Below are 54,730 nucleotides of genomic sequence, written 5' to 3'. Positions count from 1 at the left end.
CACAACACTTTTAATGTTGGGGTCCTGGGTTCGAGCCCCAGCCGGGTCACTAAAATATTAAAGCCTCAGCCATGCAGAGGCTTATTTTTTTAAAAAGTTTTCATCGTAGTTTTATTTGCAGTCTATTATTAGTACTTGCAATGACTCGGTAGCTCAGTTGGTAGAGCACAACACTTTTAATGTTGGGGTCCTGGGTTCGAGCCCCAGCCGGGTCACTAAAACAAACTAAAATCCTCGTAAACTAAGTTTATGGGGATTTTTTTTATGCCTTAATTTTAAGGTGAATCCATCTCTTCGATTCCATCAATCTTGATTACACATCTAATCATCCGCTTTTAGAGCGTCTACAAAGCCTAACTTAGTATTCCCATGTATAGTACTGAGAATTTGCTTTAAGCTTAGCCTCTTACCTATTTTAGGTTAAAAGTATTTTTTATAAAAAAAATCGCAAGTCCAGCACATGGCTTTACTTGCGATTTAAAAATTAAAATGAAAAAAGTATGAGTCTTATGTTTTACATTACTTAATGGTTTCTTTCACTTCACCACATTTCAACATAGAAGCACCATAATATGGGTTTTTAATTTCCTCTTCTAAACTTAACCAATAAGCTCCTTTGTCATTATTCGCCATAGGACAATACTGACTATAAACTGTTTTATTCACTCCAAAAACCTGCACACTATTGGTCATAGCCGTAGAAAGAGCTATAAATTCGTCTCTTTGCTTCTTAATATCTGCTGAGGATGAAATTTTGGCTATAGATGATTTTAATGTTGATTGATAATCTTCCCAAGCTTCTTTAGCTGATTTATCTTTCAATTCAGAGGCGTCTAGCTTTGCCAAGCTGGCTTCAAAAGTCTTAGCGGCTGATTGTGCATTAGATCCTTTATCGTCTACTAATGCATCCTTTAATTTAATATAATCATTGAACAGCGTGCTCAATTGACTGGTGAATTTAGTAGACACCTTAATTCTCTCTAAATCCAAATCAGGAACAGAACTCGCGTGCTGTTGATGCGCTTCCTTGCCATTGACTTGATTCATCATAGATGGTTTTCCTTGTAGCTGTGCTGCTGCATCTACCGTAAAGGTTCCATGAGTTACGATTTCTTCTCCACTTTTCAGTCCTTCGCTTACCGCATAGGTGTCTCCCGATCTTTTACCTAAAGTTACTTCTCGCATTTCAAAAATAGGCTCATCAGGATTGGTTTTAACATATACCAAAGAACGTTTACCCGTCCACATAACCGCCGTCGCTGGAATATGTAATTCTTCTATCCCCGAACCTCCCATATTCTCTAAAGTTCCAACGGCAAACATTCCAGGTTTTAAAATACCTCCAGCATTGTTTAGCGTTGCCCTTACAGCAATGGTTCTAGAGCTTGTATTTAAGATAGGATCAATAAAACTAATTCTAGCTGTATATTCTTTGTCTGGATAGGCATTCGTACTAACTTTTATTTCTTGCCCAACCTTGATCATTGAAATTTGATTCTCATAAGCATCGAACATAGCCCAAACGGAGTTTAAATTACTCAACCTAAGAATGGGTTGACCTTGAGAAACATAATCTCCTTCATCCGCCAATTTCTCTGTAACTGTACCCGAAACCGTAGCGTAAATAGGAAAAACCTCTTGTACTTTACCCGAAGCTTCTATTTGGTTGATTTGCTTTTCAGATAATTTCCAAAGTTTTAATTTATTTCGAACCGCTTGATATAATTCAGGTTGCATATGCTTCATAGAAGCTGTGGTGATTAACTCCTGCTGTGTGTTGACCAAAGAAGGCGCATAAATCGTTGCTAAAAGCTGACCTTTTCTTACATTTTCTCCCGTAAAGTTGACATGAAGTTTTTCAATTCTCCCCTCAAAATAACTTGCTTGAACGGTATTGGCTTCTTCATTTCTCATGATTTTACCAGAAAGTGTAATGGTTCTACCGTCTGTAGTAGTAGCCGCTCCAATAATACTCGTCTGAATATTAGCAAGCGCCATAGCATTCTCAGTCATTTTGATTTCATTAGGCGAAAGACCTTCAGAACCCTCCTCTGCAGGAATTAAATCCATTCCACACAGCGGACAATCTCCTGGCTCGGGTTGCATAATTTGTGGATGCATAGAGCAGGTCCACATTTGATTAGCATCAGCCGCATGCTCATGTGTTTCCTCTGCCTCGGAACTAGAGTCAGATCCACCAAAAGCAAAATAACCAACTGCTAAACCAATCAGCAGTGCAGAAATGATGTAGATTATATTCTTATTCATAATTACTTCTTGTTTTCTAATTTCTTAATCAGCCTTTTCATTTGTTCAATTTCTTTTTCTTGAGCCTTAATGATATCATCTGCTAAGGCTTTAACTTCAGGATCCTGAATATCGGCATGTGAACTCGTTAGTATAGCAATCGAATGATGTGGAATCATAGCTTTCATCCATAAAACATCACCTACAATTGGTTTTTGTGCTCTCACCAATCCAAAAGCACCTACGAATAACAGCAGACTTCCCACTATAATAGCGATGTTTTTGGTTTTATTCTGGTACATATTTCTCATAAAAAACCACATGATCAGCGCCATGGTAGAGATGCCTAAACAGGTCATATAAAAGCGTGTTATACTAAAATAAACATGATCTGTACTATAGGTGTTCAAATACATGGTAATGTACATGGCAACAAAAGATGCTGCCAACATTAAAATGAATTTGGTGTATACGGGTTTGTTTGAATGTTCTTTAGACGAATTCATAATGGTATATTTTTTAGATTAATTAGTCCCATTCGAGGACTTAGACTCCTGTTTATTTTTAATGTTCAGATCACAGCTTTATTTAGATTTCTCTTTTAGCAGTAATTAGGCAAACTTCAACTTATCAAACTTACTTTCGATCGAAATAGAGTTAAAAATCCCCGCCCTAAGTCGGGGATTTTATGAGATTCAGAAATTATTTAATTTCTTTTTTTACTTCACCACAAGTCATCATCTTATCACCGAAGTATGGGTTTCTAATGTTAGATTCGGTACTTAACCAAGTTCCTCCATCTTCACCATACATTGGGCAAAACTGCTGATAAAGTGTTACTTCAGTTCCAGTAACTTCTACCATTTCCATTACACTCGCAGTTAATCCTTCAAAATGCTCACGTTGAGCTTCGATTTCACTTCCTGCGATTTCTTGTGTATGCTTAGTTGCAGCTTCTACCATAGGTTTTAATTTAGCCTGATCTTCTTCTGAATAAGCAGCAAAGTCAAAACTATTTAATTTAGCTTCTAAGTTTTTAGCTTTTTCTACTGCAGCTGTTCCGTCTGTATCTACTAAAGCATCTTTCAACTCCATATAAGCAGCGATTACTTCGTTATTCACTTCTACATTCTCTGAAGTTTCAGTAGCGGCTACTTCCGTTTCTGCTGGCGTAGTTTCACTAGTTTTCTTAGCATCATCACATGAAAATGCAGTTAGACCTACAAAAGCTAAGGCAAAAATCGCCGATTTAGCTTTTAAATTGTTGCGTACATCTGTAAGGATGTTGTTTTGATTGTTCATCATTTTGTTAAAATTTAAATTAATATTATTTTGTTTTAGTTATTAAGTTTTAATGACTTAAGCATTTATAATTGAATCAAATAGTCGATCAAAGAAGTTTGTTCATAATAATCTTTAATCGCTTGAATTTGATTTTTCTGGAACTTCAATTGAAGCTCTTGAATTTTTAAAACCTCATCATAATCTATGGTTCCTGTCTCATAGTTTTTAAGAAGAATTTTCTCTGCGTTTTTCGCTATTTCTAAATTATCTTTTTGAACATCGAACTTAATTCTAGATTGTTTTCTTTGAGAAATAGCTTTAGACAATTCAGCGGTTAACAGGTTAAGTCTTTCGTTTTTCTGTGCTTGAATCTCTTGTTTCTTGATTTCGTTTTGCACACTAACAGAAGTGTATTTTTTATTAAAAATAGGAATAGATAAAGATAGCATCGGCATCACCATATCCTTCACAGAACTCGTAATCATAGGATGTGCATCTTGATTGATGTATTCTACACCCACACCTAAGGTTGGACTACTTTCTTTCTGGTTCAATTTCTCGGACTGATCTACGCTATAAGCTACCTTGTCGTACTTTAAAAGTTCTGGGTTATTATTTAAACTTTCATAAGCCAAAATCTCCTCGTTTTTAGGAAATTCTAAATCCGAAACAATTTGAATAGGCGTGTCATAATCTCGGTTCATTAAACTATTCAAAGCTGCTTTTAAACCCACACTTTTCTGATTTAAAACATCTATTTCCTCCTGCAATTCATTTTGCCTAATTTGTAAACGCATGACATCTACCGGAGAAGCCTTTCCTACTCTCACTGATGTTAGGGCTAGCTTTTCAAAAGTTTGTAAAAGAGTCTTGTTCTGAGCCAAAACTTCTTGCTGAGCTTGAATTTCATAAATCTGATAATACAGTTGAGAAATCGAAAGAGCTAATTTGCGTTGTGCAATATCCACATCAACTAATTGAGCATCTGCCACGGATTCTGCATAAGCCTTCTTAGCTGGTAAAGTTCCAAACCAAGGCAACATTTGCATCGCCGAAACACTAAACCTTTCCATAGGCATATCCATTTCTGGACGCACGGCCATAAAACCAAAGTTAAATTCGGTATTGCCTAGCGTATTCACCTCATTTACTTTTTCTACAGCCACCTGATACTGATAATCCAACTTTTGAATCGAAGGATTATTTACCAAAGCTTCCTGAATTAAAGTTTCTAATTGTTGTGCGTTTAGCATGCTAGACACTAATAGGGCACATATGATTTGTATTCCTTTTCTCATTTTTTTGTGTATTTAAGTTTTAACTCAGCTTTAAGGCTAAACAAAACCGGAACTACGAATAGGGTAATTAAAGCAATCAACATTCCCCCAAAACTTGGGATAGCCATAGGTATCATAATATCACTTCCTCGTCCGGTAGAAGTAAGTACAGGCAATAATGCCAATATGGTGGTAGCCGTTGTCATTAAACAAGGTCTAATTCTCTTTAATCCAGCCTCTAAGACTGAATCTCTAATTTCTTCTTTGGTGCTCGGCTCATTTTTATCAAATGTTTGTGTTAAATAGGTCGCCATAACCACGCCATCATCTGTAGCAATTCCAAATAAAGCAATAAATCCAACCCAAACTGCCACACTTAAGTTCACCGGATGCATTTGAAAGAGATTCCTTAAGTTTTCATCGAAGAAATCTATATTCAAGAACCAATCTTGTCCGTACAACCAAATCATGATAAATCCACCTGAAAAGGCCACCGCAATTCCAGTGAAAACCATTAAAGATGTCAACACAGAACGGAATTGAAAATAGAGAATCAAGAAAATAATGATTAAAGCTAATGGAACAATAATCGCCAATGTTTTCTCTGCTCTCAACTGGTTTTCATAGGTTCCTGTAAAGTGATAAGTAATTCCTTTTGGAACTTGTAAGCTACCATTGTCTATATGCTCCTTGATTAAAGCCTGAGCATTTTCAACAACATCTACCTCCGCATATTCTTCTAATTTATCGAACAATACATAGCCAACCAAGAAGGTATCCTCACTATTAATCATCTGAGGACCTTGCTCATACCTAAGCTCTACCAATTCCCCTAACGGAACAGGATTTCCTTTTTCTACCGGCACATAAATTTTCTCTAAATCATCTGGGTTCGCTCTAAGTTCACGAGGATAGCGTACTCTAACCCCATACCTTTCTCTTCCTTCCACCGTTTGAGTTAAAGGCATTCCACCAACGGCAACTTGTAGAATTTCTTGAACATCCTCGATGCTGATTCCGTAACGCGCCAAACGATCGCGTTTAATATCAATCAACATATAAGGTTTACCCACAATACGATCCGCAAAAACAGCTTCTACTTTAACACCTTCTGCATGTTTTAATATTTCTTCGAGTTCTAATCCAAAAGCTTCTATTTGCCTTAAATCTTGACCTTTTACTTTGATTCCCATAGGAGCTCTCATCCCCGTCTGCAACATCACTAAACGAGTCTCAATCGGTTGTAGTCGAGGCGCAGAAGTCACACCCGGAAGCTTGGTAACCCTTACGATTTCATCCCAAATATCATCTGGATTTTTAATTTCAGGTCGCCAATTTCTGTAGAACTCACCAGAATTATCAGGAATCAAATCTTTAGCGTCCACACTGAAAGCCGCCTTGTGCTTAACCGATCTATGTGGCTCTTCTGGTGTTAAATTAGGATTATGAACGATTCCACCATCTTTTAACTCAAAATATCCGTCTTCATCTACTTTAAATCTTTGTCTCTTTCCATCTTCATTTAGCGCATATTCTGACTTATAATTAATGATATTCTCAAACATAGAAAGTGGCGCTGGGTCTAATGCTGATTCAGTTCTACCCGCTTTACCCACTACGGTCTCAATCTCTGGAATACTTGCTACCGCCATATCTAGTTGTTGTAGAATTCGCTTATTTTCATCTACTCCCGAGTGTGGCATCGATGTTGGCATCAACAAGAAAGATCCTTCATTTAAAGATGGCATGAATTCCTTTCCAGTATTTTGCATAATGACAAAGCCAACTATAACCAATGCCGTTGGAATCGAAAGGAAAATAAGTTTATAGCGCAATGCCCATTGTAGAATTTGAGCATAATATCTTTGGAATAACCAGAAAAAACCAAGCAATCCAAAACAGATAATTCCAACAAAAATTAAATTCCAAAATATGTTTTTATCTAACCCTAATGGTCGCCAATATTCTGCTAATAAGAAGATAATTGCAAGAGCTGAAATAAAGATATTCAACCTATTAGCCTGTTCGTCGCTCAATATGGATTTAGACGTTAAAAAGTCTTCTTTTAACAATCCCGTAATACCAAAAGCAATTAAAACCAAGCCCAACCAAAATCCAAAAATCAAAGCAATGATTCCAAGTCCTATCCATAGGGTATTTAGGAACATGGTGGTTAGCTTTTTATAATTTCTTTTCTTAAATAAATAAGCTGCAAACGGCGGAATTAAAAAGATAGCCACCACAAAAGCCGCCACCAATGCCATAGATTTGGTAAAGGCTAAAGGTCTAAAGAGTTTACCCTCTGCTCCCACCATGGTAAACACGGGAATAAAACTAATAATCGTTGTAAGTACCGCAGTTAAAATAGCACCAGACACCTCTGAACTGGCATTATACACCACCGTATTAATCGGAAGTTTTTCTCCCGTTTGGTCAAACCTTTCTTTATCTTCATCAAGATGTCGAATGACATTTTCAGAGAGAATAACACCAATATCCACCATCGTACCAATCGCAATCGCAATTCCCGAAAGAGCTACAATGTTGGCATCTACATTAAAAAGTTTCATGGCGATGAAAACCATTAAAACAGCTACTGGTAATAGACCTGCAATTAGTAGAGAGGCTCTAAGGTTGAACACCATTACAATAATCACAAAAATTGTAATTAAAATCTCTAAGGTTAAGGCCTCATCTAAAGTACCAAGTGTTTCTTGAATCAATTCAGATCTATCATAAAAAGGTACAATGGTCAATTGCGAAACCGTTCCGTCTGATAATTCTTTAGAAGGTAAACCAGAGGCAATAGCATCAATTTGAACTTTTACATTTTCGATGACCTCCATTGGATTTGCTCCATATCTCGCGGTAACAACACCACCAATAACCTCAGCTCCTTCTTTGTCTAAAATACCACGTCTAGGTGCAGGACCAAGGCTTACATGGGCGATATCACTCACACGAATAGGCGTATAATTCTCAGAAGCAACCACAGCATTCTCGATGTCGGCAATTGACTTCACATACCCCAGTCCACGCACCAAATATTCAGCTTGGTTGATTTCCATGGTTTGCGCTCCAATATCTTTGTTAGACATTTTAACCGCCTTTACGATTTCGGCCAAACCAATATTGTATTGACGCATCAATTCAGGTTTTACATCAATCTGATATTCCTGAACAAAACCACCAATAGAAGCTACTTCAGAAACACCACTTGCTGAGGAAAGCGCATACTTTACATAATAATCTTGGATGCTTCGTAATTCGTTTAAGTCCCAACCACCGGTTACATTTCCATCTTTGTCTCTTCCTTCTAAAGTGTACCAATAAATTTGACCTAAACCAGTTGCATCAGGACCTAAAGTGGGGTTCACATTTTCGGGTAGCAAACCTGCTGGAAGAGAATTTAATTTTTCTAATATTCGGCTTCTACTCCAATAGAATTCAACATCCTCTTCGAAAATGATATAGATGCTAGAGAAACCAAACATAGAAGAGCTACGAATCGTCTTCACACCAGGGATTCCTAGTAAAGTAGTGGTTAAAGGATAACTAATTTGGTCTTCTATATCTTGTGGAGACCTTCCCTCCCATTGGGTGTAAATGATTTGCTGATTCTCTCCAATATCAGGAATCGCATCCACCGCCACCGGATTAGCTGGCAGAAAACCTGTATCCCAATTAAATGGAGCATTTACGATACCCCAAGTTGTGAAAAGAGCTAATAACAAAACAGCTACTAACTTATTTTCTATAAGAAATTTTATGCCTTTATTTAGCATTTGATTTTGATTTTGAACAATGAAACATCTTTGTAGATTTCTGTATTACAGAATATGAAATGATGCAAGAATAGCTGCTCTATATAGATTTAACTATAAAGCATACCATTCCAGAGCTAAATACTTCAGCTCTGATTTGTTCTAAATCAAATTATATAAGTCTCCTGTATTTTTTGGAAGTCCCGTATGAGAAACGGCGGAGTGTAATCTTTAAAAGGAATGAAGTTTCTTTCTAAACCTTCAAAAAGATGATGATACGTATAGATGAATGAAACAATGAATAATTGTTGATCAAGGCTAAGGCTTGCATAAGCTGCTGGCGCTTCATCTTGACCTTCATTCATAAATTGAACATCTGAACAACAGTCGGATTTTGTAATATTCTCATCACAAGTATTGGCTGGTTTTTCATGATCCATACCACAAGATTCAGCATGTTGAAACAAAGCTAAATCAACTAACGACTGTCCACAAAAATGAGCATCCATCATAAAGGATGTTGTAGTCAAAAAGACTAAAACAGCCATCGTAATAGATAATATTTTATGGATTACAGATTTCATTAATTACAAATATATAAATCTTTTTTAAGATTCAGTAGACTTAAATTTTATTAAAGTTTAAACAAAAATGGCTCTCACCTAATTTAATTATTAATTTTTAAGCGCATTTTCTTCGAATCTTTCACTTACTCTAAACTAAACTCTAGCGCGTTTCCGGCTGAGAAAACTTTAAAATAACCTAGTGCATCTCCTGTAATGTTAGAGGTTGGGTTGGTAGGCGTAGCCGTAGATTGAGATAAATTTAATTTAACTCCTAGCAAATATTCATATGCCGATTCATTGATATTATGCATATCGATGTTTATAACATCTGCGTAATTGGCTTCGATAGAAAACTTTTGACTATTCTCTAAACCATCAAAACCTTGATCCTCTTTAATGAAAATATCTTTTCCCTTAACGCCGTTTCGCTTAACTATGAATTGATAATAATTGTCTTCACCTGCAGGATCTAGGAAAATAGGTTGAAACTCAAAAACGGGATCATCTTCTTCGTCTTGAAAAGCCACGTCTCTTTCTCTGTAGGTCACATCTGTTAATTCAACTTTTCTTGGCATCGTTTGTAAAGAAGAATATGTAGAACCGTCACTTAATTGAACTTCTAAACGATAAGTTTTGCCTGGTTCGCCCACCAAAGATACATTTTGATAAACACCTTCCTCGATTTGATTTAATATAAAAACCTCATCATTGTCGATAGCCTTGATACTCACTTCTGCATCACTCACTTTTGCAGGTTCAGAACCATCGTTTAAATTTCTAGACAGACTCAATAAAACCACAGCATCACCTTGTCGATCAGACATCATAGCTTCAATGACTATTTTGGGTGTGGTATCATCCACCTCGATATCGATTTCCTTTTCACACGAAATAAGGGTAAAAAAGCTTAAGCACACTAAAAGTATATGTTGAAATTTCATGATTTAAAATTTAAAGTTATAAGAAATAGAAGGCACATATTTAAACAGCGAAACTTGCGTTGCCGTTAGTGCATTTGGATTTGACTCACTTTCTTCGAAGAAGATAGAAAAGGCATTTTCTCTTCCGTACACATTATATAAACTAAACACCAATTCTGAAGTGCGTTTCTTGGTCTTCTTCAACGTCCAAGTCGCTGCTATATCTAATCTGTGGTTATCCGGCATTCTGTATCCGTTTCTTTCGGAATACAACCAAACCGTTTGGTCTTCTATGCTATATTTCCCTGTTGGATAAGTAACCGCATTTCCGGTTTGATAAATAAATGAAGCTGAGAAATTCCATTTATTATTTAACTCATACATCGCCACCACCGATAAATCATGAGGTCTATCTTGGCGTGCGTTATACCAATTGTTATCGTTTACATCATCAATCTGTTTTTCGGTTTTAGACCAAGTATAACCTAACCAACCCGTAAGTTTTCCTTTGTTCTTTTTCGCTAAAAACTCTACACCATAAGCTCTCCCCTTTCCAAATCGTAGCTGTCTTTCTATCGACAAATCACGGTCGTTGGCGGCATCCTTAAAGTCGATTTGGTTTTGCATATTCTTGTAATAAGTTTCAATAGCAAACTCATATTTACTTGCACTTAAGTTTCTAAAATAACCTAAAGAAACTTGATCGCTAATTTGTGGTTTAATGATATTAGAACTCATCACCCAACGATCAGATGGTGTGGATGTAATGGAGTTAGAAACCAAATGCAAGTTTTGTGAATTGCGCGTATAGGCCGCCTTAATCGATTGATTTCTATCGATTTGATATTTAATAGAAACACGAGGTTCTAAATTAAGATAATCATCAAATTCCTTGGTATCCGTAATCGTTCGGGCGATATCTCCTTCCTCATTAAACTCATAATAGTCTCCACCTTTTAAATTGGTAAAATGACTTAAACGAAGTCCATAATTGATTCCAATTTTATCTGATAAACTCCAATCATTTGAAACATAAGCCGCAGATTCCAAAGCTTTTCTTGGTTCTTTAGATTCTGTTAATTGAGACAGACCTTCAATTCCACCAGGAATATTGGTGTGGTGTGTAGAAGTTAAGCCTATCTTCCATTTGTTGCGTGTGTTGGGATAATATTCAAATTCGTGTTTAAGATTAAAATCTTGAATCTTAGAAACAATCGAGAAATTTGGATTAGTGGATTTAATATCGATGACAAAGTCAAAATCGCTGTAAACAAAGGAAGTATTTGAGAATAATTTATTGTTCCAAATTCTGTTGTAGCGTAAGCTCTGGGTTAAATTTCCCCAATTAATACCGAAGTTGTCGCCCATTCCCAAAACATCTCGTCCGTAATATCCCGACAAAAAGATTTGATCCTTGTCTGAAAGTTTATAATTTAATTTTGCATTTAAATCATAGAAATAAAGCTTGTTATCCTTAAAATCACCCGTTAGTTTTAAAAATAAATCCGCATAAGACCTACGCCCTGACACCAAGAAAGAAGATTTATCTTTCTGAATCGGACCTTCTATATTCAATCTTGAGAAAATTAAACCAATTCCGCCACTGGTTTCAAATTCCTTGTTATTCCCTTCTTTCATTCTTAAATCTACAAAAGAAGATACCCTTCCGCCGTATTCTGCCGGCGCTGTTCCTTTGTAAATACTTACATCCTTAATCGCATCTGAATTAAAGGTGGAAAAGAACCCCAATAAATGATCGGTATTGTAAACCACTGCCTCGTCTAGCGTAATCATGTTTTGATCGGTAGAACCTCCACGTACCGATAAACCACTCCCACCCGCTCCACTCGATTTCATCCCAGGGAGGAATTTAATCGTTTTGATCACGTCTCGCTCACCTAATAAAACCGGTAGCTTATTTAATGTGCTAATCTTAACTTTTTCTAAGCCCATTTGTGATTCGCTCACTTTATTTTGCAAACGCGCCTCTACCACCACGTCTGCTAATTCAATTTTATCTTCAGAAAAAAGAAAAATATCTTGGCGTTGACTTTCATTTAAGTTGAGCACCTGACTTTCAACATTAAAACCATCTGCTCGCCAAAATACCTCATACTCACCTGCAGGCAATGTGATGGAGTAAAATCCATATGCGTTGGTTTGGGTAGATAAGTTGAGGTCTAGAATGTCGATATCAGCGTTGGCGATTGACTCTCCATTGGCAATATCATAAACATATCCGTTGAGGGTAATTTTTTCTTGCGCCAATGCAAGAGAGAAAAGGTTAAGAAAAAAGAATAACAAACTATTTTTCATATGGTTAGAAAGTTTAGGTAGGATACAAAGTTAATTACAATAAAGGATTAAAAAAGTTGAAATTCAAGATTATTATATAATATTCACAAAGAATAAGAAGGAAATCAAGTGGAAAATAAAGCAAAATCAAAAATCAAATAAATACTTTTATTTTTAGAAACAAACATGAGTTAAAAATAAAAATTCAATAATTTAATTAACTTTGCGCCTCTAATCCATGCTCACGTGGAGAAACTGGTAGACTTGCCATCTTGAGGGGGTGGTGTCCTTAAGGACGTGCGGGTTCGAATCCCGCCGTGAGCACTAACAAAGACTTAAGCGTTTAATTACTAACCTCTTAGGCTTTTATTTTTACAACAAAACATGAAAAAAGCTGCCCAATGGACAGCTTTTTCTTTTATTATATTCTTCTAACTTAGAATCCAATTCCACCTGCGTCGTGGTCTCCTTGGTTTCTTTGTTTGTCTGCTCTGGTCTTAACCTTACCCCCGAATGAGTAATTTAATCCAATGTAGAATGTTCTACTCTCCCAATGGAATTCATTTTCTTGAACCACTGGTCTGTCCATAAGTGATTTAGCATAGAATGTATCGAAGATATCGCTCAAACGTGCAGAAACACTTCCTTTTCCTTGTGCAAAGCTATAACGTAATCCAATATCTTGTCTAAACATAGACTCTCTAGAGCCTTGTAATGTTTTTCTATCACCAATGTACATGGTAAATAATTGAAGTTTTAAAGCTTTATTTAATGCAAAATCATTACTTAATCTTCCTGTGAAATCGGTACTTTCTACTTCATAAGTTCCTTGATCAGCAAAGATGCTTTTTAGCGTACTTTGATAAACATTTAATCCACCATTTAAACTCCACCATTTATTTGCTTTTAAATACCAAGACACTTCTGCTCCATAAGATTGATTATCATCCACGTTATCACGTCTCATGATGGTAATGTTAGGGTTTACCTCGTCTAAATAAGTCAATTGAGTCATTTCGTCATTTACCTTTCTATAGAAAACAGATGCATTGATGCTACCCATTCTACCGATGGTTTTCATGTATCCTAATTCATAAGAATCTGTGAACTGAGGTTTAAGGTTAGGATTTCCTTCTTGGCGCATACTTGCTGTTTGCCATTGACGGATTGGACTTAATGCCCAAACACCTGGACGGTCTACTCTTCTAGAATAGTTTAAACTAAATTGATCTGATTTGGTAGCTTGGTAAGTAAAGAATACAGATGGATAGAAATTCGTTTGATCTCTATTCAATTCGCTTCTTGCATCATCTATATCAGCACTTCCATTTAATACCGTTAAAATATCTTCGGTTACTTTTTCACCACGAACACCTACTTGCATTCCTAGTTTTTCCCATTGATAACCAATATTTAAGTATAATGCAGCAATATTTCTATCAAAATCGAAGAATGTATTTTGTGCTTCTAAATTACCTACATAAGCTCCTTCATTATAAACTGGCAAATGTTGAGTAGTTAATAAACTATTTTCGTTCGCATCTTTCACATAGTTAAACCCAGCTTCAATTTTACCTTTTTCTGCAAATGGTAAAGTATAGTCTAATTTAACACGTGTATTTTTGATGTCTTTTTCGTCAGCTTGATTATAATAACCTAATTGATTGGCTAAGGTTGGATCTTCAATTCCTTGCATAGCTGTTTGCCATTCAAAATCAGTATGACCATCCATCGCAAAATTAGAATAGAAAGCGTCCAACTCTAGGGAATGTCCTTCTTTTTCAAAATCACGCTTAATGTTCATGCTGTAGTCACTTCCGTTTCTATCATATCCATAATCAGAAGCATCTCTAAAGCTTCCGCCATTGATATAGTCTAGGTAAGAAACATTGTTCATATCCATATTACCAAAAGATTGGTTGGTATAAACTGTCATAGCTGTTTTATCATTGATAAACCAGTCGAAACCAACTTTAGCTAAATGCATTTCGTTTTCACCAGGTAGTGTTAAGTATTGATTGATTCCCATTGTTTTGTTAACCATTCTACCACTCATGTTGCTTTCCCCTATGTTGGCACTATAATTACCAAACAAGTTGAAGTTACCCGTGTTTAAGTTAGCATTCACCGAACCATTGTACTTGTTTTTTGCACCACGTGTATATCCTAAATTCGTAGTAACATTATATCCTCTTCTCTTTTCTTTGGTCGTAATAATATTTACAATCCCTGAGTTACCATCTGGCTCATATTTAGCCGAAGGATTCGTAATAATCTCAACTTTTTCAATTGAGTTAGATGGTAATTGCTTTAATAATTGATCTGCAGGAATGCTACTTGGTTTTCCGTCAACGAAAACACGTACATTACTATTTCCTCTTAATGATAAAGCACCTGATTGTTGATCAACATTTAATGAAGGAATGTTATTCAAAACTTCTCCAGCAGTTGCTCCTGCACTCACTAAATCTTTACCAACCTCAATAACTCTTTTGTCGATTTCTGATCTAATTTTAGATACCTCACCTCTAACGGTAGTTTCACCTAAGTTAATGACGTCATCGGTTAAAATGATATCTCCCAAATTTTGTTGTTCTTGTGAAATCTCAACAATTCTTTCGATAGCTTTCTGTCCCACAACAGAGATTTTCAAGGTATAAGAACCAAAAACTTTATTAGATAAAGTGAAGTTTCCATCTCCATCGGTTAAAACACCATCAATCAATTCTCCTGCATCATCAAAGATTTCTACCGATGCATAAGGAATTCCCAATCCATCTTGACTGACTACACGTCCTGTAATCTGTCCCATTTCTTCGCTCAAAATCTCCACAGTCTCCAAAACCGGGTTAGCAAATGCCAAAGGAGGAGCTAGTAGCGCCGCCATACAAACTGCTGTTAATAAGTTTTTCATTTGGTTAAATTTATATTTCCATTGTGTTACTGCTATTAGTGATACGAACTTAGCTTTTGTTACACATGAATTGCGAAAAACTCAATCTTAACATAATTTTAATTAAAATCTCATCCCTGAATCTAGCAAAACCCAAGTCTGATTGCGAATATTTCAAAATCAAATTAATTGATTACTTGACGAATAGCCTTAAAAAGAGTTTAAAACTCAGCTAAATTAAAAATTACATAGAGTCATTTTATTTTAAGAATTCGAAAGGCTTTTTTTAAGTTTTTCATTTTATATAAATAAAACAATAAAGTATCTTTGCTCACGATGAAAAATCCTATAAGAACCGTTAGTATTATTGGCGCTGGAAATGTTGCATTTCACTTGGCACGTGCTTTTGTTCAAAACACAGTACAGGTTAAGCAAATTTACAACAGAACCTTGCACAAAGCCGAGAGAATTGGCGAAGCAAATAAGATTAATTACACCGACAAAATTTCGGAATTAGAGCCAGCTGATTTGTTTGTAATCGCAGCCTCAGATTCAGCGATTACCGAATTATCTTTACACATCCCATTCGACGATACCATGGTAGTTCATACCTCTGGTTCGATACCGATGTCAGCTTTAAAAGGGAATTACCGCAAAGGAGTTTTGTATCCATTACAAACCTTTACCAAAGGTAAATTCTTGGATTATGATGATATTCCTTTCTTTGTGGAGGCAGAATCACCAGAAAATGCTGAGCAATTAAAGGATTTAGCCAAAAGAATTACCAATCAAGTTCAAATCATTGATTCAGATCAAAGAGCTAAGTTACACTTGGCTGCTGTTTGGGCTTGTAATTTCGTAAACCATATGTATAGTATGGGCGAAGAAATTACCAAAGACGCAGGTTTATCATTTGATTATTTGAAACCTTTAATCAAAGAAACTGCAGAAAAATTAGAGGATTTATCTCCATTTGAAGCACAAACTGGTCCGGCGAAAAGAAATGACCAAATTGTTATAGAAAAACATTTAGAGCTGATGGAAAACTCGGCTGCTAGAGACTTATACCGTATCATTAGCGATTCTATCACACAAACCCACAACAATGAATTATAAATCTAAATTAAATGATATAAAGGCGGTTGTACTTGATGTTGATGGCGTTTTAACAGATGGTAGTTTAGTTTTAATGCCAGATGGTAGTATGACGCGTACCATGAATACTCGCGATGGCTATGCTATGCAATTGGCTGTGAAACAAGGATTCCCTATTTGTGTAATTACGGGTGGAAATGACGCCGCCGTTAAACAAAGAATGAATTACCTTGGAATTACCGATGTATATATGGCTTCTCGTCATAAAATCGATGATTTCAATGATTTTCTAGACAAGTACGGTTTTAGTGCTGATGAAGTAGCTTTTATGGGTGATGATATGCCTGATTACGAAGTTATGCAGATGGTAGGCTTACCATGTTGTCCTAAAGATGCTGCCCCAGAAATTAGAAAGATTTCATTGTATATTTCTCAAAAAGAAGGAGGAAAAGGATGTGTTCGTGATATCCTAGAGCAACTTCTAAAGGTCAATGGAAAATGGACTGAAGATACGGGTGTTACTTCTACCTAATCGGAGTCCTAAGTAGATAATAGAAAGGTTTAAATACAAAAGTTTAGTCAGACCAGATTAAGCTTAAATTCTATTTATTATAAGTTGATTTTAAAATTATCTTTATCATTCAAGAATTTGAATTTAGAGCGAGTTGCTAATAAGTCTTCTTTTTGAAGTTCATAAATTAAGACTTCCTTATTTTCAGATAGACTTTCTAGTTTATTGCCTTGCGCATCAAACACATTACTATCACCAGAGTGATAAATACCTTGTGCATCATCACCAGTTCTATTAACACCAATACAATAGGAAATATTTTCGATCGAACGTGCTTGCAAGAGACTTAACCATGCTATTTTTCTTCTTTCTGGCCAATTGGCTACATAAAAAATCACATCATAATTCAAGTCATTTCGAGCCCAAACAGGGAATCTTAAATCATAGCAAATCTGTGGCATTAAACGCCAACCTTTGTAGTCGATAACTTTTCTTTCTACGCCAGCTGTATAATGTTTTTCTTCTCCTACCAAAGAAAATAGATGGCGTTTATCATAGATTACAAAAGTTTCATTGGGCTCCACCCAGTACAATCGATTAAAGTATTGTCCATCTGATTTAGTGGGCACACTGGCGCAAAAAGCCGCTTGATGTTCTATCGCTTTTTGCTGAAGAAATTTAAAAGATTTCCCGAATATAGGTTCCGCATTCTTTTCTGGATTCATCGTAAAGCCGGTAGAAAACATTTCAGGTAAAAAGAATACATCCGCCTCTACTCCTTTGAGTAATTCATCGACTTTCTCAAAGTTTTTAGCTGGATTTTCCCATGCAATATCATACTCTAATAAGGCAATTCTTAAGGTCTTCATACGATAGTTTTCTTAAAGCTAATTAATCTTTAGCAAGAGACAAAATATTGCTGTATGAAACTATTTTAAACTGTTTTTTTCTTCGGTCTTCTAATCGGTCCACCCAAGAAAGGATAGTCTATATACAGCCATAAATAATAACAAAATGCCAAGCTAAACATTCCGATCATGGCGCCTGCCACTGTGTCCTGCATAAAATGTTGAGATAGATAGATTCTAGAAAATGCAGCTAGAACTGCAGCAATTCCTAAAAGGAATTTCACCCAATTATTTTTGACTAATAAACTTACAAATAGAAATAGAAAAAACGCTATTGATGAATGTCCAGAAGGGAAAGTAAATGTGATTCCTTGTTTTATTCCTTCTACTAAATTGAGGTCAACGCTCAACTCTTGAAAGTAATACCCAGGACGATGATGATGTCTGAAAAACATTCGCTTCATTCCTATAATAATAATGGCTTGCATTACAAAAGTCGAAACAAAGGTGAGCAACATTCTCCAAATGCTTTTCCATATGATAAATGCGAAAATTAAAAGTCCAAATAAGAGTTCTCCCGTTTTGGTGAAATATTTAAAGAAATAACCCAACCAAGGCGTATGATATTGATTTAGCAATAAGTGCAAATCATCTTCTCCATAATATTTGTTTAGAGAAATCCCTAGGATCAAATAAAAGAAAGCAACCAATAAAAACGGCCAATTTCTTAAGATAAAATCTTTATTCTGCTGCATTGCGTAAAAATAGAAAATTGCTATGACATCTATCGATTAAAAGTAGAGACAAAAAAAATCGCTTGGTAAATATACCAAGCGATTTAGAATTATAATTATGTTGTGTATTAGTCAACAAATTTCAACTCGTCAATAATGTTTTGAGCGTTTGCGTATTTATCGATAATAAACATTACATATCTAATGTCTACACTAATCGTTCTTTGTAATTCTGGCTCGAATTCAATGTCACCTGACATCGCTTCCCAGTTACCATCGAATGCTAAACCGATTAATTCACCGTTTCCACCGATAACAGGAGATCCTGAGTTACCACCGGTAATATCGTTATCAGATAAAATGTTAACTGGTAACTTACCATCAGCAGTTGCCCATCTTCCGTAATCTTTTGTGTTATACAATTTGATTAATGGAGTTGGTTGCTCGAATTCCTCATCACCTGGAATGTGCTTTTGCATACCACCTTCTAAAGTAGTGTAGTAATTTCCAGCAGCATCGCTAGGACGTTTTGGATTTTCTGGTAAACCAACAATCTTACCTGTAGATAATCTCATAGTAAAGTTAGCATCTGGATAGAATACTCTGTTTGGATAAGTTTTTCTCATTCCATCGATGAATAATCTAAAGTTTTTCTCGTAAGACTCATTTAAAGATTCGATTTCTTTTGGTGTATTTCTGAATGATTCGAATAAACCATTAGATAAACTACTTAAGATATCATTTTTAAGTGCATCTCCGTTGTTGTTCTCAAATGCAGCAATTACTTTGTCTGCACTGCTATAAACTGAGCTAGATGCAATTTTGTTAGTATAAGCGTTGAAGCTTCCGTATTCTTTTTGAATATCTTTAATTGCTGGAATTACACCATCCGCAGGAATACTCTTAACATATCCATCTAATAAAGCAGCAAGAATATCAGCTTCTGCAGCCATATCCATACTTGCGTATAATTCTTCAATACGAGGCTTAATTTGCTCCATCATTGCAGCTTTGTTAGCATCGTCTTGTTGGCTATAAGTCTCCCACATTTGTGAAATTCTATAAGGCGCTAAAGATAATTGACTACCTCTTAAGAAACCACGAACGATATAAGTTCTGTTTTTCACATAGTCATTGGTGTTGTTGTAGTAGTTTTCTAAGTTAGATAATACTTTTCCGTATTTCTTAGAATCTTTTTTCGCCCAAGTAGCAAAATCAGCTTCATATTTTCTTTTCTTACCAACTGTATTCAATTTGTTTAAAGCCTCGATCATACCGATTCTATTTTTCCAATAGTTGGCTAAACTTGAATATTGTGAAGCATATTTTAATCTAGTAGCATCAGATTTGTCCATGTGTTTCTTCATTTGAACCATTGCTGTATTAGCTGCATCAACCCAAGTTGGATATTCAACATTAATAGCTTGCTCGATTCCAAAAGAAGACATATATCTATCAGTGCTTCCTGGATAACCAATAGTCATTGCAAAATCACCTTCTTTAACTCCACCAGTTTTGATAGGTAAAGAGTGTTTAGGTTTGTAAGGAACGTTGGTTGGAGAATAATCCGCTGGATTTCCGTTAGCATCTGCATAAACACGGAACAACGAGAAGTCACCAGTATGTCTTGTCCACTCCCAGTTATCTGTGTCACCACCATATTTTCCGATAGAAGAAGGAGGAGCACCTACAAATCTTACATCAGTAAAATCTTGATACACAAAGTAATAAAACTCATTTCCACCATAGAATGATTTAACTTCAACAACGTACTTACCATCATCGCTGTTTTCATTTTGAATCATTTCCATTTCTGCTTTAATAGCGTCTTTTCTTTCGCTAGAAGACATAGATGGAGAAAGTTTTTTCATGATTCTTTCTGTTGCGTCATCCATTCTAACTAAGAAACGAACATAAAGATTCTCTGGCTTTAATTCTTGAGATTTTTCATAAGCCCAAAAACCATCTTTTAGGTAATCTTGGTCTTCTGATGACAATTCAGCGATTACACCATAACCACAGTGGTGGTTAGTAAGTAATAATCCTTCATCTGAAATCATTTCTCCGGTGCAATAACCACCAAATTGAACGATCGCGTCTTTTAAACTCGAATTGTTAACACTGTAAATTTCTTCTGGCGTAAGCTTTAAACCTTCTTTTTGCCAATCAGCATATTTCAGCCTCTCGATAAAGGTCATTAACCACATACCTTCATCTGCCCAAGCGAATACACTCAGAAAAGCTAAAGCAACGCTTAATAAAGATTTTCTCATTATTTATTTGTTTTATTATGTATCAATCTCACAAATTTAATCAATTCAAGTTAATACACCAATGTTGATTTTATTTTTAATTGAAACTAAATACTTAATATCAAAAGTTTATAAATTTTAACTCGATATTAAATAGTTGCTAATTTTAAAGATATAAGTATAATTCAATTTTCAATCTGACCGATAAAAGCTAGTATTACACGTCTTTTCCGCTAGTTTAATCGTAACTTTGCCGATTGCTAAAAACAGTATGACAGTATGTCACTCAAAACTCATTGGCAACGTATTTGCCAAAACATTCTAAAATCGAATAAAATGGATCAAGAAAATAAAGAAAACTTAGATGAAAACTTGGATCAAGTAGCAGAAGAGACACATTCTGAGGCACAAGAAGAGCAGACTAAAAATGCTGACAACAAGACTTCTTTAGCTGACGAATTGGCGATGCAAAAAGACAAGAATCTAAGATTGTTTGCTGAGTTCGAGAACTACAAGAAGAGAACTACCAAAGAACGTTTGGATTTATATAAAACCGCTAACGAATCATTATTAGGTGACTTATTGCCTGTATTAGATGATTTTGAGCGAGCTACTTTTGAGATTAGCAAAGCAGAAGACGAAGGTCTTTTGAAAGGTGTTGAATTAATTCATAGTAAATTAGTTAATATCCTTAAAAACAAAGGACTAGAAGCTATTGAAACTTCTGCTGGTGATGATTTTGATATAGACAAACACGAAGCTATCACTCAAGTTCCATCTCCTTCTGACGACCTAAAAGGTAAAATTGTTGATGTTGTAGAGACGGGATATATGTTGAACGAAAAAGTAATTCGCTATACCAAAGTGGTAGTTGGAAAATAATTAAGGTATGTCAAAAAGAGATTATTACGAAATATTAGGTGTTTCTAAAGATGCAACGGCAAGCGAAATCAAAAAAGCTTACCGAAAAGTTGCGCTTAAGTATCACCCAGATAGAAACCCAGATAATAAAGAAGCTGAAGAAAAGTTCAAGGAAGCTGCAGAAGCTTACGAAGTCTTAAGCGACGAAAACAAGAAAGCTAGATATGATCAATTTGGTCATGCTGGTGTTGGCGGAGCTGCTGGCGGTGGATTCGGTGGTGGCATGAACATGGAGGACATTTTCTCTCAGTTCGGTGACATATTCGGTGGTGCCTTTGGAGGTGGCGGCGGATTTGGTGGCTTCGGTGGTTTTGGTGGCGGAACTCGTCAGCAAAAAGGATCGAACCTGCGCATTAGAGTTCGTTTGAACCTAGAAGAAATGATGGAAGGCGTAACTAAGAAAGTCAAAGTTACACGAATGATGCTTCACCCAGACGCTACTTTTAAAACTTGTCCTACTTGTAATGGTAGCGGACAACAAGTACGCGTTATGAACACACCATTAGGTCAAATGCAGACCGCTTCGGCTTGTAGTTCTTGTCGTGGAACAGGAAAAATTGCTGATAAAATTCCAACAGGTGCTAACAACCATGGTTTAATCAAGAAAGATGAAACTGTGGAAATTAAAATCCCTGCTGGAGCAAGAGAAGGTATTCAATTACAAGTAAGAGGAAAAGGTAATGATGCTCCGTTTGGAGGTATTGCGGGAGACTTAATTGTAGTAATTGAAGAAGAAGCACACCCAGAATTACAGCGTGATGGTAACAACTTGCATTATGATTTAAATGTAAGCTTATCTGATGCTATTTTAGGAGCAGACAAAGAAGTTCCAACGGCAACAGGACGTGCTAAAATTAAAATTGAACCAGGTACACAGAGCGGTAAAATCTTAAGATTAAAGAATAAAGGTTTACCAAGCTTAGAAGGTTATGGTTCGGGAGATTTATTCGTTCATGTGAATGCATTTATTCCAGAGAAATTGAATAAAAAACAAAGAGAATTCTTTGAGCAAATGCGCGAAGAAGACAACTTTGATCCAGTAAATCAAAAAGAAAACAGATCTTTCTTTGAGCGTGTAAAAGACATGTTTGATTAAGTCTGACTAAAGAATAAAAAAAAGCCATGAATTTTAAAATTCATGGCTTTTTTGTTTCTCAGTATTTCTTTCAATTAAGCTTTAAGCGCGTCCTTAAGATTAGCGTTGATAATATGCAAATCTCTTTGTGGATAAGGGATATTGAATCCATTTTCGTCTAAGGCTTTCTTAACAGAACGGTTTAAGTTCCATCCAGCTTTCAGGTAGTTTTCTGTTTTAGTATAACCGTACATAGCCAAATTAATACTACTGTCACCAAATTCTTGAATCTCGATAATGTAGTCTCTATCATTTAACATTAAAGGTTCATTTTTAAAAACCTCCATTAAAACTTCTTTTGCTTTATCAAAATCATCGTCGTATCCGATTCCAACCTTCACCTCTACTCTACGTACACCAAATCTAGAGAAGTTAATAATTGGATTATTAAAAACACTACCATTAGGAAGAATTACTGTTCTCATATCTGGCGTTAATAAGATAGTTTGCAATACAGAAATTTCTTCTACAGTTCCAGATTTATCAATCGACTCGATATAATCTCCAACTTTGAAAGGCTTAAATAATAAAATCAAAATTCCTCCTGCTAGGTTCGCCAAACTTCCTTGAAGCGCCATACCAATACCAACGGCTAGACCACCCAATAAGGCAACAAATGCGGTAACCTCGAATCCGACCGTACTCATCGCTACTAGAATTACTAAAATCTTAAAAGCGATGCTGATTAAGCTCTGCGTGAATTTTCGCATAGAAATCGTCATATCCGTCTTATCGATAGATTTACCAATAAGTTTTGACAGTTTTCCTGCTAACCAAAATCCTACGATGATAATTAAAATGGCTCCAATAAGTTTTAACCCATAAGTAATGGCCAAATCTGCTAAATTATCTACGCTTAGATTATTTAAGTTGAATGCATTTGTGTTGATTTGCGATTCTGCCTGTGTGTCTTGCATAATTTTTTGTTTTGTTTAAAGATATTTTAAGAAATAATCATTCCAAAAGAAACGTGTCTTATTAGAAAAATTGATAGGTTAAATGATAAAACTTTTAATGTTAAAAAATTAAATCAAATGATATAAAAAACCCCTTACAATCTACATTGAAAGGGGTTTATATTATTTTTTGATAAGTAATTACTCAGCAATTACATCAAAAGTAAATTCGTGCTCAACATCTCTATGAGGCTTAACTAATCCGTGGTAGTGACCTAATCTCTTGATAGTTTTACCAAGGATTTGTACGTGTTTACGTTCAACGTTCACACCATTTTTGTTTAAGAATTCAGTTAAGTCAGCATTGTTGATAGATCCGAATAATTTGTCTCCTTCACCAACTTTTGCAGGGATAGCGATTTCTAATCCTTCCATAGAAGAAACGATTTCGTTCGCTTTTGCAATAGCAGCTTCCTCTTGTTCCTTACGAGATTCCATGATAACACTTAATTCCTCTAAGTTTTTTGGAGTAGCTAATTTAGCTTTACCATTAGGGATTAAATAGTTTCTTGCATAACCCGGTTTTACAGAAACAACTTCGTACTCAAATCCAAGATTTTCTAAATCTTCTTGTAATATTACGTTCATTTTCTAGTTTTTAAGGGTTATTATTTCAATAAATCTGTTTCGAAAGGTAAGATCGCCAAGTGACGAGCACGCTTAATTGCTTGAGCTACCTTTCTTTGATATTTTAAAGAGGTTCCGGTATAACGACGAGGTAAAATTTTACCTTGCTCGTTTACAAATTGCAACAAAAAGTCTGCATCTTTGTAATCAACGTATTTGATTCCGAATTTTTTAAATCTACAGAACATTTCTGAAGATTGAGTCTCTATATCGATTGGCGTTAAGTAACGAATCTCTGATTCACCACCTTCTGCCACTTTCTTTGCCATTTCATCAATTGCCATATCGCTGTGTTTTTAAAGGATTATTTAGAGTTTGCTTTTAATTTTGCTCTTCTTTCTTCTGCCCACTCGATTCCGTGTTTGTCAAGTTTTACAGTTAAGAAACGTAATACTCTCTCGTCACGTTTGAATTGAAGTTCTAGATCAGCAATAAGATTTCCGTCTGCTTTGAATTCTACTAAGTGGTAAAATCCATTGCGCTTTAACTGAATTGGATACGCTAATTTACGTAATCCCCAGTTTTCTTGGTGTACAATCTCTGCATCCTTCTCTTTTAAGAAGTTTTCGAATTTTTTAACTGCTTCCTCCACCTGAACATCAGATAGAACGGGAGTTAAAATGAAAACAGTTTCGTAATGATTCATCTATAAAAAATTTAAATTGGAGTGCAAAAGTAAAACATTAATTCTAAACAGAAAAATATCAACCCTTGCTTTTTTACTTAATCAACAAATTTAAGCCTATTTTGGCTACAATTCTATTTTTATGTCAATTATTTCAATCATTAAGTTCTAGATAAAGTTAGATTTAACTTCTCCCACTTGCTTTCATCAAAATTTCAAAATGAATAGAATTTTATTCATCTAATTATTATATCGATTTATTTTTAAAAATATAAATTCCAGCGTCTTTTGGTATGCATTATGCACCTTTAAGTAATTAAATAAATATTATGAATAATCAAGAGAAAATGATAAATCACTTAAATGATTTACTAACCAAAAACTACGATGCAGAAGCTGGTTATAAATTAGCGGCCGATAATGTGGATAACACAGATCTTAGAAGCTTTTTAGAAGCAAGAGCGCAAAGTAGATATGATTTTGGACATGCATTAAAAGAAGAGATTACGAAATTAGGTGGCACACCAGATAAAGGAACCTCTATGAAAGGTGACTTACACCGTGCTTGGATGAATTTAAAAGATGCTTTTAGTTCAGGTGATTCAGCTACTTATTCAGAATGTGTTCGCGGTGAAGAAGCTTTTGTTGAGGAGTATGAAGAGTGCTTAAATGATAGAGAAAATTTACCTCCAACTGTGGTAGATTTAGTTGAATCTCAACTAACAGAAGCTAAAAAAGCTTTATTGGAAGTTAAGGCTTTAGAAGGATTTAAGAATTAATCACTTTCCTAGAATCTGCTTCTATTTTAAACAAAATGAAGCATTAACAGAAAATTAAATTCTGTGTTATTAAAATTCTTTAAGCTAAATGAAGGTTTTATATGACACTAATTAAATCTACAATTCATGTAATCAATTTTATGGATTGTAGATTTTTTAATTTCTAATATAACATAGATTCTATTCAACCTCTAATTATGAAACTATATGGATTTACACACGGGTCTACCCTTTTGGCTTATTAAAAATGGCTTAGCTTATAATTATTCGTCTCTTAAAAAAGATAGAAAAACCCAAGTAGTTATTTTGGGTGGCGGAATTACTGGAGCCATTCAAGCCTATTTTCTTGCTAAAGCTGGAATTGATTTTATTCTTCTAGAAAAAAGAAGCATTGGTCTTGGAAGCACCTCAGCCTCCACTGCCCTATTGCAATATCAAATAGATGAACCTTTATCGAGTCTGATTGAAAAGGTGGGAGAATCAAACGCCGTACGCGCCTATGAACTATGTGCGGAGAGCATTGAAACAATTAAAAGTATTTCTAAGGACATTGGCCACGATAATTATCAAGTTCATCCAACGCTGTTTTATGCAAGCTATAAAAAAGATGTAGCCCTAATTGAAAAGGAATATGAATTGCATAAAAGCGCTGGATTTGATGTTGATTTGTGGGATCAGAAGAAAATAAAAAAACATTTCGATTTAGATTTTCCTGCGGCATTATATAGTCGACATTCGGCACAAATAGATGCTTATAAATTCTGTCATCAATGTATGCAATATGCATTAAAAAAAGGTCAACAAATTTATGATAGAACTGAAGTTGTTGATATTAAACATAAAAAAGACGGCGTTAAAATCGAAACTGCAGATGGTTATACTATTCAAGCTGAATGGTTGATTTATGCTACAGGTTATGAAGTGGTAGATTTTATTTCAAAAGACATTGTAGATCTAAACTCAACTTGGGCAATTGTAAGTGAACAATTTGATGACGTTAAAGAATTTTGGCACGAAAACGCATTAATTTGGGAGACAAAAGAACCTTATTTATATATGCGCACCACAGCAGATCGCAGAATCATGTTAGGTGGACGAGATGAAAACACCAATAATCCACAGAGAAGACAAGAAGCTTTAAAAGAAAAATCAAAAAAGCTAGCTAAGGACTTTGCTAAGCTATTTCCACAATATGAGTTTGTACCAGAGTTTTCTTGGGCAGGAACTTTTGGAAGCACTAAGGATGGACTTCCCTATATCGGGAAATTTAAAAATAAACCTCAAGGACTCTTTGCTTTGGGATTTGGAGGAAATGGAATTACTTTTAGTACGATTGCCGGCGAGTTATTACGCGATATCATCCTAGGAAAAGAAAATGATGATGTCAAGATCTTTGCTTTTGATAGATAAAAAGAATTGTTATCATTATAAATAAGCTAAAACTCAATTGCACCTGACTAAAACATTTTTAAAGTTTATTTGAACTAAAAAAAGTTCCTTCTCACATAAATGCTCGAAGAAACTTTCTGATAATAAGGACTTATCAATTTAGCTATAAATCAACAGGATTAAAGTAATTTAATAGATAAAAAACGCCAAAAATTAAAACAAGCATAATTATAACCCATATCCAGGTTGGCGTACTCTGTGGGGTTTCACTTCCTTGAAGAAAGAAGGTTTCACTTCCTTTATTTACATAGGCATTAATCATAATCGGAACTTCACCAAATACCGTTGCATTTTTCTGCAATCCTTCCACTGAAATAGATGGACCATTGGCCACCGTAAAAGGTATAATTTCTATTCCTTCTAAGCCACTCGAATCTTGACTGACGATCTTCAGCGTATGCTCACCATCCACCATTTTATTTGTGTTTAATTGAAAATGAGTAGGCGCAACTAGCTCCGCTAACGGAATTTCTGAATCATCTAAAAACAATATTACTTTACAATTACTGTCCATAGTTCAAGATTTTACGTTTAATATGCTTTGTAGATTTCTCTCCTGGAAAGAAAGTGTACTTAATGAAATAAATGAAAGTGATTAATACAATAATGGCCGTTGCCGTAATGATAATATAATCACTATCACCTGTTGGGCCTGTTCCGTGTGTGATTCCTTTTAGCAATTCAGGTTGCTGCTTTTCACATGCTGGACATGCCATCGCAACATAACCTAAAAGCATAAAAATTATATAACTTATTTTCTTAATCATGATTTTAAATTTTAATTATGAAACATCAACATTTGCGCTATCAACCTTTGCTTCAGTTTCTTGAATAACCCCACCAGGCGCTGCTTCGTCTGCAGATGGTAATTCTCCAGCTTCTAATTGATCCATCCACTTTTGAACTTCCTCTTCTGTAACTGTAGAAGCGCTGTTACCCCAACTTGTTCTCTCGTGGTTCATAATAGCAGCTATTTCTGCGGCCGATAGATTAGCTGTTCCACCAATGCCTGGCATCGGTCCATAACCTTCGCTTACCCTACCCGTATATCCATTTAATATAATATCTACAATAATCGCAGGACTTTCTCCTGTAACAATTGGACTTCCTTTAAGCGGCGGGAATGCTCCTGGCAATCCTTCTCCGTTCGCTTGGTGACAAGACTGACAATGCGCTTGATATAACATAGCTCCATCTGGTAAAGCTCCTTCACCGGCAGCAGCTGCGTTTTTCTTAGACTCTTCAATTTTATATAAGAATTCTGGATCAGGTGTTCCATCAGGTAAAGGAACTTGCTTTAAAGATTGCAAATAAGCAACTAAATCTAAAGCATCCTGAGTCGCTACCACTTTTCCTTGATAACCATTTAAATATTCTTCAGGCACATTGACTACCACTTCTCCTTCTTTTGGTGAAGTTTTCTTAATAAATAAGAATGGAAAAGAAGGCATAATGGATTCTTTCACCAAAATACGTGGATTGTATAAGTGAGTTAAATTCCACTCTAAACTTCCTTGTCTATTTCCTACATCGGTTAAATCTGGACCTGTTCTTTCGGTCCCCATTAAAGTAGCCGTATTTCGCCAAAAGTCTGTTCTCGTAATTAATGCATAATCCGCGGCAATACTTGGTCTGCTACCAAATACGGCATCCATATCCACATTCCTAACTTGTTGGGTGTGACAAGCCACACATCCATTGGCAATGTAAATTTTCTTACCTCTCATTTGTTGTTCTGTCAACAAACTATCGCCCGGCAAAGGCTGATTGATGCCTTCATTTAAGATGGCCGGTTGTATTGCTACAAAGTATGTTAACACCAAGAACATACCTATCGCAGTTAAAAATAATTTATTATGATCGTTATACCATTCCATTTCTAAAGTGATTTTTGAGTTTGAACTTCATCTTCCTGCAAAACTTTCGCAACTGATTTCGGAACGTCTACTTTGTCCCTTCCAAACATCATTTGATATAGATTATATGCAAATACAAAATGTGAGAACCACATTAACGTACCACCAATCGCTCGCCATAACCAATAAGGCGCCATCAACTCTAAACTACCCACGAAAGGAAGTTTTTCCATCCAGTAGTATCCTTTTAGTGTACTTCCGTACATTAATGGAACTATATAAAATAGCAAACCAATAAAAGCTAACCAGAAATGCACTCCAACAAAGGCTTTAGAGGTTTCTTTCTGTGTAATCCTTGGTATAATAGCATACATGCTCGCCCACAAGAAAAAAGTAATAATTCCATACATCGTCATGTGTGAGTGAGCCACTGTAAAGTCTGTAAAGTGCCAAATTAAATTCGCACTTCTAAATGCTTCAGCAGTTCCTTGTAATGATCCGGTAAAGTAAAATACAATACCCACCAAGAAGAAGGGCAAGACGTAACTTGAGGCTAATTTATACCAACCATTTTTAAAGGTCATCAAGAAGTTGGTTGTACCCGCAAAAACAGGTATAATCATCCCAATACTACCAAAAATTGCCACCGTTTGTAACCACCACGGAATTGAACTAAATATAAAGTGGTGGGTTCCGATTAAGGTATAGAATAGAATTTGTGACCAAAATGCTAAAATCCCTAAACTATAAGAGAATATAGGTTTATCTAAAGCAAATGGTAAATAATAATACACCAGACCTAACGTCAACATCATAAACCACATCCCAACGGCCTGGTGCATATAATATCCTTGTGCGATGGTTTCACCCAATCCTTTTTGCCAAAATGGTAGATAACCTACCAATCCAATCGTCATAAAGAACATAAGCGCAGCCACAATGTACCAGTTAGAAATATAAATTTCTACTGCTTTTCTCATGGCAATCGTTTTCCAGAAATTAATCAATGTTAGAGCAACACCTACGATCATCATTCCCATAATAGGCCAAATATATTCGCGGTACTCTCCTCCTCCATTATTGATTCCCATCATAAGACTGATGCTACCAAAGAAAACAGTAAGATTAATTAAAATCAGCGTCCACCAACCTAATGCATAACTAAAGAGTCGATTGTTTCCTACCCTTGGAACACAGAAATAGGCCAATCCTAACATGCCCAGTGAACCCCAACCCCAGAAAACGGCATTGGTGTGAACTGGTCGTAATCGCCCAAAGTTTAACCAACTTAAACTATCAGCTTCTGGAGCAACGAATTTAATTCCTAAATATTCACCAACCGTAGTACCAAACAATAGCCAGAATGTAGCCGAAATTAAATAGGCAAAAACTAATTTCTTTAACTTAGGTTCAACCGGAATTTTGCTTTGATTCGGCTTCTTAAACCTAAAAAACGGAACACTTGGTGGTTCTACAGATAATAAACCTAAAACATCCTTAGGTTCTGCATTACCTCGAAGTTTATTTTTTTCAATTTTGTAAGTCTTCTTATGCATCATTCCCTTGATGAGCTGCTTGGCATCCTCTTTAGGAAGAGATTTAAGATAACTTATTAATTTTTCAGCTTTACTATAACTGATTTTCTTCTCTTGAATTACGAGATATTGGTTGACTTTGAAGAATATCAAAACCAGTAACAACACAAAAAGAATTCCTAGTAAGATCAATGTGATGATAACTCCTCCTTCTTTTAGGGGATTATCACTCACTTCTACTTCTTGCCCAAAACTCACCAACATAGGTAAGATAAGCGCCCATAAACCTAAAAACTTTTTCATGAGTTAAGATTTAATTGTTGTTTTAATTCTTCTAGTTCTTCATCTGTGAAATTTGCTAATTGCTTTTGCGCCCATACTCCATCTACTTTTTCATTTCTTTCAGACTTTACCAATTCTATAATACTGCCTACTCTCACCAACAGCCAAACCAGCATGATGAGAAAGACTAATAAAAAGAGAATGGCGATTAAGTTTAATCCAAAATCCTGCATAAATCTTTACATTTTTAAATGATTCAAATACTATCTATCTGACTATTATAAGATAAAAAGGTCCTATAATCTTTAAAACAAAACATCAACATTGCTTTCTGTCAAATTTAGAGCTAATGTAATGCCTTTTTGCAACATCTCAAACCAATATTTATTATTTTAACAAAACTTGACTAATTATTTTATTAATTAGATAATTCTATTCCTATTTCGATAAAAATAGAAAGGTTTTTGCCTAAATTAATTGAATAGGTTCATTACCTTTACTTAGTTCTAATATTATTAAAACTCAAAACGCTAATAATCATAAAATTACCAGCTCATTAATTAACTACGCCTATGTATTATCGCAAAAAACACGGAAAAGGCTTTAGCTATCAGGATCAAAAGGGAAATACTATAACAGATCCTAAGCTCAAAGAATGGTTCAAGTCTTTGGTTATTCCACCAGCATGGACGGAAGTAGAAATTTCTGAAAAGAAATCAGCTGATTTATTAGTAACCGGTCGAGATGACAAAAACCGTAAACAATACATTTATAATCCTAAGTTTAGAGAACAAAAAGAAGCCGAGAAATTTGATAGAATTATTTCATTTGCCGACCAATTAGAGCACTGTCGTAGAGTAACGGGCCAACATTTGAGAAAACGTAAAATGACAAGGGAAAAGGTATTGGCTACTATGGTTCGGTTATTAGAAAATGCTTTCTTCCGCCCTGGAAGTGAAATTTATTCCAAGCAAAATATGAGTTATGGATTAACTACTATACGTAGTAAACATTTAAAAATAGAAGGCGATAAAATGATCTTTTCATATCGTGGAAAATCTGGGCAAGACCAAGAAAAAGAAATTATAGATAAGAAATTAGCCAAAATTGTCAAGGAAATAGATGCTATGCCTGGTTATGAAATATTTAAATACCTAGATGAAGATGGGAATGTGGTTGACGTTAAAAGCGAAGACTTGAATGCTTACATCCACGAAGTTATGGGCGAAGAATTTTCTGCTAAGGATTTTAGAACATGGGCAGGAACCATGATTGCCGCAATGGCGCTAGATGAGTTAGGAGTTGTGGAGGCAGCTGACCAAAAAGCCTTGGATAAAAATATAAAAGAAGCAGTTTCTAGAGTTTCTGAGCGTTTAGGAAATACGCCCGCCGTAGCAAGAAGTTCTTATATAGATCCAAGAATTATTGAGGAATATGAAAACGGAAAAACTTTAGCTTACTTTGAAAAAGAGATCAGCAAACTATTAAAGAAAAGCGAGAACTTATCTAAAGAAGAGTTGGGTGTTTTAGTAATGCTCAAAAATCGTTTAGAGGATTAATTTCAAAATTTAGGCGTCTTCACCATTGTTTCTATTTCTAAAATAACGCGAGGCATAACCTAGAATCCACAATAAAATTATAGACACCATAATAACTACACCAATTAGAAATATATTACTTCCTATTTGATCTCTAAAAATCAGGAATAGAACCATTCCTATCAAGGTAATAATTCCACCACACCCGAACAACGAGGGATTTATATCTTTCATTTTATTTAAATTTAAGTTGAATTAAAAAATAATGGTTGATTAATACATCATTAAACAACCATTATCCTATTATTGCATTTATAATTAAGCAATTACATTGCGCTTTTGTTAATTTCTTTCAGGGCTAAACCATTTAAATGTCTATCACTTTTGGTTTCCTCTGCTAGAATGGATTCTAATGTTTTAGCATACTTCTCATGACCTAAAACTCTTGCATACTCAGACGCGGTTCCATACCCAGCCATTTCGTAATGCTCTACTCTTTGTGCCGCCGAAATCAAGGCAGCATCTTTCACATTCGATGGAGCGTCTTCTTTAATCACTGCTTCACCTTCCTTGATGAGACCTTCCATTCCATCACATTTTGTGCTTCCAGGATTGACTCCCAAATCATCTAAAATTGATTTCACCTTATCTCTATGTCCTTTTGTTTGCTCTAAATGATCAGCAAAACTTTTCTTTAATTCTTTGTGAGTCGCTGCATCATGCATTTTAGGCAAGGCTTCCACCAACTGCTTCTCAGCTGAATATAAATCCTTCAATTCGTGCTCAAATAATTCTTGTAAATTTTTCATAATAATATTTTTAGTTATTTATAATCTAATAATCCCTCTGCCAAGCTCTTCCATTGTATTTTAGAAATTCCGAGTCTACTCATAATGGAAACTACAGCATTTCTAATTTTATCGGGAATATTTTCTGTTTTTAAATTGCTTACTTCATTTCTTCCGTGAATTTCAGCATAAATACATTTGTCTTTTCTTCGTACAATAAAATTTGAACTAGCTTTATTGGTAAAAAAATGAGCAATATCCTGAGCATTTTCTGCGGTAGGATTCACTGATGGCACACAAACTATCAAACATCTTTCATCATCCTCGTATGGGTTTTCATCAATCTTCGTCACTTTTACCCAATCATATCCATCTCCTTCAAAACTTCCCAGGCCAGGAATGTCAATTCTAATGAAATCTCCAAGCTTCGCCATCGTTTTTAATTCTTCGCCTTTCTCATCAAACAATTGAAAACTTGTCGTGATCTCACCACTATAAGATTGCCAATTATTTATATTCAATAGTCGATCTTTCAAAAGCTGAAAGTTAAATTTTGCTTCGTCAACAGAATCATAACACTTCTTAGACTCTGTATCGTGAGATCCTCCCTCTTTTTGATTATCTATACCTGATACTTTCTCTGACATTTAGGTTTTAATTTAAATTTTGCACGCAAATAAGTAGAATTGATTATTCGGCATTTAAGATATTAAGTCTTATAACTTATCGAAAATCCAAATTTAAAATATCACATTCAACTCTGTTTAAAACAAACGATATGATTATTTTTGAATCATATTGATATCAAATTCCAATCCACAAACAAGCACCACTGCGCAATTATTAATTTTTAACAAAAAAAAAGGTCACTTCTATTAAAAGTGACCTTAATTCTTATTATAGTTTGATTAATTAATCAACATCATACCAACGATTATATAACTCGCGGCCTTCTTCTTCATCTCTTGGTTGGAAGCCCATGTAGATTCCTCCCTCTTTCACCTCATCTTTGTAAAAGTTGGCTTCCTCTTCTGGCACTCCAGCACCTGTTAACGCACCTATAATACCTCCAGTAGCTGCACCGGCACCCGCTCCTGCTAATCCAGCAGCTAAAGGACCTGCTACAACTAAACCTAATCCTGGGAAAATCACATTAGAACCAATGGCTGCAATCGCACCCACTACCGCTCCAATTCCTCCTCCAATCATTGATCCTGTTCCAGCATTTTCTGCTACTTTATCTCCTAAATCAGAATCATGGGCATTATCACCGAAATGAGTATCTCTGGTTTTATCAGATAACATAACATTGATTTCATCTTTCGTATATCCTCTCGATTCTAACTCTGCGAATGCTCTATCTGCTTCTTCTCTGTTTCTAAAAACTCTGGAAACATACTTTCCATTGTAATCCGGTCTAAAATCATTTGAATTGTTCATAATAAATTTTTTATTTGGTTATATTAATACATTCTCAATACGCATGCCGCTAAATCTTAAAATCCATAACATTAAGAAGGTTTAACAGAAAGATTTTTAATTTAACACAGCCTGTGGTTTTGAGAATTTTAAACTACTTTTTGAGTCTTGAGAATTTAACCTAAATTAGACTCACAATTAAGAATCACATTGGTCAATTAATTATGAATTGGATTTTACTTATCATCGGTGGACTTTTCGAAACGGGATTTGCTATTAGCTTAGGAAAAGCTCAAGAAAGCAGTGGGAAAGAGTTTATTTTATGGCTTATCTCCTTTGCGGTTTGCGTTAGCATCAGCATGTTTCTATTATATAAAGCGATGGGAGGTGATAAACCAATTCCAGTGGGAACAGCCTATGCTGTGTGGGGTGCTATTGGGGCAGTTGGAACTGTGGTTTCGGGTATTCTTATTTTTAAAGAGCCTGTAACATTTTGGCGCTTATTCTTTTTGAGCACCTTAGTTATTTCTATTGTTGGACTTAAATTCGTTTCAGAGTAATATGAAAAATCTATTCTGTCTCCTTCTCGTTTTTCCTATCCTTTTATTTTCTCAGAAACCTCAACTTAATTTAGAAGAAGCTAAATCGCTCATTCAACTACCTCTTAATTGTATAGAAACAGAATTCCCGAATAAATTAAGTCAAACTTTGGTTGATGCTACAGAGTTAGGAACACCCAAGGAGTTACATCCCATCTTTTATGGCTGTTTTGACTGGCACTCCTCGGTACATGGCTATTGGACTATCGTAAGCTTACTTAAAAAATTCCCTGAACTAGACGCTGATAACCGTATTAAAAATAGATTATTACAAAACTTCTCTAAGGAAAACATAGAACAGGAGATCGACTATTTTCAGAAACCACATGAGTATTCTTATGAAAGAACTTATGGCTGGGCTTGGTTGTTTAAACTTCAAGAAGCGCTAGATTCTTGGGATACTCCTACCGGAAAAGAAATGAGTAAAAACTTACAAGCTTTAACCAATGTTTTGATTGAGAGAAACAAGGAGTACTTACCCAAGCTTAACTACCCAATTCGTGTAGGAACGCATACCAATACTGCTTTTGGAATGAGTCTAGCCTTCGATTATGCTCAATCTATAAATCATGTAGAATTTCAGCAACTTATTATTTCACGGGCAAAAGATTTTTACTTAACCGACCAAAACTGCCCTTTAAGTTGGGAACCTAGTGGATATGATTTTTTATCTCCATGTTTTCAAGAAATTGACTTAATGCGCAAAGTACTTAAGAAAGAGGAATTTGAAACATGGGTTCAAGCTTTTCTCCCTGAAATGCAACAGAATTCTTTTAATATAAAAGTTGGAGAGGTTTCTGACCGCGCCGATGGTCATCTAGTTCATTTAGATGGTCTTAATTTTAGCCGAGCCTGGATAATCTATGGTTTAGCCAAAGAATACCCATCTTATGATTATTTAATCCCTTTAGCCGACCAACATTTTCATTATTCTTATCCAAACTTGATAGGAGATTCTTATGAAGGCGGACATTGGTTAGCCTCTTTTGCTTTATATGCATTATTAGCCGCTGAATAGATTTAAGAGACAACTTATTATTCTTACCCACAACATGCTTTACATTGTTAAAATAAACAATGTTATTTCTTCATATTCATAAAAGTATAGCAATTTCTAATTACCTACCGTTTATACACGAAAACATACACTTTATACAATATTTCTTACACTTTATACAATATTTGCAAAATTTTAAACCTATTTTAATAATTTAGTATTACTAATAATTAAAACTCACCCATATGAAAACTTCACTCTATTACTCAAATTTATTTTTCTTATTTTTTTTTTCTCCTGTTTCTCACTGGTGTAAAATCACAAATTCAGACTCCCACTGCTGAAAACAATCCTATTGCTTGTTCTGACGGAATAGACAATGATGGCGATGGTAGAATAGATTGCGAAGATCCTGATTGCTTAACTATATCTAATAACACTGCTTCTGGTTGTAGCATTTGCGGTGATGGTTTAAGTTTTGCAGATGTAACGCTAATGTTCACTCCTAATCCTAATTGCATTCCTAACAACCCGAACATGGATGCAGCTTTAGGAGCTCCAGATTACACTAATAGCGCAGACCAATTTGTTTCTCTTGGCGAAGGTGGTTCTCTTAAGTTACAATTTACAAATAATATATTATCTAATTCTGGAGATGATAACAAAAATGACTTGTGGGTATTCGAAATAGGACCAGCCGTTGAAGGAAGCACCATTGAATTGAGACCAGCTAATGCATATACCTTAAATGTCTTAATAGCTGAAGGTATTTTAGATACAGATGGCGATGGCTTTTATTATATTGGCAGCATAGGAGGATCGACGGCAGGTTTAGATATTGATGCTGTAATTCCAGGGCATCCAGCAGGCACATTATTCTTTGATGCGATTGATATCACAGATATACCAGGGAATTGCGTCGGTGGCTCACCTGGTGCAGATATAGATGCGGTTTGTGCCTTAACCTCAGTAGAGCCTTGTTTTGCTTTGGATGATGACAATGATGGTATCAATAATTGTGATGACCAGGAACCTAATTCACCATGCCCTGAATACGTTGACAATAATGGTGTTTCTATTGATTCCGATGGTGATAACGTAGCAGATTGTATAGATAATTGTCCGAATACACCTAATCCAGATCAAGCTGATTTAGATGGTGATGGAATTGGTGATGCTTGTGACCCTGATATTGATGGTGACGGTATTCTAAACGCTGAGGATTGCGATCCTTATGACGCTACGATTACTACCGGAGATACTTGGTATGCCGATACAGATGGTGATGGTTATGGAGACCCTAACAATTCTATTGTGAGTTGTACTCAACCAACAGGTTATGTCGCTGATAATACGGATTGTGATGACACCAATCCAAACATCAATCCTGGTGCTGCGGAAATTCCGGGCAATGGTATCGATGAGAATTGTGACGGTACTGATGGCACAGTTCCTCCAGTAGATTCAGATGGGGATGGTATTCCTGATAATGTTGATAATTGTCCGAATACACCTAACCCAGATCAAGCTGATTTAGATGGTGATGGCATTGGAGATGCTTGTGACCCTGATATTGATGGTGACGGTATTCTAAACGCTGAGGATTGCGACCCTTATGACGCAACGATTACCACCGGAGATACTTGGTATGCCGATACAGATGGAGATGGTTATGGAGATCCTAACAATTCTATTGTGAGTTGTACTCAACCAACAGGTTATGTCGCTGATAATACGGATTGTGATGACACCAATCCAAACATCAATCCTGGTGCTACGGAAATTCCGGGCAATGGTATCGATGAAAATTGTGATGGCACTGATGGCACAGTTCCTCCTGTAGATTCAGATGGGGATGGTATTCCTGATAATGTTGATAATTGTCCGAATACTTACAATCCAGATCAACACGATGGAAATGGAGACGGAATTGGAGATGCTTGTGAAGCTTGCGATATCCCAACCGGAGTCGTACTCAATAGGCTAAGCGATACAACTGCCGATTTTATAGCAGATAATTGGACCTGGCATTATCAAGGATCTGCCAATAGAGCAGGAAGACCTTTACGTCCATATCCTATGTACGGAATGAACGATATGTCAATTGAAGGAGGAACTCCTTATGTTCAGCATAGATTGATTCCAGCATTCGATTATGATATTTGGTTGAGAACTATTTGTCCTGAAGGCGGTTATAGCGCTTGGGTTGGTCCGATCTATTTACCTAGATTTAATGCGTTACAAGCTAGAAAGACAATTGATTTAGTTGTTGTACCAAATCCAACCAAGGACTATATTAAGCTTGAAAAAGTGAAAGCGATTCGCATTGCAGTCTATGATGCCTATGGTAAGTTTATTTTCCAAAGTGAGGTTATTGATAATCATGTAGATTTAAGACAACTTCAAACAGGTACCTACTTAATTAAGGTATGGGATAGAGAAAATAACGTATATCTAGCACAGGTGATTAAAATGTAAAATCAACTTCATTTATTAATAATTTAAAACTAAGCCACTTTGAAAAAGGTGGCTTTTTTAATTCACAAAATTCATTTTATAATTCAAAGCCATAGAAATCCTATTCTAAGAAACTTCAGATTAAAAAGGAATTACAATTTAAAACTAATGTTTTTCGTATATTTAATATCTGAAATCTTTAAAATTATACATATGAATTTTATTATTAACCTTTTAGTTACAGCTGTTTCAGCATTTCTATTAGCAGAATATATATTTGCTGATGGAGTTCACATCGAGGGCTTCATGCCAGCTATCATATTTGCTTTGGTGTTCGGTATTGTAAATGCCATCATAAAGCCTATTTTAGTTGTACTTACCATCCCTGTTACAGTCCTATCTTTAGGTCTATTCATCTTTGTGATTAATGCTTTGATGGTGATGTTGGCCGCCTATTTTGTCAACGGTATCGAGATAGATAGCTTTTGGTGGGCACTAGGATTTAGTGTATTGCTAGCTATTGTTAGTTCTCTTCTTGGCTCATTAGTTGGAGTGAAGAAATGATGATGTTACCTGAATGGAGTTTATATTTCATGAGTGGAATTTACTTGCTTGCGGGTTTATTCCACTTTGTGAAACCTAAAATTTATAAATCTATAATACCTAAAAGCATTCCTAACCGAATGCTTTTAGTTTATCTAAGCGGATTAGCAGAAATTTCTTTAGCTATCATGTTATGGTTCCCAAGCACAAGAAATTTCGCGATTTATAGTATTATTTGCATGTTAGTTATATTTCTGTTGGTTCACTTTTATATGCTAACAGATGCTTACAGAACCAAATTACCAACTTGGCTTTTATGGCTTAGAATTCCATTGCAATTTTTATTAATGTGGTGGGCTTATCAATACTTAATTCTTTAAATTTTGTTAATTAAGGAGTGAAATCCGAATTTATTATCTTCTCATGTTTAGAATTTTTATTAAAATTAATATCTTCACACCTTTAAATTTAATTCTTTAATAGCCTGTATTGAAAAGGTGTGATTAAGAATAGAACTTAAACCTTAAGCACCTTATATCGAGTCCATTAAAAATTAAAACATAGATGATTTCAGTAATTAAATATATTTTATTCACTTTCGTAATTATGTTCAGTATGAGCTGTAAAACCAATCACGAAGCATCTAAGTCCTTCAATACATTGGCTTATAGCGAGTATGGAGCAGAAATGGAAGCTACCCAACGCTTGATCAAAAATCAAGAAGATTACGAAAGTATTTATACTAAAGTATATGTAAATCTATCTCCAGCTCCAGAAATGCCTAAGGTAGATTTCAATAAAAATGCTGTAATATTTTTACACTTTGGAGGTTTCAATTATGGAGGAATCTCTTATGAAGTAAAAGAAATAAAACAAGAAGATAAAGACTTAAACATACATTTGATTCGTCATTCACCTAAGCCTGGAGAGCCTGCACTAACAGTGATGACAAACCCATTTATGTTCATCGAAGTTCCTAAATTCAAATCTGAAATTGATCATATTAATATTATAAAAGTAGAAAAAGATTAAAATGCAAAAAGTATATTTGGACAATGCTGCTACAACGCACATGCACGAGGAAGTGATTCAAGAAATGGTGAATGCCATGCGTTTTAATTTTGGTAATCCTTCGTCTAGCCACTTTTTTGGAAGAGAAAGCAAAGGATATATTGAAAAAGCTAGAAAAACAATCGCTCAATACACGGGTGTTACATCTGCTGAAATTATCTTCACCTCAGGCGGAACCGAAGCAAATAACTTAATTTTACGCTCGAGTGTAGAGTATCTTGGTGTCGAAAGAATTATTACGACTAGAATTGAGCACAGCTGTGTTGCTGAAACAGTTAATTCACTAAACAAGAATCAAAATATTCAAGTTGATTATGTCAATCTTAACGACAAGGGCGAAATTGACTTAGAAGACTTACAACAGCTTCTTAAAGCATCAGATAAGAAAACCATTGTTTCTATAATGCACGCCAATAACGAGATTGGAAACTTAAACCCAATAGAGAAAATTGGTGATTTAGCACATGCTCATGATGCATACTACCATAGTGATATGGTTCAAACCTTAGGGCATTATGCTATTAATTTAGAGAATCTACCTGTTGATTTTGCAAGTTCGAGTGCGCACAAGTTCCATGGTCCAAAAGGTACTGGATTTGCCTATATCAAAAAGTCCACTGGCTTAAAAGCTCAGATTACCGGTGGTGGACAAGAAAGAAATATGCGTTCGGGTACAGAAAACGTACATGGAATTTTAGGTTTAGGTAAAGCTTTTGAAATGGCCAACGAAAACCTAGAAAAAGACATGGATTACATTTTTGCATTAAAGGAATATGCTATCCAAGAATTACAATCTGCATTCCCTGATATTCACTTCAACGGAATGTGCGCAACAGAAAATAGTTTATATACTTTGTTGAGCCTTTCATTACCATTTAAAGATGGATTAATCGGTTTTGAATTAGACTTACGTGGAATTGCTTGTTCACAAGGAAGTGCCTGTCAATCCGGTGCTGCAAAAAGTTCTCGCGTTTTAAATGAAATTTTAAGTGAAGACATGATTGCATCTACAACACCTCTACGTATTTCATTCTCAACACATAACAAAAAAGAAGACATTGACTATTTACTTAGTGTTTTAAAAGAAATTAGCGCAAGACATAGCGCTACGGCCTAAGATGCATTAGCCAAATTATGAATTAAAGTCTTGTTAAAAGACAAGTTTTAAACAATAAAAGCGTAGTATTTCTATTATTTAAGTAATATGATACTACGCTTTTTTTTATTGACTTTATTCATTTTTGGAATTAATAACTTATCGGCTCAAACAAGTTTAGAAGCCCAAAATAGAATCTTAAAACAATTTAATCACCTCATCCCAAAGTCTGCTTCTTTTGCAAGTTGGACAATGTACGAAGGAGATATTAATGGTGATAAAAAGAAAGATTATATCTTCAGTTATATACTTTCGAACAAACACAACAGGAGTTCACACGCGGGTTCTGGTGTGATATTAGTAACCAAAGGAAAGTCTAATAAATTCTCTCTTCTAGGTCATATTCCGTCTAGCAATAAGAATATTTATGCCTTTAATGCTTTCTCAAAAAACATCTTGCATCTTAGCGAATATGACGCTGCTTCTAATTACCAAAAAGTAAAGCGCCAGTTAAAATACCAATTGAAAGGTGGTAAGTTTGTTAGGCTTTAATTCAGTAACAAAAACCTTCATCAACTAATTTAATTTCGAATTAATTGATCAGTCAACGTAAATATTGGTATTATGTTTAAAGTTCAGTTTTAAGAATTAAGATTTTCCCTCTTGAAAAGAATTTCAAAAAGCCAATACTTTAAATTATAATCTCAGTATATATTTACTCCACTACGTCACCGAATAAATCAAATTCAGTAGCATCAGTAATTTTAACTTGAACGAACTCACCGATAGGCAAATAAATGTCGGTGCCTTTGATTAAAACCTCATTATCCACATCTGGAGAGTCAAATTCAGTTCTACCAATAAAGTATTCTCCTTCTTTTCTATCAATTAAAACTCTAAATTCTTTACCGATTTTTTCTTGATTAAGCTCCCAAGAAATCTGGGTTTGAATTTCCATGATCTCCTCTACTCTTCGCTCTTTTTCCTCCTGCGGAACATCATCCACTAAGTTGTGCGCGTGCGTATTTTCTTCGTGTGAATAAGTAAAGCATCCTAAACGATCAAATCTTTGCTCCTGTACCCATGCTTTCATTTCCTCAAAATCTTCTAAGGTTTCTCCTGGATAACCACAAATCAATGTCGTACGTATCGCCATATTTGGAACTTTAGCTCTAAAATCAGCCAACAAAGCATTGGTCTTTTCTTTAGTTGTTCCTCGGCGCATAGATTTCAATAATTTTGTTGAAATATGCTGTAACGGAATGTCTATATAATTACAAACTTTTGGCTCATCTTTTATGACCTCCAAAACATCTGTTGGGAACCCTGTTGGGAAAGCATAGTGCAAACGTATCCACTCTATTCCTTCAACTTTTGCTAACTGCTTTAACAAATCACCTAAAGCTCTACGCTTATATAAGTCTAAACCATAATAAGTCAAATCTTGAGCAATTAAAATCAGTTCTTTCGTACCGTTTTTAGCAAGCTTCTCTGCTTCTTTCACTAAATCCTCCATAGGAGTTGACTTGTGCCCACCACGCATCAACGGAATCGCACAGAACGAACAAGGTCGATCACAACCTTCTGCAATCTTCAAATAAGCATAATGTCTTGGCGTAGTCGTTAACCTCTCTCCTACCAATTCATGTTTATAATCTGCGCCCAAAGCTTTCAAAAGAAGTGGCAATTCTCTTGTTCCAAAATATTGATCAACATCTGGAATTTCCTTTTCTAAATCTGGTTTATATCGTTCGCTCAAACATCCTGTAACGAAAACTTTCTCTACAAGACCTTGATTTTTAGCTTCAACGAATTCAAGAATAGTATTAATTGACTCTTGTTTGGCATTATCAATAAAACCACAAGTATTGATTACAACAATATCTCCTTTTACTTCATGTTCCACTTCCTTACCATTTGCCTTCAATTGGCCCATGATAACTTCAGAGTCATAGATGTTTTTTGAACATCCTAAAGTAACCATGTTAATCTTCTTCTTTCCTACAGATTTCGTACGCATAAAAATATTTCAGGCTGCAAAGTTACGGAATTAGTATTTACCTTAAGCATTTGAATATTATCGTAGCTAAAATAAAACAACCTCATCCGGTTGGAATGAGGTTGTTCATTATAAAGTGTAAGGAATTATATAAATCTAAATTTAAGACTTTTTTGCGATATATTCTTCTGGCGTCTTTCCAAATACACGTTTAGCATATCTGAATCTCTTACTCCAATAGTTCATAGACAACGGAGAAATCGTAACACCTGTAGACGTACCTGCATGTATAAACATAATATCATCTTCAGTTACCTCAACTACCATTCCCACGTGTGAAATATTAGATTTCGGACTATTTGAGAAAAATATCATGTCTCCCATCTCAATATCTTCGTAAGGAATTTCGCTTCCTACCAAAGCTTGATTTCGAGAAACTCTAGGTAAGGAAATATCATTAGCTGAATACACACTTTGCATAAATGCAGAGCAATCTATCCCGCGTCTGGTAGTCCCACCATAAACATAGGGTGTACCTATATAGGTTTTGGCTTCTTCAATTAAACTAAATATGGTTGATTTTCTTTCGGCGAATGACATAGCTTTTCCAATCTCCTGAAGAATCATAATCTCTAATTCGCTTAAGATCTCTTCTTGTTCTTCTGGTAAATCAACTTCTTCAGCAGAGCTTTCCTCAATAATACTTGAAGGAGCTGTAGTTGTTGTCGATGCGAAAGTCGGTCCGGTTTGGGCCTGTACTGTATATGAAATAAAAAATAAGCTGCATGCAGCTAAAAGTCCTCTCAGTTGTGTCGAATGCATAAAGAATATTCCTTATAAAAAATCGAAGTTAAAAATAATAGGATTATTTCTGTTTTTATCGATGTTAGCCTACGTTTGAGATAACTTTAACTTGATTTAACTTTTCATTAAGAAACAAAATAAATCTTATAATAATTTATGTATTTCAAATAAAAGACATTCGCCAGGTTTAAGCTCACCAGACATCCAATGGTCTTCAAAGGAATAAAAATCCCCACTTAAATACTCAATATATTCATTATTATAAGTCCCAAATAGGTTTAAAAAGAACTTTTCATATCCGTATAGATTACTATTCATTATCACTAATATAGTTTTCCAAGGTTGGAAAGCATCATGCCGCTGAAAAGCTATAACCTTCCCAAAACGATTTTCTGGATAGAGAATACTTAAGGTTCTTTCGTCTCCTGTTGCAATCCATTCTTGATTTTTAATTCTTAATAAAGCTATTTTCTGCATGAACTCAACCAATTCAACTGAAGCATCCCAGTCTAGAGATTGACGATTGAATAAGGCCAATGGAAAATCTTTGTAATTTTCTAATTCTTTTTGACTAAAATTAAGTCCTGTGTTCACGGGATGAGTTTCGTTCAATTCATAACCTGAATGTATAAAGGGCAAACAACTAGGCAATAAGGAATTTAATACCCAATACTGTTTTTTGATTAATAAATCTTTTAACCTGGGAGTGTTGTGCGTTTCTGGGCTTCCAAAAAACGGCAAAGGAAGTGCTCTACTTGCAGTAATTAACATATTCCTAATTCCCACATCATGTTCCTTAAACTCCCATTCGAAACCTAAAGTTGCATTGAAACCTGTTTTGCGGCTAGACTTTTTGATTTCGAAATTCTCTTCCCAAAAGCAGAAGTCAGAATCTATTTTCCTTGCTTCTTCTATCAATCGCGTCATCAACGCCTCAGGCAAAGCATGTCCCATATCTAGCATAATTCCATCAATTCCATAATGGGTTTGATAATGCGGAATTATACCAATTAAGGCTTTCCATAATCCAAGATTCCGATTTTCTTCTTTCTCTAAATCCGTATCATAATATCGAATCGAATTATAGGCTATATAATTAAAATTTTGCTCAGAAAATTCATCATTATACAACTTTAAATAAGTCACATCATCCCAAGGTGGTTGCTGATCATCTGGTGGCCAATCTGCGAAAGCTCCAGGAATAATTAATTCTCCTTCTTCTGTTTCGGCTATATATTTATTGTTTATAAATTTAATTTGCTCTTTCGAAGGTGGATTAGCAAATAAATTCTGATATTCCTTAGATGGCGCAATACAAGAACTTCTACGATAAGGAACTTTTCGAATTTCTTCTAATTCTTCTGGTGAAAAACTTGGTTTCGTGTAATTCTTTGCTTGATCTTTTTTAATCCAATAAAACCAATCAGGATTATCCTTGATCCAATCACTATCTAAAGAAGCTGTCCTTAAAACAAATTCTAAAACCACACGAATATCCAACATATGACATGCCTCCACCAATGCTTTAAATTGCTCTTCTACACTAAATGGTATAGCTGTTTCGGCTAAACTTTCGTCTAATTGATAAGGATTCTTAATGGCATAAGGCGAACCAAGGTCTCCTCGATTTCCGTCGATTCCAATTTTAGTTATCGGCATTAAATGCAATACGTTACATCCAAAACTTTTGATGTAAGGCAACATGCTAATCATCTTAAGAAAGGTTCCAGTTTTCTTAACGACTTTTCCCTTATGTTTAAAATCCTCTAAATCACCAGAGTTATTATGATCATACGCTGCCGTAAATCTTGGAAAAGCATTATAAACCACGGAGTAATAACTCCAATCTCCTCCGATGCCATGATGTTCATTATTTATTTTAGATAATGACTGATTATAATCCTCGTTTCGGTCGTAGGATAATATTTCTTCGAGCTTATTCAGATAGAATTCATTAAAACTTAAACTCGAATTCCCAGAAGTCGGTTTATCATAAATCCACAAATTAGGAACCTTATATTCCTCTAAATCCCAAGCATTTTCCTTAAAAAACTTGTGAATTTCTTTTAGGTACGAAACGGATTTTTTCATTCAAGGAAAGATACAATTTTTTAATGATTTAGCGAATCAGTATCTTGAACATTCAAATTCAGTTGAGACTTAGCATTAAGGTCTTCTTTTGAATTGAAAATAAAAACAAAAATTCGCATGAGAATACTCCTATTCATCGCCATCCTACTGAGTTTAAGCTCTTGTAGCCTTGAACAAAAGTTAATTAAAAGTGCCAAAGAAGATATTCAAAAACTAGCGTCTGATGATTTTCATGGTCGTGGATATATGCATCAAGGGCTCGAAAAAGCAGAAAGTTATATAGCCCATAAATTTCAAGAAATAGAACTTGAGCCCGTTTATCCAAACTATCGGCAAAAAGTCACTTACCCTGTGAATATCATTAAATCTGTAGATTTAAAAATTAATGGAAAGCCACAAGAGTATGGAGTAAATTATTTAGTAGGTCCAAATTCTGAAAGTGACAATATCTCCTCCACTACTTTTCATTTTCCGGATGATATTTTTGACTTTTCTCTACAAGATGGAAAGGAAACCTTTCGAATTCTTTCCCTGAATCAAGGTAAAATTCCTGTTCTTGATTTTAGAAATGCCACCGACAGTTTAAAACAAAATCTATTCGCTTTTAGTGATTATTTAGATCAAGAAAAGAATCATTATAATATACCAGCCATCATACATGTGCACGAAAAATTAATTCACGGTATAAGTGACCACCAAGACAACTTCATTCATGTTTTCTTAGATGATTTACCTAAAGAAGGAAGCGAAATTCAACTGAACTTGGCGGCAGATCTCGAAACTTCTTTTACTTCTCATAATATTGTTGGAAAAATAAAAGGTAGCAAAAGTGATAAGGCCATTTTGATCATGGCGCATTTCGATCATTTAGGTCAAATTAATGAAACCGTTTTTCATGGAGCTAATGATAATGCAAGCGGTGTCGCGATGTTGATACAATTAGCAAAGTATTTTAAGAGCCATCCCATTGAGAATGATGTTTATTTTTATGCTATGACTGGAGAAGAAGCTGGTTTAAAGGGAGCTTTCGAAGCGGTTCAACATTTACCCGTACCGAAAGAGGATATAAGATTTGTAATTAATTTAGATATTCTGGGAACAGGCGATGATGGTATCCAAGTGGTAAATAGCAGCATTTATAAAAATGAATACGAACTGCTACAACAAATCAATCGTGAGCATAAATTATTAAAACAAATTAAAAAACGTGGAGAGGCCTGTAATTCAGACCACTGCCCTTTTCACATGGCAGAAATCCCGAGTTTCTTTATTTATACGCTATGCGGAATTTCACATTATCACAATCCACTAGATAAAGCAGAAACATTACCTTTGACAGAGTTTTACAGTGTTTATGAATTACTTACCAAATTCATAGAAAAACTTTAATTTAATTTTAAGCATATGAGAATTATAATTCTAGCCCTTTGCCTTTTAATCATTTCCTCTTGTAATAAAACCCAAAATATAAGTCCGCAACAAGAATATGATTTATGGATTCAGCGCGCTTTGGTTTTGCTACCCAATGGGACTACAGAAGCTATGGATGTTTTAATAAAGGATGGTGAAATCATAGAATTAGTTCCAAATCCTGATTTAAAAATAACTGATAGCAAGGTAGAGGATGCAAAAGTTATCGACGCCAATGGAAATTTCTTAATGCCTGGTTTTATTGATGCGCATGCCCATTTTATTTCATTAGGTAAAAATAAAGCCAATCTTGATTTTCTTTCAACCACATCTTGGGAAGAAGTAGTTACTATGGTTAAAGAAAAAGCTGCTGAATTACCAAAAGGCGAATGGATTGTAGGTAGAGGTTGGCATCAAGAAAAATGGCCGAATCTTCCTAACGAAATGATTGAAGGTTTTCCTGTTCACGATGAATTATCAAAAATTTCACCTGATCACCCTGTAATGCTAACTCATGCGAGCGGACATGGATTAATTGCGAATGCCAAGGCCATGGAACTTGCCCAAGTAAATGCAAGCTCAAAATCACCAGATGGTGGTGTAATTCTATTTGATCAAGAGGGTCAACCTACGGGAGTTTTTCAAGAAAATGCCATGTCTCTGATTTCTCGTGCTTATGCGGAAAATCAAAAGAATAAAACCGAAGATGATCTTGCCAAAGAGTGGCTAAATTATTTAAGATTAGCAGAAGAAGAATGTCTTTCTCAAGGAATTACTACTGTTCACGATGCCAGCATTAGCTTTAATGACGCTTTGAAATTCAAAGACTTATCTAATAAGAACGAATTAAATCTACGTTTGTATGCTATGCTAAGCGACCATGCTCTACAAAATACACCTTTACAAACTCTGAGAGATCATGTTGAATCGACACGAGAAGATAGGTTTTTCACCAATACTGCTGTTAAAGCCTTTGTTGATGGCGCACTTGGTTCGCGAGGTGCTTGGTTGATTGAAGATTACTCAGATTTACCAGGCTATAAAGGAGAAAATGTTACACCTTTTGAGAGTTTAGAAAAAACGGCAGAAATAGCAAAGGAATTAGATGTTCAAGTTTGTATTCATGCTATTGGCGATAGAGGAAACCGTGAAGTAATAGATGTTTTCGAGAAAGTTGCTGGTGATGAAATTGGCGAGAGAAGATGGAGAATTGAACATGCACAACACTTAAATCCAACGGATATCGATCGCATAGCTGATTTGAATATTATTGCCAGTATGCAAACCGTTCACTGCACTTCAGATGCACCTTATGCGGTTAAAAGACTAGGTGAAAAACGCGTTGAAGAAGGCGCATATGTATGGCAAACCTTGTTAAATAAAAATATTCATATCGCGAATGGAACCGATGCACCGATTGAAAGAATTAATCCATTTGAGAATCTATACGCAGCTGTTACACGCAAGAGATTAGACAATGATGAAGCCTTTTATCCAAATCAAAAAATGTCTAGAGAAAAAGCCTTAGAAATTTATACTCAAGCCAATGCTTTTGCTGGATTTCAAGAGGATTGGAAAGGCAAAATAGAAAAAGGCTATGTTGCTGATATCGTGATTTTAGACACCAATTTATTAACTTGTGAAGAAAGAGATATCCCCAATACAAAAGTGCTTTACACCTTGGTAGGTGGTCAAATTAAATATACCGCTGAATAATTATAAAACATGATTTCTAAAAAGACGAAATACGCCATTAATGCCTTGGTTTATATTGCTAAGAACAAAAAGCATGAGCCGATAAGTGTAATGACGATTTCTGAACATCAAAATATTCCTGTTAAGTTTTTGGAAAACATTCTATTTGAACTTAAAAAAGCTAAAATTCTATCTAGTAAGCGCGGAAAATACGGTGGTTATTTACTAAACGATTCACCAGATAATATACATATGGCGCAAGTAATGCGTCTTTTTGATGGTGCGATTGCTCTACTACCCTGCGTGACTTATAATTATTATGAAAAATGTGAGGAATGTGTTGATGAGGCAACTTGTGGTATTCGACAAGTGGCGATGGAAATTAGAAATGAAACCGTAAAACGTTTAAAAGAAAGTACGCTCAAAGATATTATTCAACGAGAAGCAATTCTTAAAAATGAAAGCTTAAATCCTACTAAAGATTAAACTTAACTAGGTTTATTTTCACAATTTCTCTCTTGAAAATCACCTATAAATCCTTAAAACTGCCATTTTAACAAATCCAGGACTTTAGCACGAAAGTTGCGAGAATTTTGTAAATTCAAAGTTTTAGATGGCATTCATAGATTATTATAAAATTCTTGGCGTAAATAAGGACGCTTCCGATGCGGATATCAAAAAGGCTTATCGCAAACTAGCGCGTAAGCATCATCCTGATTTAAATCCGGATAATAAAGAGGCGCAACAGAAGTTTCAGCAGCTAAATGAAGCTAATGAAGTATTGAGCGATCCAGAGAAACGCAAGAAATATGATGAATATGGCGAGAACTGGAAGCATGCCGAAGAAATAGAAAAACAACGTCAACAACAGCAACAATATCAGCAATCAAATCCTTTTGGCAGTGGCGGCCAAGAATGGTCTCAAGCTTATTCAGGTAACTTTGACGAAGGTCAGTTCTCAGATTTGTTTGGAGATTTATTTGGTAGCCGTTCTGGTGGTTTTAGAAGCAGTCAACGACAGTTTCGTGGACAAGATTTTCATGCTAGCTTAGAATTAAGTCTAAAACAAGCATCAGAACCGCACAAACAGACCTTGGCTGTGAATGGCAAAAACATTAGAATCACGATTCCTGCAGGTGTCTATGATGGACAAGAAATTCGACTTCCGGGTCATGGTGGCGAAGGCGTAAATGGAGGTCCGAAAGGAGATTTATATATCACTTTTAGAATTACACCAGACCCAATATTTAAACGAGATGGAGATCACCTGTATAAAACCGAAAAAATCGATTTATACACAGCTGTTTTAGGTGGAGAAATCACATTAGTCACTTTTGATGGTGAGGTAAAATTAAAAGTAAGACCAGGTACTCAGAATGGAACTCAAGTGAGATTGAGCGGCAAAGGATTCCCTAAATACAAGCAAGATGCTAAGTTTGGAGACTTATTTGTGACTTATGAAGTTGAAATTCCAACAAAACTAAGCAGCAAGCAAAAAGAATTATTCGAAGAATTAGCAAAACTGAAGTAGATCATGGAAACTAGATATATTAAAATAACAGAATTCTGCGAAAACGAGAAAATAGAAACTTCTTTTCTATTAGAACTTAATCGCGAAGGTCTTCTACGCCTTGAGAAACAAGAGGAAGTGGAATATATTGACCAAAATGATTTACCTCAAATTGAAATGTTTGCTCGCTGGCACTACGAATTAGGAGTTAATTTAGAAGGAATTGACGCCATGCGCCACATGTTAGAACGCATGAAAGAAATGCAAAAACAAATTCAAATTTTAGAGAAAAAACTACAGATATAAACTATCTGAATTTAAATTAAATACAAAACATAACAAAGAAATATATGGATCATAAAATCTCAATTTACGATAAAAACAATATGCCAAGCGAGGCCAAACAAGAAGCTATTGCGAGTTTTCTATACACGCATTTAGATGAATACGGCGACGAAAAAAAGTATATCTCTAAGTGTATGGATTATGCCTTAGAAAAATTTGATTCTAAAGGCGGTTTCGTTATGACGATTGAAGATGGCGACACCATTAAAGCAGCAACTATTTTCAATCACACGGGAATGGGCGGATATATTCCAGAAAACATTTTGGTTTATATCGCAACACATGCAGATCATCGTGGTGAAGGCCTAGGTTCTACCTTAATGAAAAATGCGATTGATCACGCAGAAGGCGATGTAGCTTTACACGTAGATAGAGATAATCCTGCAAAAGGACTTTATGAGAAATTAGGTTTTACTAATCCTTATTTAGAAATGCGTTTGAAGCGTTAATTAAATTTGAATTAGCACTAAAACCTACCCTAACTATTCATTTAAAATAAAATGGCTGAACTAATAATACATACCGATAAAATAAAGGAAAACATCAAAAACTTATCTGCTTTTTTTAAGGAGCATAATGTTTATTGGAGTTTGATTACCAAAGTTTTTTCGGGTGATAAAGAATTTCTGAAAGAACTACTTACGGATGACGTAATTGAAAACATTCAATCGGTGGGTGATTCACGCTTAACAAGTCTTAAGAACTTAAAGGCAGTGAATCCAGATATGCGTACGATTTACATTAAACCACCTGCAAAAATGTATGTGGAAGAAGTAATTAAATACGCAGACATTTCATTGAATTCATCCTATGAAACCATTGAAGCCCTAAACGAAGAGGCCAAGAAACAAGACAAAATTCATCATATCATTATTATGATTGATTTGGGTGAATTACGCGAAGGTGTGAACCGCTCTGATATTATGGATTTTTATGAAAAAGTCTTCGAAATGTCTAATATTTCGGTGATTGGTATTGGATCTAATTTGGGTTGTATGTATGGAATTGAGCCAACTTATGAAAAGCTAGAAACCCTTGCGAATTATAAGGAACACATCGCCGAAAAATTCAACCGAAGTGTTTATATGCTATCCGGCGGATCGAGTATTACTTTGCCACTTTTGAGGGATGAAACCATTCCAGAGGGAATCAATCATTTCCGAATTGGAGAAGCTGCATTCTTTGGCACAACACCTGTTGAAGCTAGTCAATTTTTAAATTTAAACACAGATACTTTTGAATTTAGCGCCAACATCATCGAATTAGAGCAAAAACAATTGGTGCCTGATGGAGAAATGAGCGATGCCAGCATTGGAAACATTGCAGAAATCGACGAGAAAGATAGCTCTAAAACCACTTTTAAAGCTATTATGGACTTTGGCCTGTTAGATGTTAATCACGAGGATTTATCAACCACAGAACAAACCAAGGGAATTAAATTTGTGGGAATGACAAGCGATATGATTGTGATTGATTTGGGTGATAATTTAGATGAAAACGGCAACCAACGATTTAAAGTAGGTGACAAATTATATTTTCAGCCAAATTATATGGCGGTGGCTAGGTTATTAGTTTCTAAGTTTATTGATCGCGTTTACGATTAATTACTCAACGATCTATCGACATCTTTAAAAGGACTTCTTTGAATCCATTCTTCGGGTTGATAAAACTTACTGAATATTGATTTCAGAACTTTATTCATCCAAGGATTTGTATGTTTTAAAAGTCCAAAGGTTTCGATGGGCTCTGCTCCTACCGAACTTTTGATTTCCATCGCGGTACGAGAAAGATCTAAGCTATCAAATCCAAAGTCTATCCCGTAGGTTATCATTTGATAAAGCAAATTGAGGTATAATTGATTTTCCTTTTGTAATTCAGCATCATAACCCAAAAAACCAGCTTCTAATTGTTCATTATTTTCAATAATTGAATAAAATGAAACCAAAGAATCTTGTTTAAAACCACCAAATAATTTGAATTTATTCGGCATTTGCTTCTTCATTTCTACAAAATAATTCTCAGGCAATTGATATAGAGAAAAATCTGCATTATTTAAAACATTCAAATAGAGCTGATAAATTGAATTATTCCACCTTAGAATTTCTTCCAAATTTAACTCTCGATAAACAATACCTTCGGATTTCTTAAATGCTCTCTTGGCTCGGGTTCTGTATTTAGTACGCATCGCATCGAGATAATCATCGAAGACTTTCCATTCTTTTCTAAATTCGAAAACCATATTTGGCTGAACTGTAAAAGCTTGATAATCTTTAAAGATTTTCTCAACTCTTATTTTAGAATCCTGATAGAAGTCTTTGATACCCATCAGTTGAATCGGCAATTTTTCCTTTTTAGAAATCTGCCTGATTTCATTTAAGGCTTCTTTTAATAAACTTAAAACCTCTAATTCGTCAACATTTTCATCATAAACATAGGCATGCTCGCCCGTGAGTTTTAGATTTCCAAGGCACAGAATATTGATATTAAGAAGATTGAGCAACTCTTCTTTCATCGAGCTTGGATTATTTCTATAAACCTCTTCACCTTGAACACGCACACGCTGAACAATAGCTTTACCAACCAATTTATCTAATTGATAAACAGCAATATAAAACACATCCATGTTTTTAGGTAGTGCATTTTCTTGTGCTGTGAGATAGGCTAAATTTAAAAATTCATCTTTGCGCAGCCTATCCCATTCTTGTGGAAGTTCTTGAACAGAAGTATAAAGGCTGTAGCTCAAATGCGTCATAAATTAAGGCAAAAATAGAAAGTTTTGTAGTGGAATAATACTTATAAAATTTAATCCCGAAAAGTTAATTAGCTTCCTTTTCAGACAACTCTAACCAGCGCATTTCTGCCTCTTCAATTTTATCTTTAATTTGCTGATACTTTTCAGAGATTTCTGTGATTTTATCTAAATCCAAACTTGTGTCCGTTAATTTAGCTTCTAACTCCTTACGTTTTTCTTCTAATTTAGGTAAGTCCTTTTCGATTTGTTTAAACTCTTTTTGCTCGTTATAAGTCAATTTATTCTCATTTGACTTAGGCTTAGGCTGCTGTTTAATTTCTTCAGATTTTTGCTTACTCGCCTCTAGCTGCTGAGCTTTTTGGTCCAAGAAATATTCTGTATAAGTTCCGTAGAATGTCGAAATCTTACCTTGACCATCAAAAATCATTAACTCATCTACCACCTTGTCCATAAAGTAACGGTCGTGGGAAACGATCAATAAACAACCAGAATAATCATTTAAGAATTGCTCTAAAATAGTTAAAGTAGGCAAATCTAAATCGTTGGTAGGCTCATCCAGAATCAAGAAATTCGGATTTTTATAGAGAACACTTAATAATTGCAAACGCTTTTTCTCACCTCCACTCAATCTACTAATCGGCGTGTACTGTTGTTGTGGCTCGAATAAGAACAATTGCAAGAATTGACTTGCCGACATAGAACCACCATTGGCTAATGGGAAGTTTTCTGCAATATCCGTTACAAAATCTATAACACGCTGCTCTG

General features: G+C 35.2%; 51 protein-coding genes, 2 tRNA genes and 2 pseudogenes (1 of these 55 running past the window's edge). 25 read left to right on the top strand and 30 right to left on the bottom strand.

Features of this window, described 5'->3' with window-relative positions; translation table 11 throughout:
• The first annotated feature begins 142 nt into the window (after positions 1 to 142).
• Positions 143 to 215: transfer RNA gene (locus NLM59_RS10685), tRNA-Lys, on the top strand.
• A gap of 304 nt (positions 216 to 519) precedes the next feature.
• Here NLM59_RS10685 and NLM59_RS10680 read toward each other — a convergent pair.
• The 8 genes from NLM59_RS10680 to NLM59_RS10645 form a co-directional block, all read right to left on the bottom strand.
• Positions 520 to 2,268: an efflux RND transporter periplasmic adaptor subunit gene (locus NLM59_RS10680; protein ID WP_304417773.1), complete on the bottom strand. Its 1,749-nt coding sequence runs from the start codon at positions 2,266 to 2,268 to the stop codon at positions 520 to 522.
• A gap of 2 nt (positions 2,269 to 2,270) precedes the next feature.
• The gene (locus tag NLM59_RS10675; protein ID WP_304417772.1) at positions 2,271 to 2,753 is read right to left on the bottom strand and encodes a DUF305 domain-containing protein; all 483 of its coding nucleotides are present in this window, start codon (positions 2,751 to 2,753) and stop codon (positions 2,271 to 2,273) included.
• Between the two features lie 196 nt (positions 2,754 to 2,949).
• Entirely contained in the window at positions 2,950 to 3,552 is a 603-nt protein-coding gene (locus tag NLM59_RS10670; RefSeq protein ID WP_304417771.1) for a DUF3347 domain-containing protein, read from the bottom strand.
• A 62-nt stretch (positions 3,553 to 3,614) separates the two neighbouring features.
• Positions 3,615 to 4,829, bottom strand: a complete 1,215-nt coding sequence (locus NLM59_RS10665; protein ID WP_304417770.1) for a TolC family protein — start codon at positions 4,827 to 4,829, stop codon at positions 3,615 to 3,617.
• Entirely contained in the window at positions 4,826 to 8,593 is a 3,768-nt protein-coding gene (locus NLM59_RS10660; protein ID WP_304417769.1) for an efflux RND transporter permease subunit, read from the bottom strand. Before NLM59_RS10660 ends, NLM59_RS10665 begins: the two co-directional genes overlap by 4 nt.
• Positions 8,594 to 8,739: 146 nt before the next feature.
• Positions 8,740 to 9,156: an HYC_CC_PP family protein gene (locus tag NLM59_RS10655; protein ID WP_304417768.1), complete on the bottom strand. Its 417-nt coding sequence runs from the start codon at positions 9,154 to 9,156 to the stop codon at positions 8,740 to 8,742.
• 125 nt (positions 9,157 to 9,281) lie between these two features.
• Complete coding sequence (locus NLM59_RS10650) at positions 9,282 to 10,079, bottom strand: DUF4249 domain-containing protein (protein ID WP_304417767.1); 798 nt, start codon at positions 10,077 to 10,079, stop codon at positions 9,282 to 9,284.
• Between the two features lie 3 nt (positions 10,080 to 10,082).
• On the bottom strand, positions 10,083 to 12,374 hold the full coding sequence (locus NLM59_RS10645) for a TonB-dependent receptor (protein WP_304417766.1): 2,292 nt from the start codon (positions 12,372 to 12,374) through the stop codon (positions 10,083 to 10,085).
• A 219-nt stretch (positions 12,375 to 12,593) separates the two neighbouring features.
• Here NLM59_RS10645 and NLM59_RS10640 point away from each other — a divergent pair.
• Positions 12,594 to 12,677, top strand: a tRNA-Leu gene (locus NLM59_RS10640).
• A 112-nt stretch (positions 12,678 to 12,789) separates the two neighbouring features.
• On the opposite strand, the gene NLM59_RS10635 is transcribed toward NLM59_RS10640, so the two are convergent.
• Positions 12,790 to 15,267 (bottom strand): TonB-dependent receptor domain-containing protein, encoded by a 2,478-nt coding sequence (locus NLM59_RS10635; RefSeq protein ID WP_304417765.1) that lies wholly within the window; start codon positions 15,265 to 15,267, stop codon positions 12,790 to 12,792.
• Between the two features lie 315 nt (positions 15,268 to 15,582).
• Here NLM59_RS10635 and NLM59_RS10630 point away from each other — a divergent pair, with 315 nt between their 5' ends.
• On the top strand, positions 15,583 to 16,362 hold the full coding sequence (locus NLM59_RS10630; protein WP_304417764.1) for a Rossmann-like and DUF2520 domain-containing protein: 780 nt from the start codon (positions 15,583 to 15,585) through the stop codon (positions 16,360 to 16,362).
• Positions 16,352 to 16,873 carry a KdsC family phosphatase gene (locus NLM59_RS10625; protein ID WP_304417763.1) on the top strand — a complete coding sequence of 174 codons (522 nt, stop codon included), beginning with the start codon at positions 16,352 to 16,354 and terminating at the stop codon, positions 16,871 to 16,873. Before NLM59_RS10630 ends, NLM59_RS10625 begins: the two co-directional genes overlap by 11 nt.
• Before the next feature lie 77 nt (positions 16,874 to 16,950).
• Here NLM59_RS10625 and NLM59_RS10620 read toward each other — a convergent pair whose 3' ends face one another.
• The 3 genes from NLM59_RS10620 to NLM59_RS10610 form a co-directional block, all read right to left on the bottom strand.
• Positions 16,951 to 17,721 carry a nitrilase-related carbon-nitrogen hydrolase gene (locus NLM59_RS10620; RefSeq protein ID WP_304417762.1) on the bottom strand — a complete coding sequence of 257 codons (771 nt, stop codon included), beginning with the start codon at positions 17,719 to 17,721 and terminating at the stop codon, positions 16,951 to 16,953.
• Between the two features lie 65 nt (positions 17,722 to 17,786).
• Positions 17,787 to 18,455 (bottom strand): phosphatase PAP2 family protein, encoded by a 669-nt coding sequence (locus NLM59_RS10615; protein WP_304417761.1) that lies wholly within the window; start codon positions 18,453 to 18,455, stop codon positions 17,787 to 17,789.
• Positions 18,456 to 18,562: 107 nt separating this feature from the next.
• Complete coding sequence (locus tag NLM59_RS10610; protein ID WP_304417760.1) at positions 18,563 to 20,707, bottom strand: S46 family peptidase; 2,145 nt, start codon at positions 20,705 to 20,707, stop codon at positions 18,563 to 18,565.
• 315 nt (positions 20,708 to 21,022) lie between these two features.
• Here NLM59_RS10610 and NLM59_RS10605 point away from each other — a divergent pair, with 315 nt between their 5' ends.
• Together NLM59_RS10605 and dnaJ are read left to right on the top strand one after the other, a co-directional pair.
• Entirely contained in the window at positions 21,023 to 21,568 is a 546-nt protein-coding gene (locus tag NLM59_RS10605; RefSeq protein ID WP_304417759.1) for a nucleotide exchange factor GrpE, read from the top strand.
• Positions 21,569 to 21,575: 7 nt separating this feature from the next.
• A complete protein-coding gene (gene dnaJ, locus NLM59_RS10600) occupies positions 21,576 to 22,703 on the top strand; it encodes a molecular chaperone DnaJ (protein WP_304417758.1) in 1,128 nt (375 codons plus the stop codon).
• A 74-nt stretch (positions 22,704 to 22,777) separates the two neighbouring features.
• On the opposite strand, the gene NLM59_RS10595 is transcribed toward dnaJ, so the two are convergent.
• The 4 genes from NLM59_RS10595 to rpsF form a co-directional block, all read right to left on the bottom strand.
• Positions 22,778 to 23,659, bottom strand: coding sequence for a mechanosensitive ion channel family protein (locus NLM59_RS10595; RefSeq protein WP_304417757.1), 882 nt, complete (start codon positions 23,657 to 23,659; stop codon positions 22,778 to 22,780).
• A gap of 180 nt (positions 23,660 to 23,839) precedes the next feature.
• On the bottom strand, positions 23,840 to 24,286 hold the full coding sequence (gene rplI, locus NLM59_RS10590) for a 50S ribosomal protein L9 (RefSeq protein ID WP_304417756.1): 447 nt from the start codon (positions 24,284 to 24,286) through the stop codon (positions 23,840 to 23,842).
• Between the two features lie 20 nt (positions 24,287 to 24,306).
• Entirely contained in the window at positions 24,307 to 24,609 is a 303-nt protein-coding gene (gene rpsR / locus NLM59_RS10585; RefSeq protein ID WP_304417755.1) for a 30S ribosomal protein S18, read from the bottom strand.
• Between the two features lie 20 nt (positions 24,610 to 24,629).
• A complete protein-coding gene (gene rpsF, locus NLM59_RS10580) occupies positions 24,630 to 24,971 on the bottom strand; it encodes a 30S ribosomal protein S6 (RefSeq protein ID WP_304417754.1) in 342 nt (113 codons plus the stop codon).
• A gap of 308 nt (positions 24,972 to 25,279) precedes the next feature.
• Here rpsF and NLM59_RS10575 point away from each other — a divergent pair, with 308 nt between their 5' ends.
• Positions 25,280 to 25,729 (top strand): ferritin-like domain-containing protein, encoded by a 450-nt coding sequence (locus NLM59_RS10575; RefSeq protein ID WP_304417753.1) that lies wholly within the window; start codon positions 25,280 to 25,282, stop codon positions 25,727 to 25,729.
• Positions 25,730 to 25,936: 207 nt separating this feature from the next.
• Entirely contained in the window at positions 25,937 to 27,139 is a 1,203-nt protein-coding gene (locus NLM59_RS10570) for an NAD(P)/FAD-dependent oxidoreductase (protein ID WP_304417752.1), read from the top strand.
• A gap of 142 nt (positions 27,140 to 27,281) precedes the next feature.
• Here the strand turns inward: NLM59_RS10570 and NLM59_RS10565 are convergent, their stop codons facing one another.
• The 5 genes from NLM59_RS10565 to NLM59_RS10545 are packed head-to-tail and all read right to left on the bottom strand — an operon-like array spanning position 27,282 to position 31,084.
• On the bottom strand, positions 27,282 to 27,692 hold the full coding sequence (locus NLM59_RS10565; RefSeq protein WP_304417751.1) for a cytochrome C: 411 nt from the start codon (positions 27,690 to 27,692) through the stop codon (positions 27,282 to 27,284).
• Positions 27,682 to 27,945, bottom strand: a complete 264-nt coding sequence (locus NLM59_RS10560; protein WP_304417750.1) for a hypothetical protein — start codon at positions 27,943 to 27,945, stop codon at positions 27,682 to 27,684. The genes NLM59_RS10565 and NLM59_RS10560 overlap by 11 nt, the downstream gene beginning before the upstream one ends.
• Positions 27,946 to 27,960: 15 nt before the next feature.
• Positions 27,961 to 29,055, bottom strand: a complete 1,095-nt coding sequence (locus NLM59_RS10555; RefSeq protein WP_304417749.1) for a cytochrome c — start codon at positions 29,053 to 29,055, stop codon at positions 27,961 to 27,963.
• 2 nt (positions 29,056 to 29,057) lie between these two features.
• The gene (locus NLM59_RS10550; protein ID WP_304417748.1) at positions 29,058 to 30,872 is read right to left on the bottom strand and encodes a cbb3-type cytochrome c oxidase subunit I; all 1,815 of its coding nucleotides are present in this window, start codon (positions 30,870 to 30,872) and stop codon (positions 29,058 to 29,060) included.
• Positions 30,869 to 31,084: a hypothetical protein gene (locus NLM59_RS10545; protein ID WP_304417747.1), complete on the bottom strand. Its 216-nt coding sequence runs from the start codon at positions 31,082 to 31,084 to the stop codon at positions 30,869 to 30,871. The genes NLM59_RS10550 and NLM59_RS10545 overlap by 4 nt, the downstream gene beginning before the upstream one ends.
• A gap of 339 nt (positions 31,085 to 31,423) precedes the next feature.
• On the opposite strand from NLM59_RS10545, the gene NLM59_RS10540 reads away from it, so the two are divergent.
• Positions 31,424 to 32,410 (top strand): DNA topoisomerase IB, encoded by a 987-nt coding sequence (locus NLM59_RS10540; RefSeq protein ID WP_304417746.1) that lies wholly within the window; start codon positions 31,424 to 31,426, stop codon positions 32,408 to 32,410.
• A gap of 9 nt (positions 32,411 to 32,419) precedes the next feature.
• On the opposite strand, the gene NLM59_RS10535 is transcribed toward NLM59_RS10540, so the two are convergent.
• From NLM59_RS10535 to NLM59_RS10520, 4 genes are all read right to left on the bottom strand, one after another.
• Complete coding sequence (locus NLM59_RS10535; RefSeq protein ID WP_304417745.1) at positions 32,420 to 32,623, bottom strand: hypothetical protein; 204 nt, start codon at positions 32,621 to 32,623, stop codon at positions 32,420 to 32,422.
• A 92-nt stretch (positions 32,624 to 32,715) separates the two neighbouring features.
• On the bottom strand, positions 32,716 to 33,198 hold the full coding sequence (locus NLM59_RS10530; protein ID WP_304417744.1) for a ferritin-like domain-containing protein: 483 nt from the start codon (positions 33,196 to 33,198) through the stop codon (positions 32,716 to 32,718).
• A 14-nt stretch (positions 33,199 to 33,212) separates the two neighbouring features.
• Positions 33,213 to 33,824 carry a hypothetical protein gene (locus NLM59_RS10525; RefSeq protein WP_304417743.1) on the bottom strand — a complete coding sequence of 204 codons (612 nt, stop codon included), beginning with the start codon at positions 33,822 to 33,824 and terminating at the stop codon, positions 33,213 to 33,215.
• Between the two features lie 265 nt (positions 33,825 to 34,089).
• Positions 34,090 to 34,617: a hypothetical protein gene (locus NLM59_RS10520; protein ID WP_304417742.1), complete on the bottom strand. Its 528-nt coding sequence runs from the start codon at positions 34,615 to 34,617 to the stop codon at positions 34,090 to 34,092.
• Positions 34,618 to 34,820: 203 nt separating this feature from the next.
• On the opposite strand from NLM59_RS10520, the gene NLM59_RS10515 reads away from it, so the two are divergent.
• The 9 genes and pseudogenes from NLM59_RS10515 to NLM59_RS10475 all read left to right on the top strand — a co-directional run bounded on the left by NLM59_RS10515 (position 34,821) and on the right by NLM59_RS10475 (position 41,911).
• Positions 34,821 to 35,156, top strand: coding sequence for a DMT family transporter (locus NLM59_RS10515; RefSeq protein ID WP_304417741.1), 336 nt, complete (start codon positions 34,821 to 34,823; stop codon positions 35,154 to 35,156).
• Position 35,157: 1 nt separating this feature from the next.
• Entirely contained in the window at positions 35,158 to 36,213 is a 1,056-nt protein-coding gene (locus NLM59_RS10510) for a DUF2891 domain-containing protein (RefSeq protein WP_304417740.1), read from the top strand.
• A 240-nt stretch (positions 36,214 to 36,453) separates the two neighbouring features.
• Positions 36,454 to 36,588 (top strand): annotated as a pseudogene (locus tag NLM59_RS11890) (hypothetical protein); the annotation flags it as partial.
• A 714-nt stretch (positions 36,589 to 37,302) separates the two neighbouring features.
• A pseudogene (locus NLM59_RS10500) lies at positions 37,303 to 38,670 on the top strand (thrombospondin type 3 repeat-containing protein); the annotation flags it as partial.
• 192 nt (positions 38,671 to 38,862) lie between these two features.
• Complete coding sequence (locus tag NLM59_RS10495; protein WP_304417737.1) at positions 38,863 to 39,213, top strand: phage holin family protein; 351 nt, start codon at positions 38,863 to 38,865, stop codon at positions 39,211 to 39,213.
• Complete coding sequence (locus NLM59_RS10490) at positions 39,210 to 39,572, top strand: DoxX family protein (RefSeq protein ID WP_369426797.1); 363 nt, start codon at positions 39,210 to 39,212, stop codon at positions 39,570 to 39,572. Before NLM59_RS10495 ends, NLM59_RS10490 begins: the two co-directional genes overlap by 4 nt.
• A 184-nt stretch (positions 39,573 to 39,756) precedes the next feature.
• Positions 39,757 to 40,224 (top strand): hypothetical protein, encoded by a 468-nt coding sequence (locus tag NLM59_RS10485; RefSeq protein ID WP_304417735.1) that lies wholly within the window; start codon positions 39,757 to 39,759, stop codon positions 40,222 to 40,224.
• A gap of 1 nt (position 40,225) precedes the next feature.
• A complete protein-coding gene (locus NLM59_RS10480) occupies positions 40,226 to 41,380 on the top strand; it encodes a cysteine desulfurase family protein (protein WP_304417734.1) in 1,155 nt (384 codons plus the stop codon).
• 87 nt (positions 41,381 to 41,467) lie between these two features.
• Positions 41,468 to 41,911: a hypothetical protein gene (locus tag NLM59_RS10475; RefSeq protein ID WP_304417733.1), complete on the top strand. Its 444-nt coding sequence runs from the start codon at positions 41,468 to 41,470 to the stop codon at positions 41,909 to 41,911.
• Between the two features lie 163 nt (positions 41,912 to 42,074).
• Here NLM59_RS10475 and rimO read toward each other — a convergent pair whose 3' ends face one another.
• The 3 genes from rimO to NLM59_RS10460 all read right to left on the bottom strand — a co-directional run bounded on the left by rimO (position 42,075) and on the right by NLM59_RS10460 (position 46,253).
• The gene (gene rimO, locus NLM59_RS10470) at positions 42,075 to 43,379 is read right to left on the bottom strand and encodes a 30S ribosomal protein S12 methylthiotransferase RimO (RefSeq protein WP_304417732.1); all 1,305 of its coding nucleotides are present in this window, start codon (positions 43,377 to 43,379) and stop codon (positions 42,075 to 42,077) included.
• 141 nt (positions 43,380 to 43,520) lie between these two features.
• Positions 43,521 to 44,180: a C40 family peptidase gene (locus tag NLM59_RS10465; RefSeq protein ID WP_304417731.1), complete on the bottom strand. Its 660-nt coding sequence runs from the start codon at positions 44,178 to 44,180 to the stop codon at positions 43,521 to 43,523.
• Positions 44,181 to 44,306: 126 nt separating this feature from the next.
• On the bottom strand, positions 44,307 to 46,253 hold the full coding sequence (locus NLM59_RS10460; RefSeq protein WP_304417730.1) for an alpha-amylase family glycosyl hydrolase: 1,947 nt from the start codon (positions 46,251 to 46,253) through the stop codon (positions 44,307 to 44,309).
• A 117-nt stretch (positions 46,254 to 46,370) separates the two neighbouring features.
• On the opposite strand from NLM59_RS10460, the gene NLM59_RS10455 reads away from it, so the two are divergent.
• The 7 genes from NLM59_RS10455 (at position 46,371) to NLM59_RS10425 (ending at position 52,817) form a co-directional block, all read left to right on the top strand.
• Complete coding sequence (locus tag NLM59_RS10455; protein WP_304417729.1) at positions 46,371 to 47,642, top strand: M28 family metallopeptidase; 1,272 nt, start codon at positions 46,371 to 46,373, stop codon at positions 47,640 to 47,642.
• Positions 47,643 to 47,657: 15 nt separating this feature from the next.
• Entirely contained in the window at positions 47,658 to 49,379 is a 1,722-nt protein-coding gene (locus NLM59_RS10450) for an amidohydrolase (protein ID WP_304417728.1), read from the top strand.
• Between the two features lie 9 nt (positions 49,380 to 49,388).
• Positions 49,389 to 49,844 carry an RrF2 family transcriptional regulator gene (locus NLM59_RS10445; RefSeq protein WP_304417727.1) on the top strand — a complete coding sequence of 152 codons (456 nt, stop codon included), beginning with the start codon at positions 49,389 to 49,391 and terminating at the stop codon, positions 49,842 to 49,844.
• 127 nt (positions 49,845 to 49,971) lie between these two features.
• Complete coding sequence (locus NLM59_RS10440; RefSeq protein ID WP_304417726.1) at positions 49,972 to 50,889, top strand: J domain-containing protein; 918 nt, start codon at positions 49,972 to 49,974, stop codon at positions 50,887 to 50,889.
• 3 nt (positions 50,890 to 50,892) lie between these two features.
• Positions 50,893 to 51,174 carry a chaperone modulator CbpM gene (locus tag NLM59_RS10435; protein WP_304417725.1) on the top strand — a complete coding sequence of 94 codons (282 nt, stop codon included), beginning with the start codon at positions 50,893 to 50,895 and terminating at the stop codon, positions 51,172 to 51,174.
• Positions 51,175 to 51,218: 44 nt separating this feature from the next.
• On the top strand, positions 51,219 to 51,662 hold the full coding sequence (locus tag NLM59_RS10430) for a GNAT family N-acetyltransferase (RefSeq protein WP_304417724.1): 444 nt from the start codon (positions 51,219 to 51,221) through the stop codon (positions 51,660 to 51,662).
• A 51-nt stretch (positions 51,663 to 51,713) separates the two neighbouring features.
• On the top strand, positions 51,714 to 52,817 hold the full coding sequence (locus NLM59_RS10425; RefSeq protein WP_304417723.1) for an alanine racemase: 1,104 nt from the start codon (positions 51,714 to 51,716) through the stop codon (positions 52,815 to 52,817).
• Here NLM59_RS10425 and NLM59_RS10420 read toward each other — a convergent pair.
• Both NLM59_RS10420 and NLM59_RS10415 read right to left on the bottom strand, forming a co-directional pair.
• A complete protein-coding gene (locus tag NLM59_RS10420) occupies positions 52,814 to 53,965 on the bottom strand; it encodes a peptidogalycan biosysnthesis protein (protein WP_304417722.1) in 1,152 nt (383 codons plus the stop codon). The genes NLM59_RS10425 and NLM59_RS10420 overlap by 4 nt on opposite strands.
• A 64-nt stretch (positions 53,966 to 54,029) precedes the next feature.
• Positions 54,030 to 54,730 carry the final stretch of an ABC-F family ATP-binding cassette domain-containing protein gene (locus tag NLM59_RS10415; RefSeq protein ID WP_304417721.1) on the bottom strand. It continues 1,180 nt past the right edge of the window, so 701 of the gene's 1,881 nt are visible here — the last part of the coding sequence; the start codon falls outside the window, past its right edge — the gene reads right to left on this strand; the stop codon is at positions 54,030 to 54,032.

Source organism: Profundicola chukchiensis (genome assembly GCF_029664245.1).
Taxonomy (GTDB): Bacteria; Bacteroidota; Bacteroidia; order Flavobacteriales; family Weeksellaceae; genus Profundicola; species Profundicola chukchiensis.
The sequence above is the reverse complement of the archived record's forward strand: the minus strand, read 5'-3'. Positions and strand labels throughout refer to the sequence as shown.

What these genes read in the sequence shown, in the direction of transcription:
- NLM59_RS10485 (WP_304417735.1), top strand. Translation starts at nt 39,757, where the DNA reads ATGATTTCAGTAATTAAATATATTTTATTCACTTTCGTAATTATGTTC.
- NLM59_RS10675 (WP_304417772.1), bottom strand. Translation starts at nt 2,753, where the DNA reads ATGAATTCGTCTAAAGAACATTCAAACAAACCCGTATACACCAAATTC.
- NLM59_RS10525 (WP_304417743.1), bottom strand. Translation starts at nt 33,824, where the DNA reads ATGTCAGAGAAAGTATCAGGTATAGATAATCAAAAAGAGGGAGGATCT.
- rplI (WP_304417756.1), bottom strand. Translation starts at nt 24,286, where the DNA reads ATGAACGTAATATTACAAGAAGATTTAGAAAATCTTGGATTTGAGTAC.
- NLM59_RS10490 (WP_369426797.1), top strand. Translation starts at nt 39,210, where the DNA reads ATGATGATGTTACCTGAATGGAGTTTATATTTCATGAGTGGAATTTAC.
- NLM59_RS10455 (WP_304417729.1), top strand. Translation starts at nt 46,371, where the DNA reads ATGAGAATACTCCTATTCATCGCCATCCTACTGAGTTTAAGCTCTTGT.
- NLM59_RS10425 (WP_304417723.1), top strand. Translation starts at nt 51,714, where the DNA reads ATGGCTGAACTAATAATACATACCGATAAAATAAAGGAAAACATCAAA.
- NLM59_RS10480 (WP_304417734.1), top strand. Translation starts at nt 40,226, where the DNA reads ATGCAAAAAGTATATTTGGACAATGCTGCTACAACGCACATGCACGAG.
- NLM59_RS10605 (WP_304417759.1), top strand. Translation starts at nt 21,023, where the DNA reads ATGGATCAAGAAAATAAAGAAAACTTAGATGAAAACTTGGATCAAGTA.
- NLM59_RS10645 (WP_304417766.1), bottom strand. Translation starts at nt 12,374, where the DNA reads ATGAAAAATAGTTTGTTATTCTTTTTTCTTAACCTTTTCTCTCTTGCA.
- NLM59_RS10475 (WP_304417733.1), top strand. Translation starts at nt 41,468, where the DNA reads ATGATACTACGCTTTTTTTTATTGACTTTATTCATTTTTGGAATTAAT.
- NLM59_RS10565 (WP_304417751.1), bottom strand. Translation starts at nt 27,692, where the DNA reads ATGGACAGTAATTGTAAAGTAATATTGTTTTTAGATGATTCAGAAATT.
- NLM59_RS10515 (WP_304417741.1), top strand. Translation starts at nt 34,821, where the DNA reads ATGAATTGGATTTTACTTATCATCGGTGGACTTTTCGAAACGGGATTT.
- rpsF (WP_304417754.1), bottom strand. Translation starts at nt 24,971, where the DNA reads ATGAATCATTACGAAACTGTTTTCATTTTAACTCCCGTTCTATCTGAT.
- NLM59_RS10440 (WP_304417726.1), top strand. Translation starts at nt 49,972, where the DNA reads ATGGCATTCATAGATTATTATAAAATTCTTGGCGTAAATAAGGACGCT.
- NLM59_RS10610 (WP_304417760.1), bottom strand. Translation starts at nt 20,707, where the DNA reads ATGAGAAAATCTTTATTAAGCGTTGCTTTAGCTTTTCTGAGTGTATTC.
- NLM59_RS10460 (WP_304417730.1), bottom strand. Translation starts at nt 46,253, where the DNA reads ATGAAAAAATCCGTTTCGTACCTAAAAGAAATTCACAAGTTTTTTAAG.
- NLM59_RS10535 (WP_304417745.1), bottom strand. Translation starts at nt 32,623, where the DNA reads ATGAAAGATATAAATCCCTCGTTGTTCGGGTGTGGTGGAATTATTACC.
- NLM59_RS10650 (WP_304417767.1), bottom strand. Translation starts at nt 10,079, where the DNA reads ATGAAATTTCAACATATACTTTTAGTGTGCTTAAGCTTTTTTACCCTT.
- NLM59_RS10450 (WP_304417728.1), top strand. Translation starts at nt 47,658, where the DNA reads ATGAGAATTATAATTCTAGCCCTTTGCCTTTTAATCATTTCCTCTTGT.
- NLM59_RS10595 (WP_304417757.1), bottom strand. Translation starts at nt 23,659, where the DNA reads ATGCAAGACACACAGGCAGAATCGCAAATCAACACAAATGCATTCAAC.
- NLM59_RS10625 (WP_304417763.1), top strand. Translation starts at nt 16,352, where the DNA reads ATGAATTATAAATCTAAATTAAATGATATAAAGGCGGTTGTACTTGAT.
- rpsR (WP_304417755.1), bottom strand. Translation starts at nt 24,609, where the DNA reads ATGGCAATTGATGAAATGGCAAAGAAAGTGGCAGAAGGTGGTGAATCA.
- NLM59_RS10550 (WP_304417748.1), bottom strand. Translation starts at nt 30,872, where the DNA reads ATGAAAAAGTTTTTAGGTTTATGGGCGCTTATCTTACCTATGTTGGTG.
- NLM59_RS10520 (WP_304417742.1), bottom strand. Translation starts at nt 34,617, where the DNA reads ATGAACAATTCAAATGATTTTAGACCGGATTACAATGGAAAGTATGTT.
- NLM59_RS10510 (WP_304417740.1), top strand. Translation starts at nt 35,158, where the DNA reads ATGAAAAATCTATTCTGTCTCCTTCTCGTTTTTCCTATCCTTTTATTT.
- NLM59_RS10530 (WP_304417744.1), bottom strand. Translation starts at nt 33,198, where the DNA reads ATGAAAAATTTACAAGAATTATTTGAGCACGAATTGAAGGATTTATAT.
- NLM59_RS10665 (WP_304417770.1), bottom strand. Translation starts at nt 4,829, where the DNA reads ATGAGAAAAGGAATACAAATCATATGTGCCCTATTAGTGTCTAGCATG.
- NLM59_RS10430 (WP_304417724.1), top strand. Translation starts at nt 51,219, where the DNA reads ATGGATCATAAAATCTCAATTTACGATAAAAACAATATGCCAAGCGAG.
- dnaJ (WP_304417758.1), top strand. Translation starts at nt 21,576, where the DNA reads ATGTCAAAAAGAGATTATTACGAAATATTAGGTGTTTCTAAAGATGCA.
- NLM59_RS10620 (WP_304417762.1), bottom strand. Translation starts at nt 17,721, where the DNA reads ATGAAGACCTTAAGAATTGCCTTATTAGAGTATGATATTGCATGGGAA.
- NLM59_RS10680 (WP_304417773.1), bottom strand. Translation starts at nt 2,268, where the DNA reads ATGAATAAGAATATAATCTACATCATTTCTGCACTGCTGATTGGTTTA.
- NLM59_RS10670 (WP_304417771.1), bottom strand. Translation starts at nt 3,552, where the DNA reads ATGATGAACAATCAAAACAACATCCTTACAGATGTACGCAACAATTTA.
- NLM59_RS10560 (WP_304417750.1), bottom strand. Translation starts at nt 27,945, where the DNA reads ATGATTAAGAAAATAAGTTATATAATTTTTATGCTTTTAGGTTATGTT.
- NLM59_RS10575 (WP_304417753.1), top strand. Translation starts at nt 25,280, where the DNA reads ATGAATAATCAAGAGAAAATGATAAATCACTTAAATGATTTACTAACC.
- NLM59_RS10555 (WP_304417749.1), bottom strand. Translation starts at nt 29,055, where the DNA reads ATGGAATGGTATAACGATCATAATAAATTATTTTTAACTGCGATAGGT.
- NLM59_RS10615 (WP_304417761.1), bottom strand. Translation starts at nt 18,455, where the DNA reads ATGCAGCAGAATAAAGATTTTATCTTAAGAAATTGGCCGTTTTTATTG.
- NLM59_RS10660 (WP_304417769.1), bottom strand. Translation starts at nt 8,593, where the DNA reads ATGCTAAATAAAGGCATAAAATTTCTTATAGAAAATAAGTTAGTAGCT.
- NLM59_RS10630 (WP_304417764.1), top strand. Translation starts at nt 15,583, where the DNA reads ATGAAAAATCCTATAAGAACCGTTAGTATTATTGGCGCTGGAAATGTT.
- NLM59_RS10420 (WP_304417722.1), bottom strand. Translation starts at nt 53,965, where the DNA reads ATGACGCATTTGAGCTACAGCCTTTATACTTCTGTTCAAGAACTTCCA.
- NLM59_RS10635 (WP_304417765.1), bottom strand. Translation starts at nt 15,267, where the DNA reads ATGAAAAACTTATTAACAGCAGTTTGTATGGCGGCGCTACTAGCTCCT.
- NLM59_RS10570 (WP_304417752.1), top strand. Translation starts at nt 25,937, where the DNA reads ATGGATTTACACACGGGTCTACCCTTTTGGCTTATTAAAAATGGCTTA.
- NLM59_RS10445 (WP_304417727.1), top strand. Translation starts at nt 49,389, where the DNA reads ATGATTTCTAAAAAGACGAAATACGCCATTAATGCCTTGGTTTATATT.
- NLM59_RS10655 (WP_304417768.1), bottom strand. Translation starts at nt 9,156, where the DNA reads ATGAAATCTGTAATCCATAAAATATTATCTATTACGATGGCTGTTTTA.
- NLM59_RS10435 (WP_304417725.1), top strand. Translation starts at nt 50,893, where the DNA reads ATGGAAACTAGATATATTAAAATAACAGAATTCTGCGAAAACGAGAAA.
- NLM59_RS10465 (WP_304417731.1), bottom strand. Translation starts at nt 44,180, where the DNA reads ATGCATTCGACACAACTGAGAGGACTTTTAGCTGCATGCAGCTTATTT.
- NLM59_RS10545 (WP_304417747.1), bottom strand. Translation starts at nt 31,084, where the DNA reads ATGCAGGATTTTGGATTAAACTTAATCGCCATTCTCTTTTTATTAGTC.
- NLM59_RS10540 (WP_304417746.1), top strand. Translation starts at nt 31,424, where the DNA reads ATGTATTATCGCAAAAAACACGGAAAAGGCTTTAGCTATCAGGATCAA.
- rimO (WP_304417732.1), bottom strand. Translation starts at nt 43,379, where the DNA reads ATGCGTACGAAATCTGTAGGAAAGAAGAAGATTAACATGGTTACTTTA.
- NLM59_RS10495 (WP_304417737.1), top strand. Translation starts at nt 38,863, where the DNA reads ATGAATTTTATTATTAACCTTTTAGTTACAGCTGTTTCAGCATTTCTA.